54 protein-coding genes and 1 pseudogene (2 of these 55 cut by a window edge) are annotated in these 57,671 nt (G+C 50.5%); 45 read left to right on the top strand and 10 right to left on the bottom strand.

The features are described 5' to 3' along the window. The 12 genes from ACE5LO_RS06625 to ACE5LO_RS06570 form a co-directional block, all read left to right on the top strand. Window positions 1-1,014, top strand: partial view of a stalk domain-containing protein gene (locus ACE5LO_RS06625; protein WP_375519230.1) — the final stretch only. Its footprint begins 1,290 nt before the window's first position; only the last 1,014 of its 2,304 coding nucleotides appear in the window; its start codon lies off the left edge, out of view; the stop codon is at window positions 1,012-1,014. A 114-nt stretch (window positions 1,015-1,128) separates the two neighbouring features. Beyond that, window positions 1,129-1,341, top strand: coding sequence for a cold-shock protein (locus ACE5LO_RS06620; RefSeq protein ID WP_375519229.1), 213 nt, complete (start codon window positions 1,129-1,131; stop codon window positions 1,339-1,341). Window positions 1,342-1,451: 110 nt separating this feature from the next. Then, window positions 1,452-1,595, top strand: a complete 144-nt coding sequence (locus tag ACE5LO_RS06615) for an RAxF-45 family protein (protein WP_375519228.1) — start codon at window positions 1,452-1,454, stop codon at window positions 1,593-1,595. A 100-nt stretch (window positions 1,596-1,695) separates the two neighbouring features. After that, window positions 1,696-3,636: a ribosomal protection-like ABC-F family protein gene (gene abc-f / locus ACE5LO_RS06610; RefSeq protein WP_375519227.1), complete on the top strand. Its 1,941-nt coding sequence runs from the start codon at window positions 1,696-1,698 to the stop codon at window positions 3,634-3,636. A gap of 465 nt (window positions 3,637-4,101) precedes the next feature. Further along, a complete protein-coding gene (locus tag ACE5LO_RS06605; protein WP_375519226.1) occupies window positions 4,102-5,061 on the top strand; it encodes a nucleoside hydrolase in 960 nt (319 codons plus the stop codon). Window positions 5,062-5,113: 52 nt separating this feature from the next. After that, on the top strand, window positions 5,114-6,373 hold the full coding sequence (locus tag ACE5LO_RS06600; RefSeq protein ID WP_375519225.1) for a HipA domain-containing protein: 1,260 nt from the start codon (window positions 5,114-5,116) through the stop codon (window positions 6,371-6,373). Window positions 6,374-6,581: 208 nt separating this feature from the next. After that, window positions 6,582-6,920, top strand: a complete 339-nt coding sequence (locus ACE5LO_RS06595; RefSeq protein ID WP_375519224.1) for a TIR domain-containing protein — start codon at window positions 6,582-6,584, stop codon at window positions 6,918-6,920. Window positions 6,921-7,287: 367 nt separating this feature from the next. Beyond that, window positions 7,288-7,566: a hypothetical protein gene (locus ACE5LO_RS06590; protein ID WP_375519223.1), complete on the top strand. Its 279-nt coding sequence runs from the start codon at window positions 7,288-7,290 to the stop codon at window positions 7,564-7,566. Window positions 7,567-7,818: 252 nt separating this feature from the next. Next, the gene (locus ACE5LO_RS06585) at window positions 7,819-9,069 is read left to right on the top strand and encodes a transcriptional regulator (RefSeq protein WP_375519222.1); all 1,251 of its coding nucleotides are present in this window, start codon (window positions 7,819-7,821) and stop codon (window positions 9,067-9,069) included. 278 nt (window positions 9,070-9,347) lie between these two features. After that, a complete protein-coding gene (locus ACE5LO_RS06580) occupies window positions 9,348-9,767 on the top strand; it encodes an AbrB/MazE/SpoVT family DNA-binding domain-containing protein (protein ID WP_375519221.1) in 420 nt (139 codons plus the stop codon). Further along, window positions 9,736-10,176, top strand: a complete 441-nt coding sequence (locus tag ACE5LO_RS06575) for a type II toxin-antitoxin system VapC family toxin (RefSeq protein ID WP_375519220.1) — start codon at window positions 9,736-9,738, stop codon at window positions 10,174-10,176. The genes ACE5LO_RS06580 and ACE5LO_RS06575 overlap by 32 nt, the downstream gene beginning before the upstream one ends. 354 nt (window positions 10,177-10,530) lie before the next feature. Beyond that, window positions 10,531-10,719 carry a Spo0E family sporulation regulatory protein-aspartic acid phosphatase gene (locus tag ACE5LO_RS06570; RefSeq protein ID WP_375519219.1) on the top strand — a complete coding sequence of 63 codons (189 nt, stop codon included), beginning with the start codon at window positions 10,531-10,533 and terminating at the stop codon, window positions 10,717-10,719. Window positions 10,720-11,118: 399 nt separating this feature from the next. Here ACE5LO_RS06570 and ACE5LO_RS06565 read toward each other — a convergent pair whose 3' ends face one another. Beyond that, window positions 11,119-12,114 carry an acrylyl-CoA reductase family protein gene (locus ACE5LO_RS06565; protein WP_375519218.1) on the bottom strand — a complete coding sequence of 332 codons (996 nt, stop codon included), beginning with the start codon at window positions 12,112-12,114 and terminating at the stop codon, window positions 11,119-11,121. 204 nt (window positions 12,115-12,318) lie between these two features. Here ACE5LO_RS06565 and ACE5LO_RS06560 point away from each other — a divergent pair, with 204 nt between their 5' ends. From ACE5LO_RS06560 to ACE5LO_RS06510, 11 genes are all read left to right on the top strand, one after another. Then, window positions 12,319-13,725, top strand: coding sequence for an MATE family efflux transporter (locus tag ACE5LO_RS06560; RefSeq protein WP_375519217.1), 1,407 nt, complete (start codon window positions 12,319-12,321; stop codon window positions 13,723-13,725). Window positions 13,726-14,008: 283 nt separating this feature from the next. After that, window positions 14,009-15,607 carry a cellulase family glycosylhydrolase gene (locus tag ACE5LO_RS06555; protein WP_375519216.1) on the top strand — a complete coding sequence of 533 codons (1,599 nt, stop codon included), beginning with the start codon at window positions 14,009-14,011 and terminating at the stop codon, window positions 15,605-15,607. A gap of 59 nt (window positions 15,608-15,666) precedes the next feature. Continuing rightward, entirely contained in the window at window positions 15,667-16,710 is a 1,044-nt protein-coding gene (locus ACE5LO_RS06550; protein ID WP_375519215.1) for a LacI family DNA-binding transcriptional regulator, read from the top strand. Window positions 16,711-16,973: 263 nt separating this feature from the next. After that, the gene (locus ACE5LO_RS06545) at window positions 16,974-17,156 is read left to right on the top strand and encodes a hypothetical protein (RefSeq protein WP_375519214.1); all 183 of its coding nucleotides are present in this window, start codon (window positions 16,974-16,976) and stop codon (window positions 17,154-17,156) included. A 15-nt stretch (window positions 17,157-17,171) separates the two neighbouring features. Beyond that, window positions 17,172-17,486 (top strand): hypothetical protein, encoded by a 315-nt coding sequence (locus ACE5LO_RS06540; protein ID WP_375519213.1) that lies wholly within the window; start codon window positions 17,172-17,174, stop codon window positions 17,484-17,486. 448 nt (window positions 17,487-17,934) lie between these two features. After that, a complete protein-coding gene (locus ACE5LO_RS06535) occupies window positions 17,935-18,741 on the top strand; it encodes a helix-turn-helix domain-containing protein (RefSeq protein ID WP_375519212.1) in 807 nt (268 codons plus the stop codon). Between the two features lie 93 nt (window positions 18,742-18,834). Then, window positions 18,835-19,812: an ABC transporter substrate-binding protein gene (locus ACE5LO_RS06530; RefSeq protein WP_375519211.1), complete on the top strand. Its 978-nt coding sequence runs from the start codon at window positions 18,835-18,837 to the stop codon at window positions 19,810-19,812. Between the two features lie 4 nt (window positions 19,813-19,816). After that, on the top strand, window positions 19,817-20,845 hold the full coding sequence (locus ACE5LO_RS06525) for a FecCD family ABC transporter permease (RefSeq protein WP_375519210.1): 1,029 nt from the start codon (window positions 19,817-19,819) through the stop codon (window positions 20,843-20,845). Further along, window positions 20,842-21,819 (top strand): FecCD family ABC transporter permease, encoded by a 978-nt coding sequence (locus tag ACE5LO_RS06520; protein ID WP_375519209.1) that lies wholly within the window; start codon window positions 20,842-20,844, stop codon window positions 21,817-21,819. Before ACE5LO_RS06525 ends, ACE5LO_RS06520 begins: the two co-directional genes overlap by 4 nt. A gap of 244 nt (window positions 21,820-22,063) precedes the next feature. Then, window positions 22,064-22,759: a hypothetical protein gene (locus ACE5LO_RS06515; protein ID WP_375519208.1), complete on the top strand. Its 696-nt coding sequence runs from the start codon at window positions 22,064-22,066 to the stop codon at window positions 22,757-22,759. Next, window positions 22,734-23,138, top strand: coding sequence for a toxin-antitoxin system TumE family protein (locus ACE5LO_RS06510; protein WP_375519207.1), 405 nt, complete (start codon window positions 22,734-22,736; stop codon window positions 23,136-23,138). Before ACE5LO_RS06515 ends, ACE5LO_RS06510 begins: the two co-directional genes overlap by 26 nt. Before the next feature lie 63 nt (window positions 23,139-23,201). Here the strand turns inward: ACE5LO_RS06510 and ACE5LO_RS06505 are convergent, their stop codons facing one another. Next, a complete protein-coding gene (locus ACE5LO_RS06505) occupies window positions 23,202-24,152 on the bottom strand; it encodes a sugar kinase (protein WP_375519206.1) in 951 nt (316 codons plus the stop codon). A gap of 303 nt (window positions 24,153-24,455) precedes the next feature. Between ACE5LO_RS06505 and kduI the strand changes: the two genes are divergently transcribed. The 13 genes from kduI (at window position 24,456) to ACE5LO_RS06440 (ending at window position 40,136) form a co-directional block, all read left to right on the top strand. After that, window positions 24,456-25,286, top strand: coding sequence for a 5-dehydro-4-deoxy-D-glucuronate isomerase (kduI, locus tag ACE5LO_RS06500; protein WP_375519205.1), 831 nt, complete (start codon window positions 24,456-24,458; stop codon window positions 25,284-25,286). Window positions 25,287-25,308: 22 nt separating this feature from the next. Further along, on the top strand, window positions 25,309-25,956 hold the full coding sequence (locus ACE5LO_RS06495) for a bifunctional 2-keto-4-hydroxyglutarate aldolase/2-keto-3-deoxy-6-phosphogluconate aldolase (protein ID WP_375519204.1): 648 nt from the start codon (window positions 25,309-25,311) through the stop codon (window positions 25,954-25,956). A 115-nt stretch (window positions 25,957-26,071) separates the two neighbouring features. Beyond that, window positions 26,072-26,848, top strand: coding sequence for a 2-dehydro-3-deoxy-D-gluconate 5-dehydrogenase KduD (gene kduD / locus ACE5LO_RS06490; RefSeq protein WP_375519203.1), 777 nt, complete (start codon window positions 26,072-26,074; stop codon window positions 26,846-26,848). Window positions 26,849-27,102: 254 nt separating this feature from the next. Continuing rightward, window positions 27,103-28,509: a sucrose-specific PTS transporter subunit IIBC gene (locus ACE5LO_RS06485; protein WP_375519202.1), complete on the top strand. Its 1,407-nt coding sequence runs from the start codon at window positions 27,103-27,105 to the stop codon at window positions 28,507-28,509. A gap of 18 nt (window positions 28,510-28,527) precedes the next feature. Then, on the top strand, window positions 28,528-30,792 hold the full coding sequence (bglX, locus tag ACE5LO_RS06480) for a beta-glucosidase BglX (RefSeq protein ID WP_375519201.1): 2,265 nt from the start codon (window positions 28,528-28,530) through the stop codon (window positions 30,790-30,792). After that, on the top strand, window positions 30,785-32,158 hold the full coding sequence (locus tag ACE5LO_RS06475) for a glycoside hydrolase family 32 protein (protein WP_375519200.1): 1,374 nt from the start codon (window positions 30,785-30,787) through the stop codon (window positions 32,156-32,158). The genes bglX and ACE5LO_RS06475 overlap by 8 nt, the downstream gene beginning before the upstream one ends. A gap of 12 nt (window positions 32,159-32,170) precedes the next feature. Continuing rightward, window positions 32,171-32,674 carry a PTS sugar transporter subunit IIA gene (locus tag ACE5LO_RS06470; RefSeq protein WP_375519199.1) on the top strand — a complete coding sequence of 168 codons (504 nt, stop codon included), beginning with the start codon at window positions 32,171-32,173 and terminating at the stop codon, window positions 32,672-32,674. A gap of 196 nt (window positions 32,675-32,870) precedes the next feature. Then, window positions 32,871-33,686 (top strand): helix-turn-helix domain-containing protein, encoded by an 816-nt coding sequence (locus ACE5LO_RS06465; protein WP_375519198.1) that lies wholly within the window; start codon window positions 32,871-32,873, stop codon window positions 33,684-33,686. 132 nt (window positions 33,687-33,818) lie between these two features. Continuing rightward, on the top strand, window positions 33,819-34,970 hold the full coding sequence (locus tag ACE5LO_RS06460) for a winged helix-turn-helix domain-containing protein (protein WP_375519197.1): 1,152 nt from the start codon (window positions 33,819-33,821) through the stop codon (window positions 34,968-34,970). Window positions 34,971-35,036: 66 nt separating this feature from the next. Then, entirely contained in the window at window positions 35,037-36,377 is a 1,341-nt protein-coding gene (locus tag ACE5LO_RS06455; RefSeq protein WP_375519196.1) for an MFS transporter, read from the top strand. Further along, the gene (locus ACE5LO_RS06450; protein WP_375519195.1) at window positions 36,329-37,840 is read left to right on the top strand and encodes a spore germination protein; all 1,512 of its coding nucleotides are present in this window, start codon (window positions 36,329-36,331) and stop codon (window positions 37,838-37,840) included. Before ACE5LO_RS06455 ends, ACE5LO_RS06450 begins: the two co-directional genes overlap by 49 nt. Window positions 37,841-37,842: 2 nt before the next feature. Then, window positions 37,843-39,051, top strand: coding sequence for a Ger(x)C family spore germination protein (locus ACE5LO_RS06445; protein WP_375519301.1), 1,209 nt, complete (start codon window positions 37,843-37,845; stop codon window positions 39,049-39,051). Further along, a complete protein-coding gene (locus ACE5LO_RS06440) occupies window positions 39,051-40,136 on the top strand; it encodes a GerAB/ArcD/ProY family transporter (RefSeq protein ID WP_375519194.1) in 1,086 nt (361 codons plus the stop codon). The genes ACE5LO_RS06445 and ACE5LO_RS06440 overlap by 1 nt, the downstream gene beginning before the upstream one ends. Before the next feature lie 56 nt (window positions 40,137-40,192). Here ACE5LO_RS06440 and ACE5LO_RS06435 read toward each other — a convergent pair whose 3' ends face one another. Genes ACE5LO_RS06435 through ACE5LO_RS06425 form a run of 3 tightly spaced genes read right to left on the bottom strand, consistent with a single transcriptional unit; the run spans window position 40,193 to window position 43,237 of the window. Beyond that, window positions 40,193-41,020, bottom strand: coding sequence for a carbohydrate ABC transporter permease (locus ACE5LO_RS06435; protein WP_375519193.1), 828 nt, complete (start codon window positions 41,018-41,020; stop codon window positions 40,193-40,195). A 22-nt stretch (window positions 41,021-41,042) separates the two neighbouring features. Continuing rightward, entirely contained in the window at window positions 41,043-41,918 is an 876-nt protein-coding gene (locus ACE5LO_RS06430) for a carbohydrate ABC transporter permease (RefSeq protein ID WP_375519192.1), read from the bottom strand. 47 nt (window positions 41,919-41,965) lie between these two features. Next, complete coding sequence (locus tag ACE5LO_RS06425) at window positions 41,966-43,237, bottom strand: ABC transporter substrate-binding protein (protein WP_375519191.1); 1,272 nt, start codon at window positions 43,235-43,237, stop codon at window positions 41,966-41,968. A 192-nt stretch (window positions 43,238-43,429) separates the two neighbouring features. Here ACE5LO_RS06425 and ACE5LO_RS06420 point away from each other — a divergent pair, with 192 nt between their 5' ends. Further along, the gene (locus ACE5LO_RS06420; RefSeq protein ID WP_375519190.1) at window positions 43,430-43,612 is read left to right on the top strand and encodes a hypothetical protein; all 183 of its coding nucleotides are present in this window, start codon (window positions 43,430-43,432) and stop codon (window positions 43,610-43,612) included. 300 nt (window positions 43,613-43,912) lie between these two features. Here the strand turns inward: ACE5LO_RS06420 and ACE5LO_RS06415 are convergent, their stop codons facing one another. The 3 genes from ACE5LO_RS06415 to ACE5LO_RS06405 form a co-directional block, all read right to left on the bottom strand. Beyond that, entirely contained in the window at window positions 43,913-45,364 is a 1,452-nt protein-coding gene (locus ACE5LO_RS06415; RefSeq protein WP_375519189.1) for a PTS transporter subunit EIIC, read from the bottom strand. A 33-nt stretch (window positions 45,365-45,397) separates the two neighbouring features. Then, complete coding sequence (locus ACE5LO_RS06410) at window positions 45,398-45,853, bottom strand: PTS sugar transporter subunit IIA (RefSeq protein WP_375519300.1); 456 nt, start codon at window positions 45,851-45,853, stop codon at window positions 45,398-45,400. 101 nt (window positions 45,854-45,954) lie between these two features. Further along, window positions 45,955-46,839: a PRD domain-containing protein gene (locus tag ACE5LO_RS06405; protein WP_375519188.1), complete on the bottom strand. Its 885-nt coding sequence runs from the start codon at window positions 46,837-46,839 to the stop codon at window positions 45,955-45,957. A 275-nt stretch (window positions 46,840-47,114) separates the two neighbouring features. On the opposite strand from ACE5LO_RS06405, the gene ACE5LO_RS06400 reads away from it, so the two are divergent. The 5 genes and pseudogenes from ACE5LO_RS06400 to ACE5LO_RS06380 all read left to right on the top strand — a co-directional run. Then, complete coding sequence (locus ACE5LO_RS06400) at window positions 47,115-47,672, top strand: glycerol-3-phosphate responsive antiterminator (RefSeq protein WP_375519187.1); 558 nt, start codon at window positions 47,115-47,117, stop codon at window positions 47,670-47,672. Window positions 47,673-47,882: 210 nt separating this feature from the next. After that, entirely contained in the window at window positions 47,883-48,704 is an 822-nt protein-coding gene (locus ACE5LO_RS06395) for an MIP/aquaporin family protein (protein WP_375519186.1), read from the top strand. Window positions 48,705-48,741: 37 nt separating this feature from the next. Next, window positions 48,742-50,235, top strand: coding sequence for a glycerol kinase GlpK (glpK, locus tag ACE5LO_RS06390; RefSeq protein ID WP_375519185.1), 1,494 nt, complete (start codon window positions 48,742-48,744; stop codon window positions 50,233-50,235). 651 nt (window positions 50,236-50,886) lie between these two features. Then, the gene (locus tag ACE5LO_RS06385) at window positions 50,887-52,575 is read left to right on the top strand and encodes a glycerol-3-phosphate dehydrogenase/oxidase (protein ID WP_375519184.1); all 1,689 of its coding nucleotides are present in this window, start codon (window positions 50,887-50,889) and stop codon (window positions 52,573-52,575) included. Window positions 52,576-52,656: 81 nt separating this feature from the next. Further along, a pseudogene (locus ACE5LO_RS06380) lies at window positions 52,657-52,764 on the top strand (LysR family transcriptional regulator); the annotation flags it as partial. Between the two features lie 479 nt (window positions 52,765-53,243). Here the strand turns inward: ACE5LO_RS06380 and ACE5LO_RS06375 are convergent. Beyond that, window positions 53,244-53,420 (bottom strand): Spo0E family sporulation regulatory protein-aspartic acid phosphatase, encoded by a 177-nt coding sequence (locus ACE5LO_RS06375; protein WP_375519183.1) that lies wholly within the window; start codon window positions 53,418-53,420, stop codon window positions 53,244-53,246. A gap of 226 nt (window positions 53,421-53,646) precedes the next feature. Between ACE5LO_RS06375 and ACE5LO_RS06370 the strand changes: the two genes are divergently transcribed. The 3 genes from ACE5LO_RS06370 (at window position 53,647) to ACE5LO_RS06360 (ending at window position 57,091) form a co-directional block, all read left to right on the top strand. Next, a complete protein-coding gene (locus tag ACE5LO_RS06370; RefSeq protein WP_375519182.1) occupies window positions 53,647-55,980 on the top strand; it encodes an ATP-dependent DNA helicase in 2,334 nt (777 codons plus the stop codon). Continuing rightward, window positions 55,970-56,518 carry a MarR family winged helix-turn-helix transcriptional regulator gene (locus ACE5LO_RS06365; RefSeq protein WP_375519181.1) on the top strand — a complete coding sequence of 183 codons (549 nt, stop codon included), beginning with the start codon at window positions 55,970-55,972 and terminating at the stop codon, window positions 56,516-56,518. The genes ACE5LO_RS06370 and ACE5LO_RS06365 overlap by 11 nt, the downstream gene beginning before the upstream one ends. Before the next feature lie 63 nt (window positions 56,519-56,581). Next, window positions 56,582-57,091, top strand: coding sequence for a hypothetical protein (locus tag ACE5LO_RS06360; RefSeq protein ID WP_375519180.1), 510 nt, complete (start codon window positions 56,582-56,584; stop codon window positions 57,089-57,091). A gap of 89 nt (window positions 57,092-57,180) precedes the next feature. Here ACE5LO_RS06360 and ACE5LO_RS06355 read toward each other — a convergent pair whose 3' ends face one another. Further along, window positions 57,181-57,671: the 3' portion of a hypothetical protein gene (locus tag ACE5LO_RS06355; protein ID WP_375519179.1), read on the bottom strand. It continues 154 nt past the right edge of the window; 491 of the gene's 645 nt are visible here — the last part of the coding sequence; its start codon lies off the right edge, out of view; the stop codon is at window positions 57,181-57,183.

Genomic DNA, 57,671 nt, shown 5'->3' with positions numbered 1-57,671 from the left:
TATACCGGAACGGATAACCGGACAGCCGTATTTGAAATAACCGGAGCAACAACATCCAGTCCCGGGACGTTTTCACTGCAGGAAGTGGATGTCGTTACTGCACCCGATTTTGCGGGAGATTTAACCATTGAAATAGGCGGCAGTGCGGGTGCCAAAGGAAGTGTTAAAGCTGCGGAAGTTCATGCAGGGTTGGCCGTTTTGGCAGCTTCTGTTCCAGAGGTGATCATCGGACGATCAGGTCAGCAGGCTGCCGATTTCAGTCTGGCGGAAACTGTTGCTGGCGGCCTGAAAGATGGCGAGCTGGTCACACTTACACTTCCTGAAGGGGTGACGTTTATAGCGACGCCTACTGTTGATGTGTATCAAGGGGATTTGCAGTTTGAACCGTTGAAGCTGTTAAATAACGACCAGTCGGTTGCTTTAACAATTACAGGCGAGAGCGATGAAATCACCACCCTTCAATTCAGGGATGTTATATTCACGATCGACCGGACGGTTGCCGAAGGGGAAATCGAGTTGATGGTGGCCCGGACGACTGAGGTGAGCAGCTACACGCCGTTCCATAACCTGGGCAAAGAAGTAAGAGTCCCGCTGGCGCGGGTCGCCACTCCGGCTTCGGGAGAAACCATAAGCCATTCCAGTTTTAAGGTCGGAGAAATGGTATATACGGTGAACGGTACAGAGAAGACAGCGGATGTTGCGCCGTATATTCATGAAGGACGGACATATCTGGCGCTTCGTTATGTAGCAGATGCTCTTGATGTATCAGATAACAACGTGTTATGGGACGCCACAACCCAAACCGTCACCTTAATCAAAGGGGAACGGATCGTACAACTGCAGGTGGGCAGCACGACAGCTACCATTAATGGCGTTCAAATCTCATTAGATGTGCCCGTAACCATCAACAATGGAAGGGTGTTTCTTCCTATTCGATCTACTTCTCTGAGCATGGGAGCTGCTGTAGAGTGGCATGACACATCCAGAGAAGCCAGAGTTGTCAAGAGTTCATGACTCATTCTCCGCCCGGTACAGGCATTTTCTGATTTTATTTCAAAAAGTATGCATGAATTCGGTAAACGGGAGCATATTATTATAGGTCTATATACGCCAAGGGAGGGGATTCCCATGTATAAACGCCATGTTCCCGAGCCTATTCCGGAAGAAAATACGGAGGTATGGTCCTGCACCAACAATGACTGCAACGGGTGGATGCGCACGGGGTTTACGTTCAGCGGTGAGCCAAGCTGTCCTTTATGTGACTCGTCCATGAGTCAGGAGATCAGAATGCTGCCGGTTCTGAATGCCGCAGGCAGCTCTTTTCCCGGCACACGCTCCTGACAGCGGGGTTGAATGAGCAGCAGGAGAGGAACACTATGCGAATTACCGCTTGCGCCGTCAAATGATAGTGTGCTAAATTGTAATTAATTATGTTAAGGAGGTGAAGGTAGGTGAATTTCGAGATGGTGAACAACCGTATTAGCCAGCTTCCAATTGCTATGGCTGGCATTGTGCATGCATTTTCCGTCAACGGGAGAAGTCTGTCCATTTTTAACGATACGGAAGTAACTATTGCGAGAAGACGCCTACCTTAACCGAACGGATTGCTTTATCCGAAAGGGCCGCGGGCATATTCCTGCGGCCCTTTTTGTGCTGTGCGGGTCAGGGTCTTCATCACCTGGGGAGGACCTATACATGTATATTGTAAACGGACAACAATTGAAAGCTTATCATGGAGCGAACCTTATTCTGGATGGAGTGAATTTTGAAATACATGAAGGTGAGAAGGTCGGGCTGATCGGCCGCAACGGCAGCGGGAAAACGACATTGTTGAAGCTGATCGCTCGCCAGAACAAGCCAGACGAGGGTTTGTTGACGCATAAAAAGGATATCCGCATCGGATATTTGCCACAAATTCCGGAGGAGTTCGAAGCGCTGACCGTTCATGAGGTGCTCGCTTACGGCTACCGTGAGCTGCAGGACTGCCGCCGTCAGATGAGCCGGCTGGAGCAGGAGATGTCTGCGCCGGATGCGATGGCTGATGCAGAGCGAATGGAGAAACTTTTAAAGTCTTATGCTGCGCTCCAGGAGCGCTTCGAACAGGCTGGCGGCTATGAGATGGATGCGAATATCGATCAGGTGGCCGACGGGCTGGACATTCCCAAGTCTGCATATGATCGTGTCTTCGGCAGCTTGTCAGGGGGCGAGAAGACCAGGATCGTGCTTGCATCCCAGTTGATTGGGAAGCCGGACCTGCTGCTGCTGGATGAGCCGACGAACCATTTGGATCTGAAAGGGCTGGAATGGCTGCAGCAGTTTTTGCATGGTTATACAGGGGCCTGTATTATCGTGTCCCATGACCGCTACTTCCTCGATGCTGTCATCGGCAAAATGATTGAGATTGAGGACGGCGAGGCGCACACCTACCCTACCAATTACAGCGGATACGTGAAGGAAAAGGAGGAGCGCCTCCTGATCCAGTTCGCGGATTACCAGGAGCAGCAGAAGCGGATCAAGAAAATGAAAGAAGCGATACGGCGGTTCGAGGAATGGGGACGTATCGGGGATAATGAAAAGTTTTTCAAAAAAGCCGCCTCTATCCGCAAAGCGCTGGAACGGATGGAACTGATCAAGCGCCCAGTGCTGGAGCGGCAGAGCGCTGATTTTGACCTGAATCCGCAGGACCGTTCAGGCAGAAGGGTAGTGCGCTTTGAAAATCTCCATAAAGCGTACGCCGGACGGAACATTCTGGCCGGTGCCGAAGGCAGCCTGGAGTTTGGCGAGAAAGTGGCGTTGTTGGGTGATAACGGTGCCGGGAAATCCACGCTGCTCCGTCTGCTGCTCGGTCAGGAGCAGCCAGACGCCGGCGTTGTAGAATGGGGCTCGCGTGTAGAATACGGCTATTTGGCGCAGCAGGAGGAACGGGAGGAGCTTTCGGAACCCGTACTGTCCTTTTTCCGGAAGGAAGCCGCCGTGGAGGAGGGGGAGGCCCGCAGTATTCTGGCCAGGTATCTTTTCTATGGAGCAGACGTCTTTAAGCCTGTGCGTATGCTGTCCGGCGGGGAATGGTCCCGACTGCGGCTGGCGCTGCTGGTGATGAAAAAGCCGAATCTGCTGCTGCTGGATGAGCCAACCAACCACCTGGACATCGATTCGCGGGAAGCGTTGGAGGAGGCGCTTGAAGCCTTCCCCGGCACGGTGATGGTCATCTCCCATGACAGGTATTTTGTCAACAAACTCGCGCAGCGGGTCTGGGAGCTGGAGCAAGGGCGCGTGACTTCTTACCTGGGAGGATTTGACGATTACCGGGAGAAGAAGCGTCAGCTTGTAGATATTCGCAGAAGTCTGGATGAGCGGGAAGAGGTTGTACCAGGCAAGGGGAAAGGGTCCGCCAGACGCAAGGAGGAAAAAGCGCAGCCGAATCCAGGCCAAACCGAAAGCCTTGAGCGGGTCCGGGTTGTCCGAGAGAAGCTGGAGCAGCACATCGCTGCCCAGGAAGCCGTACTTGCCGCCACGGATGCTGAACTGGAACAGGCCGGTGATGATCCGGTGAAGCTGCAGGAGCTGTGGGCTGATCGCGAAGAGAAGCAAAAGCGGCTCGATGAACTGCTTGCCGAATGGATTGAACTGGACTAGTTGACGAAATAAATTAGACTGAGGTGGCTGGGTATCCCTGCATGATGTCCTTGCACGATTATCCCTTTTGTTCAGGAGCAGAGGGTGGTGGCTAGAGTAAGAGTGTACGAAAAATTGATAAGGAAAAAAGGAGGCGGTTCAGTTCAGGTGAGATTTTCGATTTGAAAAAGGAACTTGTCCTGAACCCGTCTAATGATCTCGTATCTGTCTGCTGATCTGCCCAATATCCCCTTATCCCGTGCTTGTCTGCTGCTCGGCGACCTGATCCAACGGGATAATGGTGCAAAGCGTCCAGATAGGGGTGTGTGGATCTGTCTCCCAGCCAACTGGCCCTCCCTGTCCTCAAGCTTTCAACGCCCTTCAAGTACTGCTCAAGAGTAGTTGCGCAGACGCGCCCGGAGTGCTTCAATGGATAAGACAGTGAGCCTACTAAGGGCTTGATCAGATGAAGGGGGAAGCAAGGAAATGACGGACAGAAAAAAAGTCATCATAGACACCGATACGGCAGGGGACGACACGATAGCCCTTCTGACGGCCATGCATTATTTTCAGGTTGAAGGCGTGATGATTACCGGCGGCAATGTGCAGTTTGACCAGCAGGTGGAAAATGCGCTTTATACGATTCAGGTTGCTGGCAAGGGCGGAAGCATCCCGGTCTACAAAGGGCATGAGAAGCCGATGCTGGCGGTCGGAAAGCAGCAGCACCGGACGGTGGAGGATGTGCACGGCTCCGACGGCATGGGCGGAGCGAACTTTCCGCACGCGGTGCAGCGGCCGGAGCAGGAGCATGCGGTGGATTTTCTGATTGAGAAAATCCATGCCCATCCCGGCGAGATTCATCTGCTGGCGATTGCGCCGCTGACCAACATTGCCATGGCCGTGCAGAAGGACCCGGGGATCATCCCGAAAATTCCGCACCTGTATATCATGGGCGGCACGAATAATTCCCTGGGCAATATTACACCGTCAGCGGAGTACAACTTCTGGGTTGACCCGGAGGCGGCCAGAATCGTGCTGCATTCCGGTGTGCCGATCACGATGGTCGGCTGGGAGATGTGTACCCGCTACTCGGTAATGGACGATGCCAATCATGAGGAAATTGAGCGGCTCGGTACAGCGGGGGCGAAGTTTTTCATCGACATTAATAGAGTGGTCAAGCAGTTCAACAAAGAGGTGCATCGGCTGCCAGGCACGACACATCCGGATACGCTGCTAATGGCAGTAGCAGCTGATGAATCGATCATGACCCGTTCCGGCATGTATCATGTGGATGTAGAGACGGCGGGCGAGCTGACCCGCGGCTACAGCCTCGTGGACATCAACAACCGTCTGGAGCGTCTGCGGAATGTAAGAGTGTGCGAGGAAGTGAACCGGGAGGCATTTACGGCCATGCTCTATGAGGTGCTTGGATCGATTGTTACATGAAAGGATTATTGCGTGTTAGGTCGTACAAGATGAGGCTAGAGGAGTGGGTGACATGGCGGATGCATGGAACAAAAAATACGTATTAAAACACAAAAACGTCCCGGTTGCGGAAATTGAGCTTGACGAAGCGACCGGCGCCATTTCCGCTATCGGTGATGTGTACGACGAACGCCACGTTCCCATCGGGATATCGGTCAAAAAAGGACGTATCGACCGCTCGGCGCTCAATGAATGGTGGCGAGGTCGGGCTATTCCCGCTAGCCGGGACGGCATCAAGGAAGCGCTGCTTGAACTGAGACTGGCTACCACCCAAAAACTTTTGGATAAAAGTTTGGGCCTCAGCTTGTCCGACCAATATTGGATATGTCCCACAGGTGCCGATGTCGATTGGTCGCAGGTCAATTTTTTCGATAACGCTTTTTCCGAAGATGTCGGGAATGTACTGTTCGGCAGAGAATTTTCGGGAGAAGGCATAAGCTTAATGTCGCCGGATAACACTTCGGATGGCTGGTTAAAAAAGAAATGGGCGATATTGGATGGGAAACGCTGCCTCATCAAGGGCGGAAGCGGCGCGATTCAGCAGGAACCTTATAATGAAGTGCTGGCAAGCCGAGTAATGGATCGCCTGGGCATTCCTCACGTTCCCTATACGCTATTGGTACAAGAGAATTACCCATACAGCGTTTGCGAAAATTTCATCACGCCACAGACGGAATTGGTGACGGCATGGTATGTGATGCAAATCCGGCAAAAACCAAATCATATATCGGTTTATCAGCATTATGTAAATTGCTGCGAGGCGCTCGGCATTCCCGGCATCGTCGATGCGCTGAACCGGATGATGGTCGTGGATTACCTCATTGCCAATGAGGACAGGCATCAAAATAATTTCGGCGTCATTCGAAATGTGGAAACGCTGGAGTGGATCGGAGCAGCCCCGATTTACGATAGTGGCTCCTCCCTCTGGTTTACCAAGCCGCAGGCGCTCATTTCGCCAACGGTCCAATTGACCTGCAAGCCCTTCAAAAACGATCATAACGAGCAAATCAAGCTGGTTACGTCTTTTGACTGGCTAGACTTGTCTCTGCTGCAGGGGCTGGATGAAGAGTTTAGGGCAATACTGCAAGGTTCATTGTTTATTGACGAGGCAAGGCGTGATGCCCTTTGCTCCGCCTTGCAAAAGCGGGTAGACATGCTGGCCGGGATTGTTCATTCCCGCACGCCCCGTTTATGGGTGGATGATCGAAGCGCTGATGTCCTGGAGAACACAGCATACAGCGGTGAGTCATCCGCAGAAAACGGATCCGACTAAAGAGCCCGCTCTCATGCGTTTGCATCGGAGGCAACGGTTGTCGCTTTTTTGCCAAAACCGCTTAGCAGTAGTTAGGCGGTTTTTTCAATTCGGGCACTCCAGTGGGTCAGCAGTCATCTAGTCACATTTAAGTTAGAATGAACAATACTATTCATTTATTTGGTAGTATAATACTGGTTGGAATTACTGTTGCAAAGGAGCAAAAAACGTGGCACTTCCAGTAAAACCGAAAACATTTATCGGCTCATCTAGGGAAGCTATAGAATATGCAAATGCTGTTCACAACCAGTTAAAGCGTCTAACCCATGTTAATCCATGGTACGCAGGTGTATTTGGTGCAAACCAATATACGATGGAATCTCTGGAAACCGAACTGGACCATAATGATTTTGCTGTTTTTATATTTGCTCCTGACGATGTTGCACTTTATCGAGAGAAGAAAAGCAGAGTATTCTACACTTTTTCTGGGAATACAATAAGAATGTATCTGTTATTGAAGGAGAGGGTAGATATCATGCTCTCAGTGAGGCTGTTCGTAATTCAATAATCCCTCCCGATGGGTTCCGTGTCACTGGAGCAGCTTTCTGGAGAAAACAGGGGACCGATGGTCTTTCTCAAGTTGGGGGTAATGTAGGAAAAGGGCGCTTCTTTCCTTTTAACTCCAACCGGGACAAAGCAGATGGAGATCAGCTCATTTATGTCTTGGATGTTTACTTTAGTGGAAAATTTTCCTTTTTTAAAAGACAAGAAGTTGCTCCAGTATATGTGTTATGTTACCCTTTAGATCAAGAACATGTACTTTCTGTGCATTTCACTGGGCGGAAAGGTTTGGAAGAATCTGATTTGCCAGATGTCATTACGAGTAATGCTGAATTATTAAGTGTAATTACTCATTTAGTTGGAGGGGATTCCGTATGATACGCAATAACTTAGCAGGGCGTCATGGAACCACCAAAAATGAAGTTATTAGGATAGATCGAGAGGTCGCCAATAAAGTGCTAAATGGTGAAGGGCTCGCAGGAAAAATACTGCGAACTAATAATTCAAAAGTAGAAACTAACCTTAAAGGCGTAATTTATCATGATGTTAACAGTGGGGAAAAGTATGTTGGACCTTCTGTTGATGGAGAAGATAAAGTGTATGTTAAGGTTCTAAGCGGCGATGTAGATCGAAAAAAACCATCTTTCGCATAACAGATAATAGTAAGATGAGGGAGACACCTCTTCTTTCTACAATATCTAAATTCATAAAAAACAAAGGCTGCGGTAAATGAACCGGGCCTTTGTTTTTTATTTCATCGTATAGATCGATAACTGATAAGTTCTCAGTGTCTAAATTTGACGTATATATACTGTTGACCGCTGTTCAATTTGGAGTATACTATTATCTATAAACAAACACTAAATTTTGGTTTTTGTTTGTGTGCTATAGGGGGTGAGTCTGGTTTGAAGTCAGACAATACAATTCGTGAAACACTCAGTACATACATACAGAAACATAATTTAAGTTTCACGCAGTTTTCAAGTATTTCCAATGTGAATGCCGGTACGTTGAGTCGGATGCTTCAAGGCACAAAGCCTGTTTCACTCCGACAATTGGAGTCGATTACATCAGCGATGAAATTACCTGAAGATTTTTTGTTTGATTCGTACGTTGATGAATGCTTTGCTTTTTCTCCGAGCATGCGGCGGATTCGTCCCTTTATTGTTCGGTGTGCGGAACTGGACCGCTTGGATTGCATCGAACGGGTTGTTCATCGGTTGTTGGAGGATCTGTCACACACTTCTGTTTTGTTTGAGGTAGCAGAGGACCTATTCGCTTCTGATCATAGACAGGCTGCGGCACTCATTTATACCCAGGTGAGCGAAGCGGAAAAACTCCAGCACTCAGAAAGATTGGCCATTTGCCGTTATCGGCTGTTCGAGCTGTCGTTAGGGGATGATCTGGAGGAGAATTTAAGATCGGCTATTTTATTTGAGCCGTATGTGAATCGTTTGGATGAGGCGGACCAGCTTGATGCTTTGAAAGAGTTGATTCATGTTATGATGACCGCTCATAAGTGGAAAAAGGTAGATGAACTGGCGGTGGAGATGCTGCGAATTGCTACGCTTCAGTATAAGCAGCCTTCAACTGAACGCAAACCAAAACAGCCATTCTATTTTTATATTTTGTATGGCTGGCTTTTTCGTTCCACTGTCTGTGAAGAGTTTCAGTATTATAATGGGGCATTGAGTTATGTTTCGAAGTATGAACAAGGAGAATTATGGATTCGTGAGGATGACGAAGAAGCACGCCGATATATTCACCAGTTTGCTGAATGGGCAACTGCCAACAGATATTTATACCGTATATTATCCGGTGAAGCAAAGGCGTTAGAGGAATACGCGGATTTTGTAGCCACTCGTCCAGAGGAAATCTTTATTGCTTTGGGCTATATGGTCCAAGCTGCTAACCGCTTTGATTTTGATATGGATCACATATTGGAACGTTTTGCGGCGTATATTCCATCTATGGAAGTGGTCGGGAAATATGGTCCGTATAATAACTCTGTTGTGAAGGAAAAACTCGCCAGATTTTTTAGTGATTTAGCAGTATATCGATTCAAAAGGGGTCATGACCGTGCAGTAAATTCCATACTCGAAGGTTTGCGACTATCGGTTAGAATCAACAGCATAAAGAACATTTTAATAATTTGACACGATTTGAAATGTACCGGAATTGGGCGGGTGATGATTTTTCTTTCATAGAAGTTATGGTTAATTGTTTGACGTTGCAGAGGCATCCTCTTTTGAAGGATGTTTTTTTGTAGTTCAAAGCTGTTCGAGGGACTAATATTCTAAGGAATGCATAAGATTCATTATATATAGTAAAACTGTTGAATATAACATTATTCTTGTATTTTATAAATTATTTGAAACATCTATTTTACTTGAAGATTTTAATCACAAGGATTAGAATAAGGGGGTAAGCAAAAATGAAGGATCAAAAAAACAACCAAACCGAGGTTTCCTATTCCAAACAAAGTACCGAAACCGAAACAGGAAAGGAACGAAAAAATATGAATACATCCTTATCTATTATCCCAGTGGAGGCTAGATCCACGATAAGTCGAGCAGGCCAAATTACATTCCCTGCTAAAATCATGAAACAAATTGGCTTGAAAGAGGGCGATCAACTTCGCTTTATTTTGAAGGAAAACGGTGAGATTCATGTTGAGCCAGTAAAGCTTTTGACTGCTGATGAACTATTTGGCATGTTTGATCGGCCAGAGGATAATGGTAACTTTACTCTGGATCTCAATGCGGCCCGAGAGGAGCGCAGTGAGCAGATATTGAAGAATTATAATTCGGAGGGGATGAAGTTTGACCAAGAAAAAGACGGAGATTTGGATTGACACGAATATCATCATCTATGCTTTGCGCACGAATAAAGAGCATTCGCCTCAGGCGCGGCAACTGGTTCAGGCGGCGCCCCAAGGAGAATTTACCTTGAAAGTTTCGCCGCTGATTATCAGTGAGTGTGTTTTTGTACTCATGGGAAAACAATTTCGTGAAAAGAAAGAAGTAATCAAGCAAGCACTAATTTCCTTCATTAATCTTAAGGGTATTGATTGCGAAGAGAAGGCAGTCGTGGAAGAGGCACTGGAGCAGTACAGTAAAAAGGGGATTGATTTTACAGATGCTTATTTAGCAGCACATGCAAAAGCAGTATCACCTGCACATGTGATAACAATTAATGTGAAAGACTTCCTCAAGCTTGGAGTCAACGTCCAAACCCCTGCTGAACTCATGGACAACAAGTAAGTTACCGCCTGTTGCACTACGTTACCAGAAGACCGATCGGTACTCCCTTGGCAAACCCGGTTGCTATCTGCGGATCCGTTGTTGGCTAAAGTTAGAGAGATGGAAGGCTTTTATACTGTACATAGACTTTACAATTTTATGCATATGGGGTAAGTGAGCCGGGAAAGGCAAGCGTTTTTCGGTGAAGAACTACTTCATTCTACCCTGTACGACATGGAACCGGCTTTGTTGGCGAGGGCTCCATGACCTATTAAGCCCCAGACTATGTCTGGGGCTTAATATTTGAGTTAGATACCGAGAAACAGCACGGTGCCGAACGGACCGGAGCGGATTTGCACCAGGAGGGTGAAACCAATGACAAGCAGTTCCAAGGTAATTTTACGAATCCAAATTGAGCGGGCGCGGCAAAAATTGCATTTGCTGGTGCAAGAGCACGGTGAACTGAGTCATCCAAGGATTGTCAAGCAATCCGTGCGACTGGACGAGCTGATCAATCGGTATAATCGAATAGAGAAAGAGAAACTAAAAAAGCCGATTGCTTAAACAATCGACTTTGGGCGAGAAACTTTTGCCAGGTCCCCTCGCCCTTTTATATTATCAGATATTTGAATGCAGTGGTAATTTAATTTCATTTTTGATATACATTTGTACTCCCCAATGTTTGGATTTTTCTACAAAAAAGAGGTGTGGAATGTGACAGTTACTTCCGAGCTATTTGCCAAGCAGTGCCCGACGATTGGAAGCCTACGATAATTCTTTACGAAGAGACCCAGTTATCCATACAGTCTCAACTGGAAAGAGAAATCTATTTGCAAGGCTTCCGGGATGCACTTCAGTTAGTTAATGTATTACACTGGAACCGCTAACGAAGGATGTGGAGACTCATGAAGCTGATCAGCCGTCTCGCGCTGCTCCGTGCATGCCCTGTGTCGTAAGCAAAACTTAAGAAAGGCGCACGACCGTTCTTCCCCGCGACTGACCCTGTAAAATACCGGTGAGCGTGTCAGGCAGCTCTTCCAGGGACACTTCCTTCTCCACCAGCAGCTCAGGCTGCTGCGGCTTCAGGTCCCCCGCCAGCCGCTCCCAAATCCGCAGCCGCGTATCATATGGGCAGAAAACCGAGTCGATGCCAAGCAGATTGACGCCACGCAGAATGAATGGGTGCACAGTGGTTGGCACGCTGCCTCCGCCCGTAAGGCCACTGACGGCAACTGAGCCGCCGTAAGCGATATGGCTCAGGATGGAGGCGAGCGATGCGCCGCCGACCGGGTCTACAGCCGCCTGCCAGAGCTGCTTGTCGAGCGCCTTGATGCGGCCGCCGTCATAGACCTCGTCCCGGGACAGGATTTCATGGGCGCCAAGAGACCGCAAGTAGTCATGGGCATCGGCCTTGCCCGTGCTTGCGGCCACCTCATAGCCTGCCCGGGACAGTATGGCAACGGCTGCAGCGCCCACGCCACCGGTAGCCCCGGTTACGAGGACCTTTCCTTTGCCGGGGGACATACCTTGCTGCTCCAGCCGGTCAATCGAGAGAGCGGCGGTAAAGCCGGCGGTGCCGAAGATCATCGCCTCCCGCAGCGACAAGCTCCCGGGAAGCGGCACGGCCCATTCAACTGGCACCCGCACATACTCACTGAAGCCGCCGAAGTGGTTAACGCCCAGCCCGTAGCCGGTCACGAGCACCGATTGTCCTTCCTTATAGCGGGCATCTGCAGAGGATACTACCGTGCCTGAGCAGTCGATGCCGGGGACGAATGGATATGAGGAGACGATTTTACCGTCAGCTGTACCGGCAAGCCCGTCTTTATAATTGATGCTGGAGTAAGCAGTTTTGATCAGCACCTCCCCTTCCGGGAGATCGTCAAGGGAAAGCTGGGATATGCCTATGGTAAAAGTATCCTTATTATCAACGACCAGCGCCTGGAATGTCAGGGACATGGAACGACCTTCTTTCATATTTTTTCAGTTGTTATCTATGCTAGACCACCCCTTTGCAGCAGTCAAACGATTAGATCACATACAGTCTCTTTGTTTTCAAATGATTGTTTTTCATATGTTTACAAATTTCTGCTGCTTTTTCATTTTGAATGTGCTAACATACCCCTTGATCTGAAAATAGCTAAACGGAGAAGGGTGACATCATTGACTGGTAAAGCATTAAATAAAGGCTCGCTGCTGCCGGGGAACCAGTTGAACATTTTTCATTTGACCTGGCCTATTTTCCTGGAATTGTTCCTGTTCATGCTGATGGGAAGCATGGATACCTTCATGCTCAGCTCCGTCTCCGATAATGCGGTATCCGGAGTGGGTGCAGCGAACCAGATTATTTCTATTGCCATTCTTATCCTTGAAGTGATCGGCAATGGTGCTGCCATCGTTGTCGCACAATATATCGGTTCGAAGAAGCTGATTGAGGCCGCCCGCGTCACGGGTACGGCCATTACGTTAAACCTGATGGTGGGTCTGCTGCTGAGCGTGTCCTTCCTGCTGCTCGGCACTCAAATGCTGCAATGGCTGAATGTTCAGGGGGAAATTCTGACGTACGCGCAGTCCTATATGAGCATTGTCGGTGGAGCCATTTTCCTGCAGGCATTGATTAACGCGCTGGCGGCGACAATCCGTACGCATGGCTTTACCAAGGAAACGATGTATATTTCGGTTTTCATGAATGTAATCCACGTGTTGGGCAACTATATGCTGATTTTCGGCAACTTTGGCGCTCCTGCGCTGGGTGTGGAAGGTGCGGCCATTTCCACGGTCGGCAGCCGTCTGATCTGCCTTCTGATCTTTTTCTGGCTGATGTACAGAGTAACGGAGGTCCGGGTTCAATTTATATATTATGTGAAGCTGTCCAGGGATTACATTGTTAAAATACTGCGTATCGGCATTCCGTCCGCGCTGGAATCGATCACATATCATTCCTGTCAGCTTGTGTTTACCCTCTATGTAACTTATCTGGGGGCTGAAGCGATGGCTACACGGCAGTATGCTTTTAATATCTCCAGCTATATTTATCTGTTCAGTATGGCAGTAGGTATGGGGACAGCCATTATTGTCGGTCGCCTGGTCGGGGCCAGGGAAAAGGATGCCGCTTATGCGCGGGTGCTGAAAAGCGCCAAATTGGCGCTCATGGTTACGGTGGCGATTGATCTGATCGTGATTGCTTTCAGAGTTCCGCTTATGGGCATATTCACGGATAACCCCGAGATTATTCAGCTTGGTGCCACGGTGCTTTTGCTCAGTCTGCTGCTGGAAAGCGGACGGACCACCAATATTGTCATCATCAGCTCCCTGCGCGCTGTCGGGGATGCGAAATTCCCGGTATTCGTAGGCCTGCTCTCCATGGTGTGCATGAGCCTTCCGCTTGGCTATCTGCTTGTGTTCAAGCTGAATATGGGGCTGGCAGGAGTATGGCTCGCCATCGCCGCAGATGAGTGGACACGTGCGGTCATCATGTACTTTCGCTGGAGGAGCCGGGTTTGGGAGAAGCATGGACTTGTTGAGCATGAATCCGCCGACAAGTCTGCATCCGCAGCGCCTGCAATTTAACGATTTTTCGCTCTTATAAACCTTCGCCGTCAGGGAGAGTTACGCACTGCTCTCCTGACAGGCGGAGTTTTTTTGGTTATTTCAACAGACATGTTTTAAGATTTGAATGATACCACTTTGTATTGCGGCTTACAATTCGGCATTATGATGAATTGTCATATTCAGTTTTACCCGTTAAGATGTAGGAAACTGACATGGGCTGTCCTATAATAAAACTCGTCATAACGGCAGGCAGCAGACAGAGGAGATTGGCCTGTACAGGAATCAGGGAGTGAACATGCACATGCGAAAGGTCCTTTTAAAGAGATTGAGTCTCGGATTAATGGCAGCACTCATGCTGTTTAGCTTAAATACAGGTTTGTTCGCAGGGGCTTCAGCAGCGTCCGCTGCATCCAAGACACCGGTGGAACGGCATGGTCAATTATCGGTAAAAAATGGCCGGTTAGTAGACCAAGCCGGTCAGCCTGTCCAGCTTAAGGGAATAAGCTCCCACGGCATCCAGTGGTACGGTGATTTCGTCAATGAGAAGGCGATTCGCTCGCTACGCGATGACTGGGGAATCTCCGTGTTTCGGGTAGCGATGTATACGGAAAATGATGGATACATTTCTAATCCTGCGCTCAAGAAAAAGGTGAAGGAAGCCGTAGAAGCAGCCCGCAAATTGGGGGTATATGTGATCATCGACTGGCATATTCTGTCGGACGGTGACCCTAACAAGTATAAAGCAAAGGCCAAAGCGTTTTTTAGTGAAATGGCAGGTTTGTATGGCAAGACTCCTAATGTGATCTATGAGCTGGCGAACGAGCCTAACGGGGGCGTGACCTGGAATGGGCAAATCAAACCCTATATTGAGGAAGTAAGCGCCGTAATCAGGGCCAAGGACCCGGATAATATTATTATTGCGGGTACAGGTACATGGAGCCAGGACATTCAGGATGCGGCGGATAACCCGGTTGCCGATGCCAATACCATGTATGCCTTGCATTTCTATGCAGGGACACATGGGAAGGCTCTACGTGACCGGATCGATTATGCGCTCCGTAAGAAGGCTGCCATCTTCGTGTCCGAATGGGGAACGAGTGATGCTTTGGGCAGCGGAGGCCCGTTCCTGAGCGAGGCGAAGGTATGGATTGATTTTCTGAACAGCCGCAAAATCAGTTGGGTGAATTGGTCATTGTCGGATAAGGGGGAGACGTCCGCTGCGCTTCTGCCGGGAGCGAGCAAGACGGGCAACTGGCCGGACAGTCAGTTATCGCCGTCAGGGCGGTTCGTGAAGAAAGAATTGCTGCGTAAATCGCCAGCGAATAATGGGGACAGCGGCAAAGCCGGTAAAGCTCCCGCTAACGGGACCGGCAGCAGCAAACCCGGTAAAGAGGGCGGAAACGGCAACAGTAAAAAAGATGGAATCAGCGGCAAAAAGGAAACCGGTGGCATCGTCCTGCAATACCGCAATGGTGATGCTAACCCGTCAGATAATGCAATAAGGCCGGTGTTAAATATCGTGAATACCGGTCAGACAGCGGTATCGTTGAGTGATCTGAAGATCCGCTATTATTACTCGGACGAGAGCAGGCAGAAGCAGCAGTTTTTTGTGGATTGGGCCAAGATCGGGAGCTCCAATGTAAACGGATCATTCGCTGCGATGAGCGCTCCCGCTGCCCGTGCAGACCATTATGTGGAGCTGTCATTCGGGAAGGCAGCAGGCTCCCTTCCGGCAGGCGGAGAGAGCGGGGATATCCAGCTTCGCATTCATCCGGCGGATTGGAGCAACTACAATGAAACCAACGACTACTCATATGCCGGGAATGCAAACAGCTTCAAGGATTGGAACAGGGTGACCGTCTATAAAAACGGAACTTTGGTATGGGGAGTGGAGCCTTAAAACGTATACTCATTTACGATCAGTTTATGAACAGGCGATAAGGCCATAAGGAGTTAGAGATGAAGAAGTTGACCATTGCGGACGTGGCCCGGGAAGCGGGGGTGTCCAAAAGCACAGTTTCCCAGTTTTTGAACAAACGATACAAATATATGAGCGACGAGACCAAGGCCAGAATCGAGCAGGTCATCAAGGAATTGAATTATCAGCCTAACGGACTGGCCCGAAGTCTCAAGCACAATCGTACCTACATGGCAGGTGTCATCGTTGGCAATCTGGAGTATACGCTGTCGATCCAAAGCATCCGGGCGATTGAAAATGAGCTGCAGCAGTCCGGGATTCAGGTTATTATCTGCAATGCGGATGAGAATCCTGACAAGGAAAACCGGCATATTGACATGTTGCTGGCCCGTAAGGTGGACGGGCTGATCATTTTCCCAACTGGGCAAAATGCGGCGGTCTATAACAGGCTGGTTGAAGAGAAGTTCCCGCTGGTATTCCTCGACAGGCTGGTGGAGGGAGTCAACACCCAAAGCCTGCTTCTCGATAACGAGATGGCCGTCAAGATTGGCATCCAGGAGCTGAACGAGCACGGTCATACCCGCATCGCACTCTTGACCCTGCCCATCGGGGAACACAGGATCACGCCAAGGGTTGAACGGGTGAGCGGGTATAAAAAAGGGATGGAGGAGCAAGGTCTTCCTCTCCGGCAGGAGTATATGCACAGTGTGCCACGGGAGGAGATTTACGCCACGCTGGATGGGCTGTTTGCGCTGGAGGAGCCGCCGACCGCTTTGCTGGCTGGCAACGACATCGTCCTTGCCGAGATGCTCCAGTTTGTGAACGCCAGAGGACTGCGCATTCCGGAGGATGTGTCCATAGTAGGCATCGATGACGCTCAATTCGCGCATATCTATAATCCCGCCATTACAACGATCCGCCAGCCTGCTGCGGATATCGGGAGACAGGCGGCGCGGGCGCTGATGAGCTCCATTGAGGAGAAGGGCAGCGCCGTGCCGATCATCTACCGGTTTGTACCGACACTGGTACATGGGAAGTCTGTGCAAAGCTTGAAGGGCTCTGAGGGGTATGCCAAAGGAGTATAAGGCGCTATCCCTTTCCCTATAATGTAGAGTGCGGGTAATATGATAGATGCTGATGGGTAAGAAAAATAATTCTAAAAGAATCTTGAATTATTAGTATTCTCCCTATATACTTACGGCAAGTTAAAGGTAGAATACTTCCGAGTTGTGCGATATACTAAAAATGCAGGTATCAGGTAACATTATCCATCAGCCGATCATAGAATAACCCGTAATAACACAATTATTACGGAGGGATTCGTATGAAGAAGCGGGGAGGTAGAATTATGTCTGTTGTAGCAAACAAAACCAACAATGTTGTTGAATTTAAGGGCAAAGGCAGGAAAAATGCTAGCGGTAAAGCAATTGCTGACTATCTGGGCAAAATCAAACCATTCCATTTGCAGAGCGAAGAATATCAAAAATCTAGTCGTGATGCAATTCGAGAAGAAGAAGAGGAATGGGACTAAGGGGGAGTAATAAATTTGAGTTTACGTTATTCTGACTCTTCTAATTGGCACGATATCGAAAAGCAAATGATTTTTGAAGCATGGGTTCCATATGTTTCTAATCGTCCAATAGACTTTTTTGTGCCATATGAGCCTGCGAAATATACATACGATGGTAAAAGGGTAGGTTTTTTAACGGAGTTGATTGAAGATGATTCCATATTTAGCTCACATAAGGCTGTTACAGATTTAAAGAGAAGGAAAGTCGTTATTCTTTCTCGTGACGAGGTATGCCAAAGCCAATACGAAGATGATGTTTTGATTGCAAAAATCATCACAATTAAAGATTAGTACAGGTCTAAGCCTTGGTATTAAGACTTGATAAACGGAAGTCATCAGTGGTTTGTTCATCTTCCGGAACACATTACAGGAAAAGAATCGTACATTAACATGTCCCAGATCATGACTATTGGCAAGAAAATGCTAATACAGAAACATCATTATCTTCCATCTGAGCAAATGGAGATGGTAGAAGCAAGATATGTGTACGGTGTTCAATTAGGGGTCATCAAGGAAACGGATGAAGCCGGAGATTTAGCGGTAAGCGAATAGGGAGAGCGATATGTGCTCTCCCTATTATTTTTGTCTGTATATCTACGTTTGAAAGGTGCATCCATGACGGCGATTCGGAACCGGGTGACTGTGAACTGCTACATGTGAGCATACGAAACCGGCGGATTGGCGGCCATAGGCGTGTTATATTAAATACAGCAGAATAATGAAGAAGAGGGATATTTCCATGAGTTTTCAGCAAATGAACGCCATTATTCCTGTGTTTCAACGTATAGAAATTGTTCGTGAATCCTGCCGGATCAGGCCGGAGCCTGGATGTGAGAAGCTGCTTATTGTGCGGAAAGGGTATCTGATGATCGCAGCAGAGACGGGTGAATGGAAGGCCGTATCACATGGTTACGCATGTCACTCGGGAGCAGGGATCGTCACGGTTCAGCTTCCGACCACCCGGGCTGCGGAATATGCGATCATTACATACCGGATTGTTCCAGAGTGTGCACCATGGGATTGGAATGGTACACAGCGTGTGCTAAGCGAAGTCAAGGTCAAGTATATGGTTGATGGTTTGCTTCAAGCACAGGAGGATATGCCGGGGTTAAGTGAAGAAGAGGCTGAGGCACAGCACTTTCGCAACCGGATGATGCTGGAGCGAATTCTGAGCTTCTACATGTACGAGGGCCGATTGAGTGAGGAGCGGTGGACTTCCGGTACCCGGATTGAGAAATCGGTTCATTATATTGAGGAGCATTACATGCTTAAGTTGACACTGCCGATGCTTGCAGAGCGGGCGGGCTTAAGCACGGGACATTACAGTGTACTGTTCAAAGAGCAGACAGGCATGACCGTGAGCCTTTACCTGAAACGGCTGCGTGTGGAGAAAGCGAAGCAATTGTTCGCACAGGGCGAGACATCGGCGAAAAAAGCAGCCCAGAGTGTTGGCTTCGCAGATTACTTTCATTTCAGCCGAACGTTCAAGGAGGTTACAGGCACGAGCCCGGCCGATTATATGCGCAGGTTTGGCGAAATCGAATAATTGCGCATGTATGATCTTGGATTTAGACATGTCTATGTGGAGAATGAAGTGATAAAATGATCGATAATAATTATCATTATCAAGGAGGATGTCATGGTACATCGTGCAAAACACTTCATTTCTCTGGGTCTAATCCTCATGGTCATCCTGAGTCTCGCAGCTTGCGGCCAGGCAAGTGATACAAATCGTGCAGCAGGACAAGAAAACAATGCATCGGCATCAGGGGAGAGCGGGGCATCGGCATCAGGAGCCATCACGGTTCAGGATGCGCGTGGTGAGCTCAAACTGGACAAGGTGCCCGACCGGATCGTAGCTATGGATTTCAGCTTTACGGACATGCTGGTCTCACTGGGGGTACAGCCTGTAGGCATTGCCGATGATGGCTCACCGGAATTGTTCATGGATTCCGTCAAAGATAAACTGGGGCAATATACGTCAGTAGGTTCCCGGTATGAACCGAATATCGAATTGATCAGCTCTGTTCAGCCGGATTTGATCATTGCTGATATCAACAAGCACAGTGCAGCTTTGGCACAGCTGGAGCAAATTGCGCCCGTGCTGGTGCTGGACGATTTCCAGGCTGATTACGATCAGATGCTGAAGAACTTCAATATTGTAGCCAAGGCTGTGGGCAAGGAGAAGGAAGGTGCTGAGAGGCTGGCAGAGCATGAGCGGCTGGTAAAAGAAACTCAGGAGAAGCTGTCGGCTTCAGACCTGACCATTCTCCCGGCTGTAGTGAACCCGACCGGATTCTTCGGTCATTCGGATCATTCATATACCGGCTCCATCGTGAAGCTGCTGGGCTTCACAGACCCGCTGCAGAATGAGAAATCCTATCCTGAGCTGGCGCTTGAACAGCTGGTGGAGCTGAACCCGCAGGTGCTGTTCCTGATGCCGACCGAGGATGTGACGATCGTCAATGAATGGGAGAAGAATCCGTTGTGGAGCAAGATCGATGCGGTAGTCAACAAACACATCTACACTGTCGAGCGGCGCAACTGGTCGCTGTCCCGCGGTCTGCTTGGCTCAGAGCAGATCATGCTGGATATCGCGGCAGATCTGGGTAATTAAACGGATGAGCAGGATGACTTATCCGGACAGGAAGCAGAACCGTGTGCCGGTTCTGCTGTTTCTGTTTTCCGGCGGCACGGTGTTGCTTGTCATCAGTTTTATGCTGAGTCTTAAAATCGGTCCGGCACACATTAGCTGGCGCTCCATCTTTGAGGCCATCTTCACTACCGGTTCCGATTTGAAGGAGCATCTCTACATCAGAACGCTGCGGCTGCCGCGCACGGTTCTATCTGGTATCGTTGGTGCCCAGTTGGCACTGGCGGGCCTGCTAACCCAGCTTGTGACAAAGAACCCGCTGGCTTCCCCGCATGTGTTCGGCATTAATGCAGGTGCTTCGCTCGCCGTAGTAGCAGGACTGCTGTTCATACCGTCATCAAGCTTGCTTTCCTCGATGGGTCTGGCCTTCGCTGGTGCGGTCATGGGAGCGTTAACGATCTGGTCACTGACTGGGAAGGGGCCGAGACAATATATCACGTTGGCGCTGGCGGGAATCACGGTGCATTTCCTGTTTGCATCGCTAACTGAAGGGGCCATGCTTCTTAACCAGTATTCAACGGAAAGCATGATCTTCTGGCTGGTTGGCTCAGTCAATCATGCCACCTGGCAGCATGTGTCGATTCTGGTTTGTATTCTAATTGCAGGCCTGTTCATTCTCTTATGTCTCTTGCCTTCACTGCGTATGCTGGAGCTGGATGATGAAGTTGCTGTCGGACTTGGCATGAAGTTGAATGCTGTGCGTGCGGCAACGATGCTGCTCGTGGTGTTGTTCGCTGGTTCGGCAGTAGCGATCTGCGGGCCAATCGGGTTCGTCTGTCTCATCGTCCCGCATATAGCCAGGGCTCTCATAGGTTCCGACCTAAACATACTGACTCCGTTCACGGCCTTGCTGGGAGCCATTCTGCTGCTGCTGGCGGATGTACTCAGCCGCTGGATCGCTTTTCCGTTTGAATCCCCGGTGGGGATCGTGACGGCATTCATCGGGGCGCCCGCATTCATCTACCTGGCGCGCAGACAAGGAGGGAAGCGGGCATGAAAAAGGTACTGTTTCTTGTGGTCGGGCTCGTTATGATGGCAGTGCTTTGCTGGCTCTCCATTTCTGCAGGAGCCGTACCTATTCCCGGGAACCGGATCATCAGTGGACTTACGGACCTGCAGAGCCCGTTCTACTTCATCGTACATGAAGTTCGTCTGCCTCGGGTATTAGTTGCCATCTGGGCCGGCTGCGGGCTTGCCGTCGCCGGTGCCATTCTGCAATCTCTGCTCCGTAACCATCTGTCCAGTCCGGATGTGATTGGCATTACTCAGGGGGCAAGCTTTGCTGCGGTAGCCACGATTTTCCTTCTGCCAGGGGCTCCCTGGGCAGTGCTGCCTGCCGCCGCTTTTACCGGAGCCATACTATCCTTCCTTATTCTTGTTCTGATGAGCAGGAAGCTAACCCTCGCCCCGGCGACACTCGCGCTGGTTGGAGTTGCCATGGGAGCTGTCTTCCAGGCGGGTATCCAGTATTTCATGGTGACTTATCCGGCGAACGTGAACATGGCCCTGTTATGGATGTCTGGCAGCCTGTGGGGAAGGGGATGGGACCAGGTTCACATCACTGCTCCCGTAATCACGATACTGTTTGTCGTGGCGATGGGCAATGCAAGGAAGCTGAACATCCTGCAGGTTGGAGACGCCATCAGCCAGTCCCTTGGCCTGCTCGTGCGAAGAGAACGGCTGTGGCTGCTGCTGCTCTCTGTGGCTATGGCGGGAGTGGCGGTCTCGGCTGTGGGGGCGATCGGCTTCATCGGCCTGCTTGCTCCGCATATGGCACGGGCACTGGTGGGATCGCAGAATCAGTGGCGTTTGCCGATGGCGGCAGTAATCGGTGCCAATCTACTGTTGCTCGGTGATCTCTTGGGCCGTGTGTTGGTGATCCCGCGCGAGATTCCTGTTGGTATTATCACTGCGGTGATTGGGGCGCCGTACTTCATCTACCTGCTGGGCAGGGAGCGCAGAATGAAATAAATCGGGAGGACTACCTGTTCTCTGCGTCTAGGAGAACTGATTTAAAGGAGAAACCTACCGAGCAAATGACCTAGCTTGAACGGATCTCGAAATCGTAAAGACTGCATAAGAAGCAGTCTTTTTTTATGTGCGTGGCTTTCATGTTGATTTATAAGCATTTGAGTTAATTTAAGAAATTTTAAGTTTTTATAATTTTGTTATTGAACTTAAAGACCTAATGTTCTATTATCGGAGTGTGAGGTGAATGCTGATGCCTATTACGTACAGTGAGAAGAATCAATTTATTAAAAACTCCAGTCATATTGCCGAGGAGTTAGCTTTAAGATTGAATGATTTTAACAATAGTGTTTTGCTGTTCAAAGTCCTTGCGCATGCGTTACGCAATAATGAGAGTATTGTTCAAGAGTTTGATGAGGCCATTTTTGAAAACCATGCTGCTTTCCAGAAGGAATTTGAAGCTTTGCTTAAACACGCATTGCATGTTGCGACAGATTCTCAAGTGGCAGATGCTACAGCTGCTGCGATGCAGGTTGAAGAATATTCTCCTAGCCAGTTGGCTAAATTCTTTGGCGTTAGTATCATGACCATCCATAATTGGCTCGATCAAGACCGCTTTGTTGGATTTAAAAAAGCCGGATCGAACAAACACAATAAAATACCTGATGACACTGAGTTTATTATGGCATCTGGAAAAAGAGTTCTTGTCCGCGATGTTGTCAGTATGTGGAACAGGCAGGAAGCCGAAACCATTCAAAAAGCAGAAAGTGATTTGGATTATTATACGCGGCAGATTGCTTACTACGAAAAAAAATATGGTGATGCGTTTGAACGAACGCTCGGAACAAAAGCAAAATTGACACCTGAAGAAGAAACCGATGCTCAAGTTTGGCAGCACCTGCTTGGGAGGCTGCAGCTTGAGTTTAGAGATAAGAAAAAGTAATTTCTATTTTATCGAGGAAAATTATTCAGACATCATTCAAGAAGTTCGTGAAGGTGCAAATGGTATACCGAGCGATGGAAAAAGTGTCCGAAAAACGATCCTGTTCCGCGACTTTTCCAAAATGTACTGTGTAGAATTATTAGACACTGCAAAGCAGTATATCGAGTTATATTGGTATGATTGGTATGGAGAGAATCAAGAACTTATTATGAAATTCCATGCTCACTACCATCCAGATGGAACCCCCGCATCGATTACGAAATATGACCCCTATCATATTCATTCGAGCAATCGTGAACGGCACTACAACAAAAAGTTCCGGGAGTTGAATGATATTCTTGAATTCATTCGAATGCGGCAGCTCAGTTTGAAGAAATAAGTCAGTATTCTCAGCAAAAAGAAGGGCTGCTCCAAATGAGCACCCCTTCTTTTGTCGTCGTAATCAAGCATCTTGATCCATAAAAGCCGTCAGCTGTTCGCGCGACGGCAAGCCGTCCGAATCCCCTGGCGACATGACAGCCAGCGCTCCGATCGCATTCCCGCGCCGTACGGCCTCTGCGAGACTTAAACCATCCAGCAGCCCACTGACGACCCCGACGGCAAAGCCGTCACCGGCTCCGACGGTGTCCACCACCTGCACCACCTTAAAGCCCTTCACCATGCCTTCCTCATCCGCTGTTTTATAATACGCGCCTTCTGCCCCCATTTTAATCACAACAGCCTTGACACCACGTTCCATATAAAAAGCTGCGATATCTTCAGGTTTAGTAAACCCGGTTAGTATTTTGCCTTCCCCGATACCAGGCAGGAACCAGTCACAGTAGGCGGACAGTTCATTGAGCGTATTGGCCATCGTCTGTGTATCAGGCCACAGTTTGGGACGAAGATTCGGGTCGAAGGAGATCGTTTTGCCCTTATCCTTCATGAACTTCATGGCATGCAGCGCAAACTCGCGGCAGGACTCGGACAGCGCAGGGGAAATACCCGTTAGATGCAGATGCCGCGCGGAAGCGAAATAATCTTCGTCAAAATGCTCCAGGCCAAGCTGCGAAGCGGCGGAATTTTTGCGGAAATACTCTACCTCCGGGTCTCCCTCTTCCACCTTGGACTTTAACAGCATTCCGGTAGAAGCCTCACTGGTGAAGTAAACCGATTTGGTATCGATGTTCTCCTTCTGCAATGCTTGCTCTATATACCTGCCGAACGTATCCTGGCCGAGCCGGGTCACAAGGCCGGCGCTCAGCCCCAGACGGGACAGGCCAGTGGCCACGTTGGTTTCCGCGCCTGCAAGCGCCTTCGAGAACGAAGTCACTTCATGCAAAGGACCCGTTTCATTTGCATAAAACATCGCCATCGGCTCGCCGAAGGTGACGACATCCAGCTGTTTAGTCATATCTAAAAAGCCTCCTCATTCCATATCTATCATGATGAAAACATGCACAGGTGTACTGATCAAATTGAAGGTAACACATAAACCGGTTTTTAACAATAATGAAATGTATAGCTGCCGAAAATCGCAAATTTTTCCTTCATTTATTGTAGTTTTTGTCACGAAACCGCTTTAATAAATATTTTTTACGTTAAAACATGCATTATGACATTGACAGGACTTATAATACTATTTAGTATTTTGCGGTGTAAGGAGTATTGATTAGTAAATATAAAATAAAATTTTATCTGAATGGAGGGTTTGGTTATGGATAAGCGTTATGCCATCCACCCGGAGCATGCCAAGACATTTACGACAGAGCAACTGCGCCGCCAGTTTTTGGTTCAGGATCTGTTTGTCCCAGATGAAGTAAAGCTGTGTTATACCCTGGAGGACCGTATGATAATCGGGGGAATTTATCCGCTTAACGGACCTGTCGAATTGAAAGGATATGACGGCATCAAGGCTGACTATTTCCTGCAGCGCCGTGAGATGGGCATCTTCAACGTCGGTGGCAGCGGGTCGGTCCGTGTGGACGGGGAGGTCTGCAAGCTGGAGCCAAAGGACTGTCTGTATGTCGGACTTGGCAGCAAGGAGCTTGTTTTTGAAAGTGATGCCAAGGATCAGCCCGCCAAATTTTATATTGCATCAGCCCCAGCTCACAAGACCTATCCCACTCAAAAACAGGAATATGCAACCGTCCCGGCCGAGGAGCTTGGCTTTCCCGAAACGGCCAACAGCCGGGTGCTGCGCAGATACATTCACGAGGATGGTATTCAAAGCTGCCAGCTCGTCATGGGCATGACTGCCCTGAACACGGGAAGCGTGTGGAACTCGATGCCCACCCATACGCATGACCGCCGGATGGAAGTGTATTTCTATTTTGAGCTGGATGAGAATGCAAGAATGTTTCATATGATGGGTGAGCCGACAGAGACGCGCCATATGGTGATGAAGAACGAAGAGGCCGTTATATCCCCGCCTTGGTCCATTCACTGCGGAGCGGCTACAAGCAATTATACGTTTATTTGGGCGATGGCCGGCGAGAACTATACCTACAAGGATATGGACGCCGTAGCCATGGATGAGCTACGCTAACCCTGAAAGGAGAGAGGCAACGATGATTAAAATGAAGGTGCTCCAAAACATCAAGTCACTGGGCGTCGTAGCGGTTATCCGTGCGGATGATCCTGATTCGGCCTTTAAAATTTCGGAAGCGTGTATCGAAGGGGGGCTCACTAATATTGAGCTTACCTTCACTACACCGGAAGCGGATCAGGTGATCAAGAAGCTGAAGTCGGCGTATTCGGATAAGGCGGTGATCGGCGCCGGTACCGTGCTTGATGCGCATACAGCACGCATATCCATCATGGCCGGGGCCGAATTCGTGGTAAGTCCCGCGTTTGACGAAGAAACAGCCAAAATGTGCAATCTGTACAGCATTCCTTATATGCCCGGCTGCATGACGATCACGGAAATGAAGGAAGCGCTGAAGCTCGGTGTGGATGTTCTGAAGCTGTTCCCTGGCAGCGCACTCGGTCCCGATTTCGTCAAGGCGGTTAAAGGGCCGCTGCCGCATGTGCAGATCATGCCGACAGGCGGCGTGGATCTGGACAACATCGGAACATGGCTGCAAAACGGCTGTATTGCGGTTGGAATTGGCGGCAATTTGACTGCTCCTGCCCGCGACAATCGTTATGATCTGATTACCGAAACCGCTGCCCAGTATGTGGCCAAGGCGGCGCAAGTGATCAGAGCACAGAAATAACTGAGGAACGAAAGAAACGGGTTCAATATTTTGTCTGCACTGGCGCCATCTATGGTCGGATGCAGGCAAAATGTTAATTAATTATTTTAATTTTAAGATAAATGGAGGGCTTATCATGGGATTGGATGCATTTTCGCTGGATTTTTTCAGCCTGAAGGGAAAAACGGCCATTGTCACCGGAGGTAATACGGGGCTTGGACAAGGTTATGCGGTAGCGCTCGCCAAGGCGGGGGCTGACCTGTTCGTCGTTACGTATGACCAGGATTGGGAGGAAACCCGCGCATTCATCGAAAAGGAAGGCTCCAGGGCCGTATTCCACCAGGCTGATCTGACCGATAAGGAGTCCCGCACGGGTGCAGTCAAAGCTTGCATGGATGCGTACGGCAAAATCGACATTCTGGTCAACAATGCGGGGACGATCCGCAGGGCACCTTTGCTCGAATATAAAGAGGAAGACTGGGATGCCGTTATGGAAATCAATTTGAACTCGGTATACTTCCTGAGCCAGGAAGTCGCCAAAATCATGGTGGAGCAAAAGAGCGGCAAGATCGTCAACGTGGCCTCCATGCTCGCCTTCCAGGGCGGGAAGTTCGTGCCGCCGTATACAGCCAGCAAGCATGCCGTTGCCGGGATTACGAAAGCGTTCGCCAACGAGCTGGCCGTCCACAATGTGCAAATCAACGCCATTGCGCCCGGCTATATCGAGACAGCTAACACGGCTCCAATACGCGCGAATGAAGCGCGCAATCAGGAGATTCTCTCCCGTATTCCTGCAGGACGCTGGGGTCAGCCTTTCGATCTGATGGGGGTTATGGTGTTCCTGTGCAGCCGTGCTTCCGATTATATGAACGGCCAGGTGTTGGCGGTTGACGGTGGGTGGCTCGTCAGATAACAATGAAATAACAAAATTTGAAATAAAAGTTCGCCTGCACAGCCCGAAGAATTCTTCCGGGCTGTTTTCGCGTTTCGCGAGCCCCAAGGCGTATATTTTCCGCCCGACAAAAGAAAAGGTCAAAATTTGACCTTAATGTAGTAAAATAATCACGCTATTTGAAAGCGTCACCATGATATTCTTTAAATGCATATTTGGCCAAAATATTAAACAGTACCAAAAGAAGCGCAGCATAGAAGGAAAGGAAGAGACGGATGAGCCTTGAAAAGGAATACGTTAAAATAGCCCAGGATGTCATTAAAGGCCTTGGAGGAGAAGACAATATTATTTCTATGGCCCATTGTGCAACACGGCTAAGATTAGTAGTAAAAGACAGAGACATCATTGATGATGAGTTTATTGAGAATATCGACAAGGCCAAAGGAGTGTTCTTTACCTCCGGGCAATATCAAATTATTTTTGGAACCGGTACCGTTAACAAGGTATACGAAGCCATGATCGGCGAGAATGTATCCGCTACATCCAAGGCTGAGCTAAAAGAACAGGCGTCCACGCAGGATGATAACTTTTTCAAAAGAATGATTCGGGTTTTCGGGGACGTATTCGTTCCGATTATACCTGCATTGGTAGCCACAGGGCTATTCATGGGAGTCAGAGGTTTGGTTACTCAGCCTGCGCTGCTTCAGTTATTTGGCCTTACACCGGATGATATTTCTCAAAATTTCTTGTTAATTACGCAAATTCTGACCGATACGGCATTTGCATTTTTACCCGTATTGGTATGCTGGTCGGCATTCAGGGTGTTCGGCGGAACGCCCCTGCTGGGGATATTGCTCGGATTAATGCTGGTAAGCCCTTCATTGCCTACGTCCTGGGATGTCGCACAGAAGGTTCAGGACCCCCTGCTGTTTTTCGGATTTATTAAAATTGCAGGCTATCAGGGATCCGTTCTACCTGCGTTCATTATAGGGGTCGTGGGGGCGATGCTGGAGAAGCGAATCCGGAAATCAGTTCCCGAAGCATTGGATCTGATTTTAACGCCGTTTTTGACACTGCTGGTTACACTTGTGCTGGGGCTGTTCGTGATCGGACCTGTCTTTCATGAAGTGGAAGTTTTAATTTTAACGGCGGTTACAGCGATTTTGAAATTGCCATTTGGCATTGGCGGGTTTATTTATGGCGGTATCAATCAGCTTATTGTCGTTACCGGACTGCACCACGCGTTGAACCTCATCGAAATCCAGATGCTGGTGGACTCTGGCCGGAACATGGTAAACCCGATCAGTTCGGCGTCCATTTGCGCACAAGCGGGAGCGGCGCTCGCTGTCGGTCTGAAAGCCAGAAATGTAAAAACTAAATCCATCGCCTACCCTTCCGCCATGTCTGCGTTATTAGGCATTACGGAACCGGCTATTTTCGGGGTGAATATCCGTTATGGCAAGCCTTTCATGATGGGTTTGATTGGCGGGGCGGTTGGCGGGTTTTTCGCACGTATATTTAACATTCAGGCAACAGGCATGTCGATTACGGCCATTCCGGGTATGCTGTTGTACCTGAACAAGCAGATCATCCCGTATATCGCTGTTTGCCTTATTGGCTTCGCTGTAGCCTTTGCACTCACATGGCTCTTTGGATTTAAAGAAAAAACAGATAACAAATAAAACGATGTGGAGAGAAATATGGACAACAACTTACTGCTTGAGAAATTGGACAGCCTCTCGATGGAAGAGAAGATCGGCCAGTTGGTCCAGCTGACGGGGGATTTTTTTGAAGGAGATATGGATACCGTCGTAACGGGGCCTCTAAAAAAGTTAGGGTTGAACACCGGTTACAATGTTTACAATACAGGTTCCATTTTAAACGTGACCGACCCGGATAAAATGATCCGGCTGCAAACGGACTACTTGGAGAAATCAACTCATAAAATTCCGCTGCTGTTCATGGCAGATATTATCTACGGGTATCGAACTATCTTCCCGATTCCGCTTGCTCAAGCCTGCAGTTGGAACTATGAGCAGATAGAGCGTGCAGCTTCGATTGCTGCCAGGGAATGTTACGATGAAGGTATTCATGTGACTTTCTCTCCGATGGTGGATATCGTTAGAGATCCTCGCTGGGGGCGGGTGATGGAATCGCCTGGAGAGGACACATTGCTCGCACAGAAATATGCTGAAAGCACGGTGCTGGGCATCCAGGGAGGGAATTTGGAGAGTGCCCCAGGTGCCATACCTGCTCATAAAATTGCCGCTTGTGTCAAGCATTTTGCCGCTTACGGGGCACCTGTCGCCGGACGTGAGTATAATGCTGTGGATATGTCGGAGCATATGCTGAGGGAGTATTATTTGCCAGGGTATAATGCTGCTATCGCGGCGGGGGCAAAACTTGTTATGACGGCCTTTAATACCTTGAATGGCGTTCCTGCGACAGGGAACGAATGGCTGAACCGCGACGTGCTGAGACGGGAAATGAATTTTGACGGTGTGTTGATCTCGGATTACGCCGCTATTGAAGAGCTGATTATGCATGGTTATGCAGAGAATGAGGCTGCCGCCGCCAGACTGGCCTTGTTGGCTGGTGTGGATGTGGATATGAAGACAGCCGTATATGCCAATCAATTGGCGAAAGTAATATCCGGCGACGAGCATATGCTGGGACTGCTGAATGAAGCTGTATACCGTGTGTTGAAGCTGAAAAATGATCTGGGGCTGTTTGAGGACCCGTTCCGTGGATTACAGGAAACTTTGCAGCGGCAGAAAAGCAGTGTTCTGTCAGATGAACATAAACAAAATGCGCTATCCTTGGCTGAAGAATCCGTAGTTTTGCTGAAAAATGATAATGAATTGCTGCCCTTCTCAAAACAGGCCAAGGTTGCTCTGATCGGTCCATACGCGGAAGAAAACTCTACCTTGGGCATATGGGCCATCAAGGGGGATGAGGCGGATACCGTCAATTTGAAAACAGGGATGTTAAAGTATATTGATCCCGATCATCTCTCGGTATGCCGTGGGGCGTACATGCTGCCTCTGGATGAGAGGCAGGCCCTTGGCAAATATGCAGACAAGCTGCCTGGTGAAACCGTTGCTGAGGAGGACCTGCTGCATGAGGCGCTTCGGAATGCGGGCGAAGTGGATGTCATCGTGCTCGCCTTGGGTGAAAGCATATATCAGAGCGGAGAAGGCGGATCGCGAACGAATCCGACGCTTCCCGAGCCGCAATTGAAGCTGCTCCATGAATTAAGTTTATTGGGCAAAAAGCTCGTTGTGATCGTTTATAGCGGAAGGCCTTTGATTCTCACCGAGGTAGCCGGAAAAGCAGACGCAATCATCCAGGCTTGGTATCCGGGAACGATGGGCGGGGAAGCGCTGGCCAATATTTTGTATGGAAAAACAAATCCGTCCGGGAAATTGGCGATGACCTTTCCACGAAGTGTCGGACAAATTCCAGTGTATTACAACGAGCTGAATACAGGCAGGCCGAATATGCCGGAAAACGGCTCATACCGGTTCGCATCCCGATATATAGACGAAGTAAATAAACCCTTGTATCCGTTTGGCTACGGTAAATCCTACACCTCATTTGAATACAGCCTGCTGTCCGTCAGCCGGAAGGAAATAAAAGCAAATGAGCCAATTGATATTTGCATATCTGTTACCAATACCGGGATTTATGATGGGAAAGAAACGGTCCAATTGTATATTCGCGATAAATCCGCAAGTGTGGCAAGGCCGGTCATGGTTTTGAAAGACTTTAAAAAAATCTTTTTGCGCAGCGATGAGACCGAAACGGTTCAATTCACCATTCGCGATGAGATGCTCAAATTTTACGGAAGTCGGATGGAATACAAAAGTGAGCCGGGCGAATTTGAAGTTTATATCGGTGCAAGCTCACAGGAAATTTTACTGAGCTTTAGTTTTGTTTTATTACCGGAGGGGGAACATGAATAAAAGCGACGCTTATAACCTTAAATATCATATCACCCCGCCTTATGGTTTATTGAATGATCCGAACGGACTTGCTTTTTTCAAGGGCCAATATCATGTGTTCCATCAATGGAATCCAGGAGGCACCGAGCACAGGAATAAATGCTGGGGCCATGCGGTTTCCAGTGATCTGGTGCATTGGCACAGGAAAGGCATCGCGCTGGAGCCTTCGGAATGGTATGACAAAGACGGCATTTATTCCGGCGGGGGTGCTGTTCATAATGACAAGCTGTATTTGTTTTATACGGGAAATGTAGTCCGGGCTGATGGAGTAAAAGAAAGCTATCAGTGCGCCGCCGTTTCCGAGGATGGGGAGAGTTTTTACAAAATGGGCCCATTGTTCGAGCATCCCACAGGTTATACGAGGCATGTCCGGGACCCGAAAGTATGGAAGGATCAGAGGGGAAACTGGTGGCTGATCGTTGGCGCGCAAAGAGAGGATTTAACGGGTGATACGCTGGTATATAAATCCGAAGACCTTTCCAGCTGGACATGCCTGGGATCATTTCTGGAGCATGATGATGCGTTTGGATTTATGTGGGAGTGTCCGGATGTGCTTCAATTTCTCGAAAACGATGTGTTTGTTTTTTCTCCTCAGGGTCTGTCGGAGGCAGGGGAAAATTACAAGAATCCTAACCAATCGGGATATATTACCGGAAAAATAACGGAGACAGGGAAATTTGAGGGAAAGCTGTCCGAATTTAAAGAGCTGGATCGTGGATTCGATTTTTATGCGCCACAATCGTTTGAGGCTGGTGGTAGAACCATTATGTTCGGATGGATGAGCGCTATGACGGAGGAAGCAGAGAGGGCTGTCCCGACCGTTCAGGAAGGATGGATCCATGCGCTGACTCTTCCCAGAGAAATCGAATGGACGGACGGTGTGTTGGTTCAGAAGCCATTACGGGAGTTACAAAGCTTAAGGCTGGATGGCATACAGGGAGATATTCAACAAAATGATGTATGGTTGCTGCCTTCTTTACAAGCAGAACTCATCATAAGATTTTCAAAGCTCGCGGGAAATTTCAGAATGGTTGTAAGGGATACGGTGCAAATTGAGTATGATCGGGAGCACAACAGTCTGACGGTCTGGCGGACCAACTGGTTGACCAACGAGCAGGAGTACAGAAAAGCAGTACTAACTCATAGGTTATCCGAACTACAGATGTTTATTGAAAGCTCAAGCCTTGAAGTATTTGTGAACGAAGGCGAAGAAGTGTTTTCTCTGCGTTATTTCCTGGAAGATATCGTACAACGCAGTGTGCTTCTCGAGGCAGGTGGCAATGAAGGAAAAGTTAGTATTTATCAGTTGCAGGAATGCGTGGAGTAAGGAGAGACTTAAATGTTTCATTGGGGCAAAAACAAAAAAACATTGGAACTACTGGAGGTTGTTCCTCCTATTTCTGGGAAGATGGTAGAGCTGAAAGAGGTTCCCGATCCTGCATTTGCCCAAGGGCACATGGGGGCAGGGGCGGCGATTGAGCCTGTAGAAGGAAAAGTGTACGCTCCGTTCGACGGGAAAATTGCTCTTCTCATGGATAAAAGCAAGCATGCAGTCATCGTCGAGCACAAGAGTGGAGCGCAGGTTCTCATTCATATTGGTATAGATACGGTTTCGCTAAAGGGCAACGGATTTAAGGCGCATGTCAAGACGGGTGCCAAGGTTAAGCAGGGGCAGTTGCTGCTTGAATTCGATATGGACATGATCCAGGCTGCCGGCTTATCATTGCTTAGCCCTGTGATTGTTCCAGACGGACTGGAGTCTGTGGACCGTGTAGAGCCTCACGTCGGTCAGGAGGCCAATGGCCATAGCGGGCTGTTAATTACGGTGCATTTGAAGTCATAAATCGGTAAAACCATAATCATTCGCCTGCAGAGTTACAAGCAGGCCAAGGAAGGCTGTTCATTACTCCGTCTGGCGGGAAGAACGGCCTTCCTTTTCGCCTTGGCCCGCTGAATGGATTGCAGCTTGTCCGGGCATTTTACTATCGGTATAGTATGAGTATGAACGGATTGCTCATGGCTAACTGGTGAGGTGTCATATGAAGAAAATATATGAACATATTGAAATAGACAGAAAAAAGATGATCAACCTCTTTATGTTTCAGGCGAAAGATACGGAGAGGGTGATTCCCATGCATTTCCACAGCCATATGGAAATGATCCACTGTATTAGCGGGAGCCTGAAGGTGTGGCATGAGGGGAAGGTCACCATTTTAATGGATAATGATATGCTATTCATGAACAGCAATGTTCCGCATTCCACACAGAGCATTACGGAGAACCGGGTGCTTGTGCTGCAATTTCCGGGCGTCTTTTTTGCCAATGAACAAGTCATCATACAATTAAATACTCAAGAGAACCATGTTGAGGATGCTACATTTTCCAAATTAAGAAGATTGTTAATGGATATTTATGAACTGCATATTTCCAAGGGGAAATACGACTACATTTTGGAACAAAGCCGAATTTTCGAGCTTAAATATATGCTTGTCAATCATTGTAGTCAGGCGGCAGACATTCCACCTCAAATATTTAATGAAAAGCAGCAGAAGATCAAGTCTATCATGGACTTCATTAAAGAGCATTATACCGAAAATATCAGCTTGGCCGAAACAGCCCGCTTCTGCGGCTATTCCGAGGCTTATTTGTCTCGCATGTTTCATGAATACACAGGTCAGACGTTTACCGAATACAAGCAGATTCTTGGTTTGGAAAAGGCCATCGATTTATTGGATACCACGAATAAGTCGCTTACAGACATATCCTATGAGACGGGATTTCCCAATGTAAAATCGTTTAGAAAGGCTTTTAAGGAAGTCATGGGCAAAACGCCTTATGAATACAAAAAGTCATAGCGGCTGAACCGAAGTAGACTGAATCAGGCATACGGCACAAGCTATATGCCTGTTTTGTACCGCTCCATCTCATGACCGTATGGAGCCGAATATGCTATGCTCTGCTTAGACAGATTGAGCGGAGGGACGAGCATGACCGGATTGAAATTTGAAGCAGATGGCTTCAGCGTAACGTATGGTGCGGAAAATGTGGTACTGCTGGCCAAGGAATTTGCGCTGCTGCGTTTTTTGTATGATCACCGCAATCAGGTGTTCACCAGGGAGCAGCTGCTGGATCATGTGTGGCCCTTGGAGTATCCGGTGGAGCGGACGGTGGACGATCATGTGTACAGGCTGCGCAAGAAGCTGCGCCGCTGGAGCGGGTTATCCATCCGCACCGTCAGAGGGCTGGGCTACAAGCTGGTCCTGGAACAGTCGGAGAAGAGGCTGCAGCCTTCCTTGAACGATCCGCAAATGAATGAAGCGGTACATACACTGCTGCGGAGATACCATCTGCTGGGGCAGGGGACCTCACTCCTGACGCTGGCTGCACAGGAGGAACAGCTCGGCTTTGAGCTGAATCCCTGGTATCGGATATATGCCCGGTTCGTGCAGGCGGATATTGCGTGGTTTCTGGAGGAAAAGGATATTCCTGCTGCGGAGATCCTGTTCTGGTGCCTGCTCCTTTATTGGGCAACAGGGCCGGTTACGCCTTATACAGTGCAGCAGTGTGAGCGGGTGCTCTCGACAGGTGCTCTTCCCCCGCCGCATGCCAGGGAACTGCGCCGCCTGAACATTTTGGAAGCGCTTGTTGAGAACGGAGAGACGGAGCGGGCGGCCGCACTGCTACCTGAAACGCATGATATTGTGGAGAGAGAGGGCTTGGATGGGTTTGTGCTTCCTGTTGCTGTATTGGAGGTTTATTTGTGCTTGTCCGCCGGGCGGCTCAACAAAGTCCGCGAACAATTCGAGCGGGTTGAAGTGATGCTGGAAGAGATGCCCTACCTGCGAGAGCGGGGGCGCTATACAATTTTCAAAGGGCTCTGGCATCTCCGCGAGGGGAATGCCGAAGAAGCAGAAAAGCTGATGGATGAGGGCATTGATATTTTGCATACAGCAGGTCAGGAGCTCATGAAGATCAAAGCGGTATGCCAAATCATCAGGTATTTGGAGATGCACTGCCCACACGAACGGCTCGAACATAAATATAAACGGATCTATGAGCGGCTGGACCGGGAAAACCGGCTTTCCGTCCTGCGCCCCAAGCTGGCGTCCTGGCTGGAGCATGCTCTGGATACCGTCTGATATTCCTCTGACAATCTTCCGTTAGCATCATCTCTATCAGAAAGGTACAGGAGATGAGCATTATTTATGAAAACGGAAGTAAAGGTACAACAGAAGTCCCGTATCCGGAAAGAGGGAGTTTGGAGCAGCCGTCCTTTTCGCCTCATGTTTGCCGCTCACGCGGCTGCTTCATTTGGCGACTGGTTTGACGCGATTGCCATTCAGGTACTGGTCGCTTACAGATGGGGAGCCGATCCGATGCTGCTCGCTCTGATCCCGGTCATGATGGCGCTGCCGGGACTCGTGCTCGGATCATTCGCCGGGGCGCTCGCCGACCGTGTTCGCCAGGCGCGCTTGATGATGGTTTGTGATCTGGCCGCTGCGCTGCTGACCGGACTGATATTGTTTGTGCCCGGCATTGCCTGGCTGCTGCCTCTGCTTGCTGTGCGGGCCGCAGCAGGTATTTTTCAGCTGCCTGCTCAGCAGGGCTTGACCCGCAGAGTGGTGGCGGAGGAGGAGCTTTTGCAGGCTTCGGCCTGGAACGGTCTGGTGAACCAGAGCGCGAAGGTGGCGGGACCGCTGCTAGGGGCGGCTACACTCACGCTTGTGTCCCCGCAGGCCTGTATTGTGATTAATGCCCTTATGCGTCTGTCTTCCTGTGCGCTGCTTTGGCCCTTGCGCCGGATCGGCGGAGCCGGGGATGCGGTCCACGTCGGGCAGGGGGTTGTGAAGAAGCATTTTCTGGCCGAATGGCGGGAAGGGTGGGCGTTCCTGCTGAGCAGCCGGCTGCTGCTTGCCACGCTGCTGTTTGTTTTCATCGCCATGACAGCCATTCTGATGATCGATTACCAGTTTGCCGTACTATTGCGCTTTCTCTCGCCAGGGGATGAATCGCTAACAGGCTGGCTGATTGCGGCCATTGGCGCCGGAGGCGCAGGCAGCATGCTTGTCATGAAACGTCTCGCACACATGTCCCCCGGCTGGGGCCTAGGCGGGGGAGCATTGCTGATCGGGTGCGGCATTGCCGCGCTGGGCTTGATGCAGCCCGGGGTCGGGCTGGCGGTGCTACTGACTGTCGGGGTGATGATCGGGATCGGGAATGGGATGAGCATGATTACGCAGACGTATATCCTGCAGGCGGGTACGCCCACAGCGATGGTGGGCCGGGTGTTCGGCATCCAGAATACGGTGATGGGAGTAATCATGGTCATCGCACCACTGATTGGCGGTCTGTGGATACGGGAAGCAGGAGTGGGTACTGCCTTTTTCTGGATAGGCTTAACGGTGGCTTTGCTGGGACTCGGCGCATTTCTTCTCGGTTCACGGTGCATAATTTCCCCCTCTTGGGACAGTATATCTAGTCCAAAGGAGGGACATCCATGTTCTGGGACTCATGGTTCGGCAAGCGGAGCAAGCAAGGACCTGTGAAACACAAGATACAGCCTTTGTCTGACCCGGGAATAGGTACCGTGCTGAAAAAGGGGCTGTCCGACAATATCAAGATGCTGCAGCGGAGCTTCGAGCGCTGTTCGGATATGATTTACCGCAAGATTAGTGTACATGGGCATAATCGGATTTGTCTTGTATATATCGAAGGCATGAGCGACACGCAAATGCTGAATCAGATGCTGCTGGAGCCCCTTTTGACGGAAGGTCTGCATGATGAGGCGCCGGAGAAAGGTGTTCTGTCCGCTATTCTGGAAAAGCGTCTGATCGCCGCCGCACAGATCCGAAAGGCATCGGATTTTCAGGCGTTGGAAGACGGCATACTTAACGGTGAGATAGCGGTTCTGTTTGAGGAAGAAGAGGAAGCCTTGCTTGTGAATTTTATCAAAATGGAGCAAAGAGGGATTGGGGAGCCCACTTCGGAAAGGGTCGTACGCGGTCCACGGGATGCCTTCACGGAAATGCTGAGCACAAATACGACGCTGCTGCGCAGGCGAATCCACAGCACCCGCTTGAAAATGGAATCCCTCATCATTGGAGAACTTACAGGAACACGGGTGCTAATCACCTATATCGAAGGATCGGCTGACGCCAATATGGTGCAGGAGGTTCGCCGGCGGCTGCAGAACATTCGTACAGAAGGTATTGATGGCTCTGCGAAAATCGAGGAGCAGCTTGAAGACGATCCTTATTCTCCGTTTCCACAGGTTCAGAATACGGAACGTCCGGACGTGGCGGCTTCCAGTCTGCTGGAAGGAAAAGTGGTCATTATGATGGACCAGTCTCCGTTTGTCCTGATTGTGCCGATGTCCTATTGGGCGGGTCTGCAATCGGCGGAGGATTATCATGAGCGGTTCTTTTATATGACGTTTGTGCGCTGGATCCGCTATATTTTTGTCCATATGTCTCTGCTGCTTCCTTCCCTTTATGTAGCATTAACGACATTTCACCCGCAGGTGGTCCCCACCTCTCTGCTGGTCAGCATCCTGTCAGCCCGGGAAGGAGTACCTTTTCCCGCAGTCATCGAGGCACTTTTCATGGAGCTTGTCTTCGAGGGGCTGCGGGAAGCGGGCATCCGCCTGCCGCAACAGGTCGGACCGACGGTCAGCATTGTCGGAGCGCTGGTGATCGGGCAGGCCGCAGTGGAAGCGGGCATAGTATCGGCGCCGATGGTCATCATTGTGTCTGCCACGGGAATCGCCTCCTTCGTGTTTCCCCGGTATAATATGGGCACGGCGTACAGAATACTGAAATTCCCCCTGCTCATTGTTGCCGGTTGTCTGGGTTTTTACGGGATCCTTCTATTTTTGATTGCATTAAGCGTGCATATGGTCACTTTGCAGCCGTTCGGCATTCCATATATGAATCCGGTGGCGCCGGCCGTTAAGCCACGGTTGAAAGATGTTTTGATCCGTGCCCGTTATAAAGGCGGGGATAGTGGGTGAGGATGAGATCAGTCAGGCTGATGCTGGTTGTGGCGCTTCTAGTCAGTGGTGTGTTAACGACAGGCTGCTGGGACCGGATGGAGCTGAATGACCGTGCCATTATACTGGGATGGGGGATGGACCTCACCGAGGATGGCAAATATCTGGCTACAGCCAACGTCGTCATCCCCGGCGGTGATAAAGCAGGCGGCACATCCGGGGGGCAGAACAGCTTTCTGATCGAAAGCGCCTACGGAAATTCGATTCTGGATGCCTCGCAGAACATTCAGAAGAAGCTGTCGCGTGTTCTCTTTCCGGGTCACCGGCGCAATATTTTTATAGGTGAGGAACTCGCCAGGCACGGTCTATCAGAGGTGCTGGATGAGTATACCCGCAATCCGATGTCACGGTTGCGTGCCAATATTTTCATAGTTAAGGGAGACTCCGCGCAAAGAGCAATGAGCCTGACCTATAAGCTGGAGCGGAATCCGGCGGTGGCCATACAGAAGGTTCAGGAAAAATTGGGTGTGCCGGAAGCAAGGTCCTTGCTGGACTTTTTCACCATGCTGAACGGAGAAGGCATGCCGGTCATGCCCTCTGTCAGAATCGTCCAGCCCATCCTGCCGCCAAACGGCAATGCAAAGAAGCCCAATTCCCCCAGAGAGGTTCTGCAGCTGGATGGATCGGCGATATTCGGCAGGGACTTGAGGCTCCGGGGATATCTGGGCTATCAGGAATACTGGGTAAGGTTGTGGACGATCCAGGGATTGAGCGGCAGGATTTTTTTCGTTCCGATGGGAAATCACCAAAATGTCGTTGTGCGGGCAGAACGATTAAAAAGTCAAATTACGCCGGATCTCCGCTCAGATCCCATTCGCTTTCATATCAAGCTGAAGGCCCAAGCGGCCGTTTATGAGAATAACACCGGTCTTGATGTGGGGAAGCCGGAAAACGCCAGAAAAGTGGAGCAGGCATTTAACCGTCAGGTTCAGGAGCAGGTAGAGAAGGTTATTGAACAGACGCAAAAAAAGATGAATGCCGATATATTTGGCCTAGGCCGTTCCATTCATCATCAGCACCCTTATCAGTGGAAGAAAATCAAGCCTGTATGGGATGAGGAGTTTGAGCGCGTTCAGGTTACCGTGCAGGTCGATATGTCCATTATTTCAACCGGCGTGGCAGGCCCTACGCTGATCCCTAAGCCTGCGTTCGAAGATGGAGGGGAATCCTGATGCAAATCAGCAATCGACAGCTCTGGTGGATGGTGCTGATTCTCGAAATTGGCATGACTTTGCTGTTGTCAATCAGACCCACGATCAGCGAGGCGAGACAGGATGCCTGGATGTCCTTTCTTGTTGCCGGCCTATTCGGGATGGTGGCAGCGTATATTGCTGCGCAGGCAAGCCTTTTATACCCCAAGCAAACGTTAATTGAATTCAGCATGACCATTCTGGGGAAATGGCCGGGCAAGCTGGTCGGGCTGATCTTCCTGCTTCAGTGGTATTGGGTCACCAGTGCGATTTTGCGTAATGTATATAATTTTATCAGCTTGAGCATGCTTCCCCGCACACCATCCTACGTCATTTTGCTTGGTATGATTGGCGTGATCGTTTATGCTCTCCGAAAAGGGGGAATCGTGGCGATTGGCCGCTGCAGCGAGTTGTGGGGGCCGATACTGCTTGTTATCCTCGGTTTGACCTTTGTGCTGACGATGCATAATTTGGACATACATTCCCTCGCTCCGGTGTATGCGGATTCGGGGCTGCTTGCGATTGCAGAGGGGGCTTTGACACCTGCCTCGCTGTTGGGCGAGGTGGTGCTGATCATGATGCTGTTTCCTTTTATAGATCAGCCTGGTCCGGCTACGAGAAGAAATGTGCTGAACGGGGTGCTGGTTTCCGCGGTTATCTTGCTGCTGGGCTCGATGTGGGTGGTCATGACATTTGAGCCCGCGGTCGCTTCCGCGATTTATTTTCCTTTCTTTGATATGGTCAAGCTCGTATATCTGATGGAATTTATTCAACATGTGGATTTTTTAGTTGTGGCCGTTTGGTTATTCAGCGTGTTTATCAAACTATCGATCTATGTATTTATTGCCAGCTATGGCACCGCACAGTGGATCGGGAAGCAGAAAAACTGGCGTGGAATCGTATGGTTTGTGGCAGCCGCCGTTTTTACAATCTGCATGAACTTAATCAACCTGAATCCTTCACCGGAAATGCTGCTGAGAAAGGTGTGGGTTCAATATGTGATGCCTGTGAACATGGTGGCTTTGCCTTTGCTGCTGTGGATCGTGGGGAGTATTAGAAAAAGGTAGAACCCACCGGATAGGAGCCATTTCGATAGGCTGCCCCCATCCGGTTTTCAGACCTTCTAATCTTTGACGGCGCCTGCTGCAATGTCGGAAATAAACTGGCGGCTGATGAACAGGAACAGAATAATCAGGGGCAGCACAGCCAGCAAAGTCCCGGAAATGACCATGGCATAATCCGTATTGTAGATCCCGTTCAACTGGGACAGGGCGATTTGCAGTGTGAACTTGTTTTCGTCCGTCAGCACGATCAAGGGCCATAAATAATCATTCCAGGCTCCGATGAATGTGAAGGCGCCAAGGAAAGCGAAGGCCGGACGGAGAATGGGCAGGGCGACGTTCCAATAGAGGCGGAAAAAGCCGCACCCGTCCATGCGGCCTGCGTCCAGCAGCTCGCTCGGGATAGACTCCTCTGCATACTGGCGAATCCAGAAAATACCGAAGGCATTGACCATGCCGGGGATGATCAAGGCCTTGAACGTGCCGACCCAGCCGAAGGTGGCCATCATGACGAAAGAAGGAACCAGGGACAGCTGTGAGGGCACCATCATGGTGGCCAGGAGGATGATAAATAAAGTCTTTTTTCCCGGAAAATCAAATTTGGCGAAGGCAAAACCGGCCAGGGAATCAAAAAACAGCACCAGCAGCGTTACCGATCCGGCCACAAACAGCGTATTGAAAAAAGCTCCCGCAAAATCGATCTGCTGCATGACCCGTGAAATGTTGTCCCAGAACTGGCCTCCGAACCAAAGCTGTGGCGGGAAGCGGTAAATATCCGAGGTGGTGCGTGTAGACATGACCATGAGCCAGTAAAAAGGGAACATGGAAATCATCATCCCGGCCAGCAGCCCGGCATATAACAGAGCGGTCCTTGTTTTTGCCTGCATCATGCCGCAGGACCTCCTTTTTGTGTCATTTTTTACCCTGCACTAGCTTCCAGTTCAGAATGGAGAACAGCGCGATGATCAGGAACATGCCCCAGCCGACCGCTGCTCCATATCCGAAATAGTTGTTGATGAACGATTCCCTGTATAAGTACAGCACGATCGTCATGCCGCTGGCGCCCGCACCGCCGTCATTGCCCACCAGTACCTGCGGTTCGGTGAACAGCTGCATGCCCCCGATCGTCGATGTAATGACCGTGAACAAAATGACGGGGCGCAGCATGGGAATGGTCACGCGGAAAAAAGCCTGCACGCCGGTGGCTCCGTCGATTTTGGCCGCTTCATACAGCACATGCGGAATGCTTTGCAATCCAGCCAGGTAAATGATCGCGTTATAACCGGTCCATCTCCAGATGACCATGGAGGAAATAGCAATTTGGATGCCCCACGGGACATTCAGCCATTGAACCATCGGCAGCCCCAGCTGCTGCATGATGAAGTTGAGGAAGCCGAAGTTGTTGGCGAACAGGGCACCGAAAATGATCGCTACGGCGACAATGGAGGTGACATTGGGCAGAAAGAAGCCGACACGCCAGAGGGTGCGCATTTTTACGAAAGGGGCATGCAGCAGGAACGCGATGACCAGAGCGAAGAAGAGCATGGGAATGGTGGAGTACACCCAGATCAGCAGTGTGTTGCCGACAGCCTGCCAGAACTCATTGTCGGTCACCATATAGCGAAAATTGCCCCAGCCGTTGTAGGTCATTTCTCCGATGCCGTCCCATTTATGGAACGCCAGATAAAGGGAGAAGGCGACCGGGAAGAGGCCGAAAATTGCAAACACGATATAAAAAGGCGAAATAGCGGCATACAACGCCCGCTGCTTCCATATTTCTCTCAGCATGTTGATCACTCTTTTCACAAAGATTTCGCTCTTCTTCTCCTGGCGCCCTAGCGCTGTAACTCACGCCCGATGCGGTGCAGCGTCTCGGCCCACACCGTCTGCGGGTCGGCACTCTGCTTGGCGATATTAGCCAGGCGGCGGGTGACGATGCCGTGGATGACGGGGTGGCGCTCGCCGAAGTAGACGGTTTTGACGTTGCGTGCCGATTCGGCGAACACGAGACCGGTAGCCTGATTCCCGAAGAAGGGCTCAGGCTTATTCATTGCCGGGTCCGCGAACACACTCGGTGTGGACGGGAAGAGAGCGATGCTTTGATAGGCTCGCAGCTGATTTTCCGGATTTTGCAGCCAGGTCAACACCTGGAAGGCTTCTTTGGGGTGTTTGCTCGATTTGAGAATGGAGAGGAAGGAACCGCCCTGGTTGCCGTCCGCTTCCGGAGCGCGAGCTACCCGCCATTTGCCCGCAGTGTCCGGGGCGGCTTCCATCAGCACCTGCTTCATCCAGACGGCACCGACGAAGGAGGCAATCTTGCCGTTATTCATGGCGGCATTCCATTCCGGCGTCCAGCCGTCGGCGTTGGCCAGCAGCTTGTGCTGGTGAAAGTTGACGGCCGTCTGCCAGCCGCGCCGCACGACTTCCGATTGATCGCCGATAAAGCTGCCGTCAGGCTTGAAGTACAGCTCGGAGGCTTGCGCCAGCATTTGGTTGTAAACGTTTCCAATATTGTCGGTCAGAAATACTCCGCTGCCCAGCTTCTGCTGCAACTGCCCGCCAGCAGCCATATAATCCTCCCAGGTGCGAATGGAGGCGCCGACCTCTTCCGGATCACTGGGCAGACCGGCTTGCTCGAACAGGTCCTTGCGGTAAAACAGGGCCGTCGGTCCGGTATCCATCGGGAAGGCGATCATTTTTCCTTTAGGCGTGACGCCTTGCTGCCATTTCCACTCCAGATATTGATCCTGCAGGTCGGCAGCGCCCAGCTCATACAGATCATAAAAGCGGTCCGCGCTCGTAAACAGCTCCGGCATCCAGTCGTTCAAGGCCACGATATCCGGCTCGCCCGTGCGGGCGGCAAGGGTGGTTTTCAGCTTGGCTTTAAAGTCGCCGCCGATCTTCTGTGCGTTAATTTGAATGTTGGGAAACTGTTTCTCCGCCTGGGCAATCAGGTTATCGTCGATAGAGCGGTTCCAATACCATAATGTAAGCGTTATCTTTTTTCCGTTGGACGAAGAGGTGTCAGGTAAAGACGGACTGCACGCGCTCAACACGCAGAGAAGAAGGAACAACAGAACAAGACATAAGATTAAGATCAATTTCATACAACTACCCCCTTGAAGTCTGAAAATCACGATTTTCCGCTGTGTTAGTCCAGGGCGAGGATGTGAATGCGATGTATGCTGCTTATAATGTTATTGTATTGTATGAGCTTTGTACCGGATGATGTGCATGAATTGTGCGCTAAAATTCAATATGGAGAGGCATAGCCGATAAAGGGGGGGAGCTCGGAAAGGTTGAAATTACGCAGTGCTTGCAGAGTGTTCAAAACCTGGGGACAGGAAGGCTGGTGGATTGGACAGCAGATCAACTTCCGCTGTCTTTGCATCATTATCCCGTTTGATCCGGTCACAGAGAAACAGATAAACTTGGGAGAAGAACCCTATTTGGTGAAGGAGCAGGTAGGTTCAGGATCATGAGACGGGCTTAGGACAAAGAAGAGCATTCGAGAGAAAGCATGATTTTCAGGATAAAAAAAATCATATTTAGGATCCTTTATCCTATCCCCTGACCCTAGCCACCATCCCTGAACGAAAGGGATAATCGTACAAGGCATTTTGTAAGGACAGCAAGACACGCAACCCCGACGACCCGCTGCTACTCCCTGATCAAAAGGGACAATCGTGCAAGGCATGCCTATGAAAATGCCCTTTAGCACGGTCACCCTCTGGAAGGGGACCCGATCTAAAGGGCATTACTGTTTCAAAGCCAATTCGTGCCTACATCAGCTTCTTAATCTCATCCTTCAGGATTTCGGACTGGGTACCGAAGATGACCTGTACGGCTCCGCCGCCAAGCCTCATAATACCGGAAGCGCCAAGATTCTTAAGCGCCTGGTCGTTCACGGCTTTGTCGTTCTTAACCACAAGCCGGAGGCGGGTAATGCAGGCGTCGATGCTTTCGATATTGTTCGCTCCCCCGATCTCCGCGAGCACCTTGCTGGCCTTGGAGTCGGTGGACGCCGCTGTCACGGAATCCGTGCGAGCATCGGCATCATAGACATCATCCTCGCGCCCAGGTGTTTTCAGGTTAAACTTGACGATGATGAAGCGGAACAGGAAGTAGTAGACGACCGCGAAAGCGAGTCCCACCGGAATCATGAGCAGCGGATTGGTCGATAGCTTCATGTTTACCAGATAATCGATCAGGCCTGCCGAGAAAGCGAAGCCCAGCTTTACATTCAGCAGGTACATAATGAGACCGGCCACCCCGGTAAGGACGGCGTGCACTAAGTACAGCAGAGGCGCGGCGAACATGAACGAAAACTCAAGCGGCTCGGTAATACCCGTTAAGAAGGAAGCTACTGCTGCGCCGATAAAGATGGAAGCGACCATCTTGCGCTTTTCAGGTCGGGCAGTATGAATTAGGGCAAGCGCTGCCGCTGGCAGAGCGAACATCATAATCGGGAAGAAGCCGGCCATGAACATGCCTGCCGTAGGGTCACCGGCAAAGAAGCGCGTCAGGTCACCGTGCACAACTTCCCCAGCTGCATTCGTATAATCCCCGATCTGGAACCAGGCGATAGAGTTGAGGACATGGTGCAGACCGAGCGGGATGAGCAGGCGGTTGGCGATCATGAACACCATGGAGCCGACGCCGCCAAAGCCGACAATCCAGGCCCCGAACGCACCGATTGCGTCCTGAATCGGGCTCCAGATCATACCGATCAGGATGGCTAACACCAGCATGGAACCGGCTGTGACCATTGGCACAAAGCGTTTGCCGGAGAAGAAGCCGAGCCAGTCAGGCAGCTTGATGTTGTGATACCTTTTATACATATAGGCTGCCAGCAGACCGGCAAATATACCGCCTAGGACGCCCATATCCAGCTTGACATCGTCAGGAATATAATCGAATACGCCCGGAACTGCGCCCAAAATCCGCGTCAGCACCATATAAGCGATCAGGGCGGAAAGCGCGGCGACAGCATCCCCCGCCAACCCGATCGCCACCCCGACGGCGAAGATCAGGGCAAGGTTGCCGAAGATCGCACCCGCCCCCTGATTCAGGAACGGAGCTACATACTGATTGAGAAATCCCCCTACCACAGGTCCGAGCGGAATATCTTTTTCATAATTCAGTAGGCCGAAGCCTTGGAGTATCCCCGCTGCAGGCAGTGTAGCCACAGGCAGCATGAGGGATCTTCCCAGCTTTTGCAGTGCTTTTAACATATTGTTCTTCCTTTCTGTTTTGGATTGTTTATTTTATTGGGGCAAGCTGACTTTCATGATCGTTCCCCGGCCGGCTTCTGCGTTACCGTAGTCCTGCTGTACCTCCCACGGCTGCTCTGCCGCATTCGCAACGATAACAGGGGTGATGACAGGATAACCGGCGGAAGTGATGGCATTCAGGTCAAATTCGATCAACGTCTGGCCGACGGTGACCTGTTCCCCAACCCGTACTCTGGGCGTAAACCCCTGTCCCTTCAGGCTGACGGTATTGATGCCGATATGCAGCAGGAGCTGCAATCCGGAACTATGCTCAATCATGACGGCATGATGCGATTTGATCAGGTGCACCACGGTTCCGTCGATAGGAGCGACCATCCTGCCCTCCTGCGGAATGACAGCGGCTCCCGGTCCCATCATGCCCTGTGCAAACGCTTCGTCAGGCACTTCTGCAAGACTGACACAGGCTCCAGTGAGCGGAGAGGCGACCATAATTTCTTTGGATATTTTAGATATCTCGGGTACTTCGGGAGTCTTGGATACTTCAGATACCTCAGATGCTTCGGTTGCTTTGTTTTTCTTCCATTTCCAGATCATTGCGTGATGTCCTTCCTGTTGTTTAATTTGGCGTGGGTCTGATACAGCCGGTATAGATGCATGGCCAGAAAAGCGGTTTCTTCCTCCGGTACCTCTGTGCCCAGATCCTCGGCCATTACTGCGCTTAGCTTCTTCGCCAGCCGGTATTCGGACGGATACTCTTTGCGCACATACTCAGCGAAGGTTGGAGCGGTCATGGGCTGCTGATACAGGCGTTCCATGGAAAAGCGCAGATGAATCATGAGCCTTGCCTGGCTAAGACTGCCCTGCGCAAAGCGGATGCCTCCTTCCTCTTCAATGATGGATTGCAGCTTGCTGATCACATTCGACACCTTGACCAGTTGCCCGACAGGGACGTGGTTGACGGAGGAGTACACATGGTACGTGAGGAAACCTGCCTCATCCTCCGGAACTTTTACGCCAAAGGCTTCTCCGATCATGGCAGCAGCTTCCGAAGCAATCTCGAATTCCTTGGGGAAGCTGAGCTTTGTCTCCAGCAGGAAAGGGTTCAGAATGTCCATGCCGTTGCGGAGCCTGTATAAGGTGAATTGAATATGACTGGGCAGGGCGAGGTAGATTTTGTCATTCAGCTTGCCGGGAAATTGCTCGGCGATCAAGCGGATAATCCGGTCGGAGATGTCAATAACCCTGGGATCCATGTCTTTCATCAGTTCCTGCGCCTGACCCCATTCTTCCCGGTCTTCCAGCCGGAATCTTTTCTCTATCCGCGGATCATCGGCCTGAACTGTACTTTCCCCCTTGAACGCAAATCCCAGCCCTTTGCCGATAAGCACGTACTCCTTGGTATTCTGGTGTGACCGGGCCAGAACAATATTGCTGCCGACAACCCGCTCTACCTGCAGCAGCATTCCTTCACTCACGGTTCACCACCTCCTTGCTTCGTAAAATCAAGGCTTCTATGCTTTCAGGAATGGCAAAAAGAGCCAAGAAGCGAGTATATTCTCATGTTCGCTTCTTGGCTCATGCCCTCTGGGTTGGTAACACGCCAATTAATATATAGTACGTTCTTCCTACATCATATAGAAGCGAATCTGACACCGTCAACCCCAATTTTGTCATTCGCCTATTCGTCGTTTAAGATAAGAATAAGATATGATTAATCTCACAGAAAAGGAAACCTGAACAGGAGGCGGACATGGCTTTTTACGGACAGCAGATTCTGCCGGCTGCTAAAAACATGAAGCAGTTTGAGTCGATATTGGAGAGCAGCTACAAATACGGCGTATTTCTCGATACGCATGTGGCGCAGCTGCGCACCCTGTACCAGATGGCCCGGAGCAAGGAGAAAAATATGCTGCTGCATGCCGATCTGGTGCAGGGCCTGAAGAATGACGAGTATGCGGCGCAGTATCTGTGCCAGGAGATCAAGCCGTTCGGCATTATTTCCACCCGTGCCGGCGTCATCACTACAGCCAAGAAAAAGGGGATTCTGGCCATTCAGCGCCTGTTTATGCTGGATACGATTGCTTTGGAAAAGAGCTACACACTGGTCGAGAAAACACAGCCGGATTTTATCGAGGTGCTGCCAGGTGTCATGCCGCATATGATTGCGGAGGTCAGTGAGCGCACAGGCATACCCATTCTGGCCGGGGGATTGATCCGCGATGTGAAGGAAGTGGAGCTGGCGCTTGCTGCCGGAGCCACGGCGGTGACTACTTCGAACAAGAACTTGTTTGACCATTATCGGCTGTGAAAAAAATCATGTTGACACCGCTTTCATTTTACGATATGATCAACTCAAGTTAATACACCGTGACGGAGACGAGGAGAGCCACACAGACATCACATGCTGCAGCATGTGGGGCGTTTTGTGTTAGCTCTCCTCTTTTTTGTGCGGATGAAAATTTGCATGAAGTTTACATGAAGTTAGTCAGGGAAAATGAAATGAAGGAGGTAAATGATTATGACGCCGTTTTTTGCTGAATTTATCGGCACCATGATTCTGATTACCCTTGGCGCGGGAGTTTGTGCCGGGGTTACGCTGAACAAATCGCTCGCACAGAACTCCGGCTGGATCGTCATCGGATTGGGCTGGGGACTGGCGGTAGCGTTTGCGGTTTATGCGGTTGGAGGTATTAGCGGGGCGCATCTGAATCCTGCGGTCACGCTGGCGCTGGCATTCCAGGGGACATTCCCGTGGGCCGACGTGCCAGGTTACATTATTGCCCAGCTGCTGGGAGCTATGGTGGGTGCAACACTGGTATATCTGCATTATCTGCCACATTGGAAGGCTACAGAGGACCCGGGCGCGAAGCTTGGCGTATTTGCCACCGGACCAGCGATTGATCATCCGTTTTCGAATGTGCTCAGCGAGATGATCGGGACGTTTGTTTTTGTGCTCGCTCTCCAGGCTCTGGGGGCCAATACTTTTACAGAAGGACTGAACCCGCTGCTTGTTGGTTTTCTGGTTGTAAGTATCGGTTTGTCCCTGGGCGGAACGACAGGTTATGCCATCAACCCGGCTCGTGATTTCGGCCCGCGTCTCGCACACTTCCTGCTGCCGATTGCGGGTAAAGGAAGCTCCAACTGGAAATATGCATGGGTTCCGATTGTCGGCCCGCTGCTTGGCGGTTCGTTCGGTGGACTCTTTTACAGTGCTGTGTTTAAAGGCGTCTTGACGACTGCATTCTGGGTGGTGCTCGTACTGATCGTTGTTGTTCTCGTGATTGCCCTGCAGGCCGGGCGCAAGCGCACAATCAACACCACAGGCAAGTCGGTGGCTTGACTACCATTAAATATTAACCATACAGGAGGGCATACTCATGGAAAAATACATTCTGTCACTGGATCAGGGAACGACCAGTTCACGGGCTATTTTATTTAACCGTGATGGTGAAATTGTATATACGGCACAGCAGGAGTTTCCGCAATATTTTCCCCATCCGGGCTGGGTGGAGCAGAACGCCAACGAAATCTGGAGCTCCATTCTCGCGGTCATCGCTTCCTGTCTGTCGGAGTCGGGAGTTAAAGCTTCACAGATTGCCGGCATCGGCATTACCAACCAGCGCGAAACGGTTGTCGTATGGGATAAAGAAACCGGCCTTCCGGTGTATAACGTAATCGTCTGGCAGTCCCGCCAGACTGCACAAATCTGTGAAGGGCTGAAAAATCAGGGGCTGAACGACGTGTTCCGCCGTAAAACCGGGCTGCTGATCGACCCTTACTTCTCCGGCACGAAGGTGAAATGGATTCTGGATCATGTGGAAGGCGCGCGCGAGAAGGCTGAACGCGGCGAGCTGCTGTTCGGAACGATCGATACCTGGCTCATCTGGAAGCTCTCCGGCGGCAAGGCGCACGTCACGGATTACTCCAATGCTGCCAGAACGCTGATGTACAACATTCATGAACTGAAATGGGATGAAGAACTGCTGAATATTCTGGGTGTGCCGCAAAGCATGCTTCCTCAGGTACGTCCGTCTTCCGAGGTGTACGCCCATACGGTCGATTACCATTTCTTCGGCGAGAATGTGCCAATCGCTGGAGCAGCCGGTGACCAGCAGGCAGCGTTGTTCGGGCAGGCCTGTTATGACAAAGGCATGGCCAAGAACACGTATGGCACGGGCTGCTTTATGCTGATGAACACAGGGGATCAGCCGGTCGAATCCGAGCACGGGCTGATTACGACAATCGCCTGGGGACTGGAAGAGGGCAAGGTACAGTATGCGCTGGAAGGCAGCATTTTTGTGGCCGGCTCGGCCATTCAGTGGCTGCGCGACGGATTGCGCATGTTCAAAGAAGCGAAGGATAGCGAAGCCTATGCTGCCCGTGTAGAGTCGACCGATGGCGTGTACCTGGTACCAGCCTTCGTAGGGTTGGGCAGCCCATATTGGGATAGCGATGTACGGGGGGCCATGTTCGGATTGACACGCGGTACGACCAAGGAGCATTTTATCCGGGCCACGCTGGAAGCATTGGCCTATCAGACCCGGGATGTGCTGGCGGCTATGGAGAGTGACTCGGGGATCAAGATGAAGACGCTGAAGGTGGACGGCGGTGCGGTGCTGAACGACTTCCTGATGCAGTTCCAGAGCGATATTCTCGGTTCTGTCGTAGAGCGGCCTGCGGTTCACGAAACGACAGCATTGGGCGCGGCTTCGCTTGCGGGTCTGGCTGTGGGCTTCTGGAAGGACATTGATGAATTGCGTGCGCATATGACGGTAGAGCGCTCCTTTGAGCCGGAAATGGCTGAAGATACCCGGGAAGGTCTGTATGCAGGCTGGAAGAAGGCGGTTCATGCCGCCATGGCCTTCAAATAATAGACCTTCAAATAATATAGGAACGGTTATGCGGCGGATTTATCGTTTCTTTTTCCGAGGCAGTATGGTACGATAGACACAAGTTAATATCCTTGTCAGGAGATTGGGAGAGACCACGACGCACCCGGCATTACTGCTGCGGTGAAGTTCGTGGTCTCTTTTTTTGTACCATGGCTGGCTTGCTTGGGAGCAGTATCAACAGTAACAAAAACGTCTATTGACGTATCTTCACAGAAGACAGACCGCTTTTAGCGGTAGTTTTTCTTGCGATTATAGAAAGCTTCAGCTCCGCTGAAAACTTATACTTTCTTTATCGGTCCAATACCGAAGTCGGAGCTTGACAGGATCAGATGGCGCATGTGATCACCTAATGGACTGTAATGCCGCTATTTCGGCAAAATCAAGCGTCTGTGGAATGCTAACGGACACCATATCCCCTATTTAGCGTTTAAACGCAAGTTTCAGGCTATTTTCGGGTGAATAAGGTCTTCCCAGTCCGTTAAGACAATAAAATTCCGCCATTTGGGCAAATAAGAGCCCTCCAGTCCGTTAGCAGAAAAGGACGACAGCCCCTTGTTCCAATGGCCGGTCGTCAAGCACCGATGTTCAGGTTGAGCGCTTGAATCTAAAAAATATCCGGAGGGAAACGACATGACTACAGTTCAATTTGCGGGGAACGAACGGGCCAAGCTGCTGCGGCGGATGGCTGGAGAGCATTTCGATGTGCTGGTAATCGGCGGCGGCATTACAGGCGCGGGCATCGCGCTTGATGCAACTATGCGGGGCATGAAGGTGGCGCTGGTGGAAATGCAGGATTTTGCGGCAGGCACCTCCAGCCGCTCCACGAAGCTTGTTCACGGCGGTTTGCGTTATCTGAAGCAGTTTGAGGTCGGGATGGTGGCCGAGGTTGGTAAAGAACGGGCGATCGTGTACGAGAACGGCCCGCATGTCACGACACCGGAACGCATGCTGCTGCCGATGCATAAAGGAGGAACGTTCGGTAAGTTCACGACTTCCATCGGGCTGCAGGTGTATGACCGTCTGGCGGGTGTGAAGCACAGCGAGCGGCGGCGCATGCATGACGCACAGGAGACGCTCGCCAAGGAGCCTCTGCTGAAGCGTGAAGGCTTGAAGGGCGGCGGCACCTATGTGGAATACCGGACGGATGACGCCCGGATGACGATCGAGGTTATGAAAAGGGCTGTTTCTAGTGGAGTCGTGGCCGTTAACTATGCCAAGGTTACCAAGCTGCTCTATGAGAACGGCCGCGTGATCGGGGCGCATGCTGCGGACCGCATATCGGGCGAGGGGTATGATATCCGCGCGACGCTGGTCATTAACGCGGCCGGGCCGTGGGTGGACACGCTGCGTGAGCTGGACGGGTCCAGGAAAGGCAAGACGCTGCAGTTGACCAAGGGGGTGCACCTGGTCTTCGACCAGAAACGTTTTCCGCTGCGGCAGGCGATTTATTTCGATACACCGGATGGTCGGATGGTGTTCGCGATCCCGCGGGACGGCAAAACCTATGTCGGAACGACGGATACGGTATATAAGGCCGATACAGCCCATCCGCGCATGACGACGGCAGACCGCGCTTATATTATTAATGCGATTAATTATATGTTCCCGGACGTAAAAATCACTGTAGAAGATGTAGAGTCCAGCTGGGCGGGGGTACGACCGCTGATTTATGAAGAAGGCAAGGACCCGTCGGAAATTTCCCGCAAGGATGAAATTTGGGAGTCAGCCTCCGGGCTGGTCACCATTGCAGGGGGCAAGCTGACCGGCTACCGCAAAATGGCCGAAATGGTCGTGGACCGGGCAGTAGAGCTGCTTAAGGAACGTACGGGAACCTCTTATGGTGGTGCAGTGACCAGAGATTTGACCATGTCCGGCGGCGATGTGGGCGGCTCCAAGGGCTTTGAGGCCTTCGTGCGCTCTGCTGCCGATAAAGGTGCCTCTGCCGGTGTGCCGCGCCAACTGGCGGAAGCCTGGGCCAAGCGCTACGGCTCCAACGCCGAGCGGCTGTTCGCCATCGCCGCCCGCCCACAACAGAGTCCGGCTGAGGAGGCGCTTCCGGATGAGGTGAGAATTTCGTTGCTGTATGCGTTGGAAGAGGAAATGACGGTTACACCAGCCGACTTCTTCATCCGCCGTACCGGCGCTCTCTTCTTCAACATCGCCTGGGTGAAGCAATGGAAGGCGCAAGTCATAGCGCTTATGGCAGAGCGGGCAGGCTGGAGCGTGGAGCAGCGTGAGCGGTACACAGAGGAACTGGAAGCAGAGCTGCATTATGCCGTGGTGCCGGAGGACGAGAAGAGCGTAGTGACGGTTGGATAAGGGATAAATGTACAAAAAAGGGAGACCGTCATCACATACGGACTCCCTTTTTCTGTTTTATGCCGTCAGTGCAGCAGCAGTCTGGCGATGATCTGGCGCAAGGACCGCTATCTGTCGTTTGCGGCACGCGAGTGGATTTCCTTTACCCAGTCCATGCTCCGGAAGAGCAGCCGGGAGAGCGGTGAATAATGAAGAGCAAGAGGGAGAGCAACGAAAAAAAACCGCTGTCTCCCGGACAACGGACTTTCATTTTATATACTAGAATTTATAAGTTTTCAGCGGAGCTGAACAATTCTATCATTGCAAGAAAACTACCTCCCAGGTTTTTGTACGAAAAAACGTACAAACGAGAACCTGAGCGAGCCCCCTCCCAGGTTTTTGTATGAAAAAACGTACAAACGAGAGCCTGAGCGAGCCCCCTCCCAGGTTTTTGTGCGAAAAAACGTACAAACGAGAGCCTGAGCGAGCCCCCTCCCAGGTTTTTGTACAAAAAAACGTACAAACGAGAGCCTGAGCGAGCCCCCTCCCAGGTTTTTGTACAAAAAAACGTACAAACGAGAACCCGAGCGAGCCCCGTCTCAGGTTTTTGTACAAAAAAACGTACAAACGAGAACCCGAGCGAGCCCGTCTAAATGCGGTCTGTCTCGATAGACGTTTTTTCTTAAAATTTAATTCAATGGTCGGCGGAAGGCTGCAAGTTTGGCCCGGTTGTATATATCCAGAATCCGATCCACCTTAAGCGACTTGTCCAACACACGATTGTCTTTGAGTCCATGCTGATTTGCCATCCGGTTAAGTTCCTGCCGTTCTTTCTCCAACAATTGCTCCAGTTCTTTGAGGTTCACAAGGCACCTCCCCATAAGATGTCATGCTTTTACACTGCTGTTTGATAAAAACATGTACATTATGCTTATCGGCATTTTGTCATCAATTTATAATATTTTACCATAACTTATATCATTTATTTCAATTTCTTTTTAATAGAGATGCTCGGCTGATTCATTCAGATCACTTACGTTATGTTCGCAGGCATGGTAAAGTGAAAAGATAAAGACTGGGACGGGTGACCTCATGAAGACAAGAGCAACGGTTCATATTTCAGTAAGGCCGCTGGTTGAATATGTGTATCGCAGCGGAAGCATTATACCCGGGTTTCGATCCGCAGGCAGTATGCAGGAAGGGACAAGGGTGCATCAAAGCGTTCAGGCGCAATATAAAGAGACGGACAGGAAGGAAGTGCTGCTGAAAGCAGAGCTTGTTCACGAGGACCTTCTCTTCCTGGTAGAAGGGCGCTGCGACGGGCTGATCGAGTTGGATGGCGTACTGACCGTTGATGAAATCAAGTCTTTCGTCGGCCCCGCCGGCGAGTCGGAAGGGGACGGACTGCCTGTGCACTGGGCCCAGGCCATGCTGTATGCATATATGATTGCAGTGGATGAAGGTCTGCCTTCCATGCAGGTCCAGTTGACCTACGTCCAGCAGGAGAGCGGGGAGACCAGACGCTTCCGGCGGCAGCTTCTGCTGCACGAGCTGGAGCAATTCGTCCGCTCTCTGCTCGAGGCATATGCGCCTTATGCGCGTCTCCTGGCGGATCACAGGGAGCGCAGGGATGACAGCATCCGTACACTGGAATTCCCCTTTGAGCAGTACAGGGCAGGACAGCGCAAGCTGGCGGGTGCGGTATATAAAACGATCACCGAAGGTGTAAATCTGTTCGCGAAGGCGCCGACCGGGATCGGCAAGACGATATCCACCCTGTATCCGGCATTGAAGTCGATGACGGAAGAAGGGATGCAGCGCATTTTTTACCTGACCGCTCGTACCACCACCCGCGCCGGGGCAGAGGAAGCCTTCGCCCGAATGCGGCGTCACGGCCTGCATATTCATGCCATTACCCTGACAGCCAAAGACAAGATTTGCTTCAAGGAAGAGAATCGCTGTGATGCCGGGGAATGCACGATGTGTGATGGATATTACGACAGGATTAACGGAGCGGTAATAGATATTCTGGGGAATGAGACGATCATGACCCGTCCGGTCATTGAGGCTTACGCCCGCAAGCACAGCGTGTGCCCGTTCGAGTTTTCTCTGGATGTGGCGTATGCCTGTGACGCTGTGATTTGTGATTACAACTATGTGTTCGATCCCCGGATCGCCCTGAAACGGCAGCTGGAGGAGAATAAACGGAAGAGCGTGCTCCTGGTGGACGAGGCGCATAATCTGGTTGAGCGCGGCCGTGACATGTATTCGGCGGAGATCGGCAAAGACGCTTTCCTGGATCTGAAGAGTGTATTCAAGACGGTGAATCCGGGGGTTGCCGCCGCGGCCGGCACAATAAACACTTATTTCATTAATTTGCGCAAAGCTTTGAAGGAATCCGGTTATGAAGTCTCCGAGGAGCAGCCTCATGAGCTTATCGAGCTGCTTGCTTCCTTTGCGGGGGCAGCTGAACGAGAGCTGCTTGAGCCCGCGGGAGAGGATGCCGCAGCGCAGTCATTGCTGCTGGACACCTACTTTGCCGCACAAAATATGATCCGGATTTCGGGCTTGTACGATGAACGTTATGTCACCTATTCGGCGGACACGCGCGAGGATCTGATCACACGGCTGTTCTGTCTGGATCCTTCCGCTCTGATCGCTTCCGCCGTTAAAGGTTACAGGTCAGCCGTCTACTTCTCGGCCACGCTGACACCGCTCTCTTACTACCGGGATATGCTGGGAGCGGGAGCAGACGACTATACGCTGCATGTCCCATCCCCGTTTTATCCGGAGCAGTGGAATGTCCGCCTCCTACCGCTTTCGATACGCTACCGGGACCGCGAGCGTTCCAGAGGGCCGATTGCCGACATGCTGGAAACGCTCGCGGCGGAGAAGAAAGGCAACCTGCTCGTTTTTTTTCCGTCCTACCCTTATTTAAGAGAGGTGGCCGAAGAGTTTATGAGCCGGGATACGGATGCGGAGATTCTGGTGCAGAACCCGGGTATGGGGGAAGAGGAGCGCGATGCCTTTCTGGCGGCGTTTCAGCCCTGCACGGACAGGACACGGATGGGTTTTGCGGTGCTGGGAGGGGTGTTCGCCGAAGGCGTCGATCTGCCCGGAGACCGGCTGAACGGTGTGGTCATCGTTGGAGTAGGTCTGCCGCAAATTGGCGCGGAGCGCGATATTCTCCGCAGTTATTTCGAGCGTGCAGGCAAGAACGGATTTAATTATGCCTACGTATATCCCGGTATGAACAAAGTGCTGCAGGCCGGAGGACGCCTGATCCGGACGGAAACGGATAAAGGGGTGCTCGTGCTGGTGGATGACCGGTTTGTGAAGGAGCCTTATGCTTCGCTTCTGCCGGAGGAGTGGAGACATTATCGATTTTTGGGTAAAGGAGTGGGAAGGATACAGGATGAATTTTAATTTTCATAACGACTCTATTCGCGGAATTCTCCGCAACCCGGGACATGAAGAAGCAGATATATCGGATATTGAGACTTTCCTGGCGTTCGCCAGGCTGGCGAACGGGATATTCCGTGAAATGAACAGCGACCTGGCCAAGCGGGGAGCCTCTCAAGGCAGGGTCATCGTACTGAGTCTCCTGTCCCGGAGTACTCCTCATGATATGACACCTTCGGAGCTGGCCCTGCTGGCCGATGTCACGCGCGGAACGATGACAGGGTTGATTGACGGGCTTGAGCGGGACGGACTGATTGAACGGGTGGCGCACAAAGGCGACCGGAGAATGGTCACGGTACGGCTGAAAGAGGACGGACAGGCTTTTCTGGATGATATTCTTCCTTACTATAAGAATCTGATTAAGACGCTGCTGTCCGATTTTACGGAGGAGGATCATGAGATGATGAGGCAACTCCTCGTGAAGATGAAGGGCAGCTTTGAACGGATATGGCAGGCCCCCGAGTGTGGAGGAACGGTCAAGGGAGAGCCGCCGGAGAAGTAGCCTGCTGCTTTTATTATTGGTGTACGGAGAGTTTACTGGAGCTCTTCGGAGGGGGATCAGTTTTTGAAAATCATCTACGTATTTTTTGCGTTCATTGTATCAGCCCTTCTCTTTCTTATTCTTGGTCCATCGATATTATTTAATCTTCAACGATATTTTCTGAGTTGGCTTATAAACCGTTTTTTGGGTGTATTGGGTGGGATGGTTTTAGTGGGTCTCGTTTTCCAAAGATTTGAAAAGGATGAATACAATAATACAAGTCCGGCAAAGGACGTATGGATAAAAATCTTTTCAGGATTATCCGGTGCTGGCCTCATCCTCTTTTGTTCATACAAATCATACTTGGGAGTGCAGGATTTAGGCTCTTATTTTACAAAGAACTATCAAATCGTCCATGGAACGGCTGATGATATTTCAAGCAGAGGCCGAGCATTCCATGATCAGGAGATTGAAATTAATGGTACAGTGTTTACGAGCTATCGATATATATCTCCCTCGGACACGGGTAAGTTCATTGAGATTACATACTTACCCAACTCCAGGTATGTCCTGAATGTCAGAGTGATCGAATAGACAGGAAGTAGCGGAGAACCCAGCCAAGGCCTTGGTTTACCCGAGGTTTGGTTGGGCTCTTGACAGTCTCGACAGTAACAAATAAGGTTTTAAACACGGATGCGGGGGTTATTTCTATTCAGATTTTGCTCGGTCATGTCTTCCTGTTCTGAAGCCTGCTTCGTCCGGCCTTTCGATCCCGGAGGAAGAAGCTGGATTACACGGCCTGCTGGTATCGGCTTCAGCGGTGTCTGCCGCACGCTCCAAGTGGTCGCGTTATCCGCTGCTGCGCGCTGTTGCATAAGGCGCTTGGCAACCTCATAACACTCGTCAACATGGCGGTTGCCGATCACTCGCATAGCCGTGAAGCCGAGCGCGGCGGCCAGTCCCTGTCCCAGAATGGGCACAAGCTTGGCGGCATGTTTGGTGGCGATACGAAGACCCAGCTTCTGAAGCAGATGCAAAATGATTTCTTTTGTTACGACACGTCCGATCAGACTGCTCCCTACAGAAGTGATCAATCCGTATACCATGGATTTGGCTTCCGCATCCAGGCCGGACAGGTCCTTTTCGGACAGACCGAATTTAGCGTTAATAGCAG

The sequence above is a fragment of the Paenibacillus medicaginis genome (assembly GCF_042138635.1).
In the GTDB taxonomy this organism is placed as follows: domain Bacteria; phylum Bacillota; class Bacilli; order Paenibacillales; family Paenibacillaceae; genus Paenibacillus; species Paenibacillus medicaginis.
The sequence above is the reverse complement of the archived record's forward strand: the minus strand, read 5'-3'. Positions and strand labels throughout refer to the sequence as shown.

Bases quoted from the DNA above. Each gene is read 5' to 3' on its own strand.
- ACE5LO_RS06415 (WP_375519189.1), bottom strand. From the start codon at position 45,364: ATGTTAAAAGCACTGCAAAAGCTGGGAAGATCCCTCATGCTGCCTGTG.
- kduI (WP_375519205.1), top strand. From the start codon at position 24,456: ATGGATAAGCGTTATGCCATCCACCCGGAGCATGCCAAGACATTTACG.
- ACE5LO_RS06435 (WP_375519193.1), bottom strand. From the start codon at position 41,020: ATGATGCAGGCAAAAACAAGGACCGCTCTGTTATATGCCGGGCTGCTG.
- ACE5LO_RS06465 (WP_375519198.1), top strand. From the start codon at position 32,871: ATGAAGAAAATATATGAACATATTGAAATAGACAGAAAAAAGATGATC.
- ACE5LO_RS06580 (WP_375519221.1), top strand. From the start codon at position 9,348: ATGAAGGATCAAAAAAACAACCAAACCGAGGTTTCCTATTCCAAACAA.
- ACE5LO_RS06475 (WP_375519200.1), top strand. From the start codon at position 30,785: ATGAATAAAAGCGACGCTTATAACCTTAAATATCATATCACCCCGCCT.
- ACE5LO_RS06365 (WP_375519181.1), top strand. From the start codon at position 55,970: ATGAATTTTAATTTTCATAACGACTCTATTCGCGGAATTCTCCGCAAC.
- ACE5LO_RS06385 (WP_375519184.1), top strand. From the start codon at position 50,887: ATGACTACAGTTCAATTTGCGGGGAACGAACGGGCCAAGCTGCTGCGG.
- ACE5LO_RS06605 (WP_375519226.1), top strand. From the start codon at position 4,102: ATGACGGACAGAAAAAAAGTCATCATAGACACCGATACGGCAGGGGAC.
- ACE5LO_RS06455 (WP_375519196.1), top strand. From the start codon at position 35,037: ATGAAAACGGAAGTAAAGGTACAACAGAAGTCCCGTATCCGGAAAGAG.
- ACE5LO_RS06430 (WP_375519192.1), bottom strand. From the start codon at position 41,918: ATGCTGAGAGAAATATGGAAGCAGCGGGCGTTGTATGCCGCTATTTCG.
- ACE5LO_RS06520 (WP_375519209.1), top strand. From the start codon at position 20,842: ATGAAAAAGGTACTGTTTCTTGTGGTCGGGCTCGTTATGATGGCAGTG.
- ACE5LO_RS06515 (WP_375519208.1), top strand. From the start codon at position 22,064: ATGCTGATGCCTATTACGTACAGTGAGAAGAATCAATTTATTAAAAAC.
- ACE5LO_RS06535 (WP_375519212.1), top strand. From the start codon at position 17,935: ATGAGTTTTCAGCAAATGAACGCCATTATTCCTGTGTTTCAACGTATA.
- ACE5LO_RS06550 (WP_375519215.1), top strand. From the start codon at position 15,667: ATGAAGAAGTTGACCATTGCGGACGTGGCCCGGGAAGCGGGGGTGTCC.
- ACE5LO_RS06620 (WP_375519229.1), top strand. From the start codon at position 1,129: ATGTATAAACGCCATGTTCCCGAGCCTATTCCGGAAGAAAATACGGAG.
- glpK (WP_375519185.1), top strand. From the start codon at position 48,742: ATGGAAAAATACATTCTGTCACTGGATCAGGGAACGACCAGTTCACGG.
- ACE5LO_RS06400 (WP_375519187.1), top strand. From the start codon at position 47,115: ATGGCTTTTTACGGACAGCAGATTCTGCCGGCTGCTAAAAACATGAAG.
- ACE5LO_RS06450 (WP_375519195.1), top strand. From the start codon at position 36,329: ATGTTCTGGGACTCATGGTTCGGCAAGCGGAGCAAGCAAGGACCTGTG.
- ACE5LO_RS06545 (WP_375519214.1), top strand. From the start codon at position 16,974: ATGTCTGTTGTAGCAAACAAAACCAACAATGTTGTTGAATTTAAGGGC.
- ACE5LO_RS06555 (WP_375519216.1), top strand. From the start codon at position 14,009: ATGCGAAAGGTCCTTTTAAAGAGATTGAGTCTCGGATTAATGGCAGCA.
- ACE5LO_RS06445 (WP_375519301.1), top strand. From the start codon at position 37,843: ATGAGATCAGTCAGGCTGATGCTGGTTGTGGCGCTTCTAGTCAGTGGT.
- ACE5LO_RS06410 (WP_375519300.1), bottom strand. From the start codon at position 45,853: ATGGTCGCCTCTCCGCTCACTGGAGCCTGTGTCAGTCTTGCAGAAGTG.
- ACE5LO_RS06590 (WP_375519223.1), top strand. From the start codon at position 7,288: ATGATACGCAATAACTTAGCAGGGCGTCATGGAACCACCAAAAATGAA.
- ACE5LO_RS06530 (WP_375519211.1), top strand. From the start codon at position 18,835: ATGGTACATCGTGCAAAACACTTCATTTCTCTGGGTCTAATCCTCATG.
- ACE5LO_RS06395 (WP_375519186.1), top strand. From the start codon at position 47,883: ATGACGCCGTTTTTTGCTGAATTTATCGGCACCATGATTCTGATTACC.
- ACE5LO_RS06505 (WP_375519206.1), bottom strand. From the start codon at position 24,152: ATGACTAAACAGCTGGATGTCGTCACCTTCGGCGAGCCGATGGCGATG.
- ACE5LO_RS06600 (WP_375519225.1), top strand. From the start codon at position 5,114: ATGGCGGATGCATGGAACAAAAAATACGTATTAAAACACAAAAACGTC.
- ACE5LO_RS06485 (WP_375519202.1), top strand. From the start codon at position 27,103: ATGAGCCTTGAAAAGGAATACGTTAAAATAGCCCAGGATGTCATTAAA.
- ACE5LO_RS06370 (WP_375519182.1), top strand. From the start codon at position 53,647: ATGAAGACAAGAGCAACGGTTCATATTTCAGTAAGGCCGCTGGTTGAA.
- bglX (WP_375519201.1), top strand. From the start codon at position 28,528: ATGGACAACAACTTACTGCTTGAGAAATTGGACAGCCTCTCGATGGAA.
- ACE5LO_RS06525 (WP_375519210.1), top strand. From the start codon at position 19,817: ATGAGCAGGATGACTTATCCGGACAGGAAGCAGAACCGTGTGCCGGTT.
- ACE5LO_RS06565 (WP_375519218.1), bottom strand. From the start codon at position 12,114: ATGTCCCTGACATTCCAGGCGCTGGTCGTTGATAATAAGGATACTTTT.
- abc-f (WP_375519227.1), top strand. From the start codon at position 1,696: ATGTATATTGTAAACGGACAACAATTGAAAGCTTATCATGGAGCGAAC.
- kduD (WP_375519203.1), top strand. From the start codon at position 26,072: ATGGGATTGGATGCATTTTCGCTGGATTTTTTCAGCCTGAAGGGAAAA.
- ACE5LO_RS06440 (WP_375519194.1), top strand. From the start codon at position 39,051: ATGCAAATCAGCAATCGACAGCTCTGGTGGATGGTGCTGATTCTCGAA.
- ACE5LO_RS06495 (WP_375519204.1), top strand. From the start codon at position 25,309: ATGATTAAAATGAAGGTGCTCCAAAACATCAAGTCACTGGGCGTCGTA.
- ACE5LO_RS06570 (WP_375519219.1), top strand. From the start codon at position 10,531: ATGACAAGCAGTTCCAAGGTAATTTTACGAATCCAAATTGAGCGGGCG.
- ACE5LO_RS06425 (WP_375519191.1), bottom strand. From the start codon at position 43,237: ATGAAATTGATCTTAATCTTATGTCTTGTTCTGTTGTTCCTTCTTCTC.
- ACE5LO_RS06460 (WP_375519197.1), top strand. From the start codon at position 33,819: ATGACCGGATTGAAATTTGAAGCAGATGGCTTCAGCGTAACGTATGGT.
- ACE5LO_RS06470 (WP_375519199.1), top strand. From the start codon at position 32,171: ATGTTTCATTGGGGCAAAAACAAAAAAACATTGGAACTACTGGAGGTT.